Raw genomic sequence first — 57671 nt, forward strand, 5'->3', positions numbered from 1 at the left:
GACTTGCCGCCGTCCTGAACGCCGATGCCGTCGATGCCGCCGCCGTAGGACAGCGTCTCCGGACCGGTCGTCGCCTGCGGCGAAGCGTGGGTCGCCGACCACGACTTCATCTTCTGGTTCTGCTGGATCGTGGGGACGGCGCCGTGACGGTACGGGTGGCCGTACTGCGGCGAGTAGGGGTTGGCCACAGCGGCGGTGTGAGCCGGTGCGGACGGCGTGGCCATGGCGGCCGCGGAGCCGGCGACGCCGAGCGCGGCGCACGCTGTGACGGCGAACGCGATGCGCGCGGTTTTGCGGCGCAGGGCATCCCTTGTGGGGTGGGACACTGCGGTGTCTCCTTGATCTCGGTTGGTGCACGGCGATAAGGGTGGCGCGGTGGTGCCGAAATCAGGGCACGCGTCATCGGCCATGCGGGGTCGCTGATGCCCGATGCGCGCGCCCGGTCTGAAGCGGGTGCGCTTTGTGCCCTGGGTGATGAAGCGGATGCGCTTTGGTCACCTGGCGGGGAAAACTAAGCGAATCTGCGGATCTCGTCAACAGGTATCGCAGAACCTTGACTGGGTGCGATGTCGTACCTATTATCCGGCGTCGCCGGGCTCAGCCGGCGTCGAGCCCTGATTCGCTGCGGACCCGGCGCGAGGGGCTGAACTCGTACAACGCCAGGATCGGCGGCATGCCGGCCACGCCCGGCCCGCCGGCGTCGATCCAGGCCGCGATGTCGGCCATGGCGTCGGTGTCGTGGACCAGGCCCAGCCAGACCGGGCGGGCGCCGGCGGCGCGGCCGGCCGACGAGGGTGAGACCACGACGACGTTCGAGCGTTCGCACACGTCCAGGCAGTCCGATATTCGCACCTGCCCGGAGGGGACGGCTGCGCGGATCGTCGCCAGTTGCGCGGCGTGATCGACTCCCGGCGTCTTGTCCGGCCGGCCGCAGCAGCAGCCGCGGCAGACGGTGACGGTGGCAGGGCGCTGCCGTGCCTCGGCGCCGCGCTTGTTCTTCGCAGGGCTCATGCGGCGGCGCCTGACTCGGACCCGGAGCTGGCTCCGGCCCCGGTCGTCATCGCCCTGCGCCACACACTCTTGCGCAGCAGTCTCAGTCCATTGAGACCGACGATCACCGTCGAGCCCTCGTGACCCAGGACGCCCAACGGCAGCGGCAGGGTTCCGGCCAGGTCCCAGGCGACCAGTCCGGCGATGATGACGGAGGCGATCGCCAGATTCGCCACCACCACGCGGCGGGCGCGGCGGGACAGCGCGATCGCGGCCGGGACGGTCGCCAGATCGTCGCGCATGACGACCGCGTCGGCGGTGTCCAGGGCCAGGTCGGATCCGGCGCGTCCCATGGCGACCCCGGTGTGCGCGGCGGCCAGGGCCGGGGCGTCGTTGACGCCGTCGCCGACCAGCAGCACGTGCTGCCCGGCGGACTCCCACTCGTGGACCGCGGCCACCTTGTCCTGCGGCAGCAGGTTCGCCCGGACGTCGCTGATGCCGACCTCGGCCGCCAGCCGGTGCGCGGCGGCGGCGTTGTCGCCGGTCAGCAGGATCGGGGTGGCGCCAGTCAGGGTCCTGATGCCGGCGACCGTCCGTGCGGCGGCCGGGCGGACGCGGTCGGCGATGCCCAGCACCGCCACTGGGGCGGTGTCGATGCGGACGATCGCCGCGGTCTGGCCGGACTCCTGAATCGCCGCTACGGCGGCGGAAACGGCCGCGGTGCGCACTCCGCTCGCGTCGGGGGAGTGGCCGAGCAGATGGCTCGGGCTCCCGACTTCCACCCGGCGGCCGTCAATCAGGGCGCTGACACCTCGTCCCGGCGTCGCGGAGAAGTCAGCCGCATGCGGCAGTTCCAACCCGGCCTCCCGGGCGGCGGCCACGACCGCGCGTGCCAGCGGATGCTCGGAGGGGTTCTCGGCGGCGGCGGCCAGCATCAGGATCCGCTTCTCGTCGAACGCGCCCTCGTTCAGGCCCGCGGCGCCCTCGTCCAGGACCGCGATCTCGGCCAGGCGCGGCCGGCCCTCGGTGAGCGTGCCGGTCTTGTCGAAGGCGACCCGGGTGGTGGCGCCGAACTGCTCCATCACCACGGCCGACTTCACCAGCACGCCGTGCCGGCCGGCGTTGGCCATGGCGGCCAGCAGCGGCGGCATCGTGGCCAGCACCACCGCGCACGGCGAGGCGACGATCATGAACGTCATCGCGCGCAGCAGGCTGGCCTGGAACGCCGCGCCGGCCAGCAGCGGGATCGCGAACAGCAGCACGGTCGCGGCGACCATGCCGAGCGAGTAGCGCTGCTCGACCTTCTCGATGAACAGCTGCGTCCGAGCCTTGGTGGCCGAGGCTTCCTGGACCATCGCCACGATCCGTGCCACGACGGTGTCCGCCGCGACCCGGTCGACCCGGACCGTCAGCGCCCCGGTGCCGTTCAGGGTCCCAGCGAAGACCTCGTCGCCGGCGGTCTTGGCCACCGGCAGCGGCTCGCCGGTGATCGTGGCCTGGTCGACGTCGGAGGCGCCGCCGATCACCTGGCCGTCGGCGGCGATCCGGGCACCGGGCCGGACCAGGATCCGGTCGCCGACGGCCAGGGCGACGGCGTCGACGAGTTCTTCGGCGCCGTCGGCGGCGATCCGGGTCGCCTGCTCCGGGGCCAGGTCCAACAGCCCGCGCACGGCCTGTTCGGTGCGGTGTGTCGCCACCGCCTCCAAAGCACCGGACGTGGCGAAGATGACGATCAGCAGCGCGCCGTCCAGAACCTGTCCGATCGCCGCCGCGCCGATGGCCGCGACCACCATCAGCAGGTCGACGTCCAGCGTCTTCTCGCGCAGCGCCTGAAGCCCGGCCCACCCCGGCTCCCACCCGCCGGTCGCGTACACCGCCGCGTAGAGCGGGGCCCAGACCCATGCCGGCGCCCCGGTCAGCTGAAGCGGCAGCGCGACCAGGAACAGCAGCAGCGCCGCCGAGGCCCATCGCACCTCGGGCAGCGCGAAGACCGGAAGCACGAGCCGGCGTGGCGCCCGGCCGGGCTCCGGTGCGGAACCGGTCGCGACCTGCTCGGGTGCGGTGGTGAGGAGAGAAGACATCAGCGGCGAGCCCTTGATCCCAGGTGTTCAGGACGGTCCAACGGCGCCACTCTACAGGAACACTTGAAGAATGATTCATATGTTCCCCAGGGGTAGACTGCGACCATGGGTCATGGAGCGCCTCCCGCCGAAGCCGTGCCGCGCGTCCGCCTGGACGCCGTCAGCGCCGCACGCGTTGCGACCACGCTCCAGGCGCTGGCGACCCCGTCGCGCCTGCTGATCCTGGCGCGCCTGCGCGAAGGCCCGCTCGCCGCGACCGCCATCGCCGCCGAGGTCGGCATGGAGCAGTCGGCGTGCTCGCACCAGCTGCGGCTGCTGCGCAACCTCGGCCTGGTGACCGCCGAGCGCCACGGCAAGTCGATGATCTACGCACTCTACGACAACCACGTCGCAGAGCTGCTCGACCAGGCCATATACCACGCCGACCACTTGCGGATGGGGATGAGCGATCCGGCGTGACTGTCGATTCAGCCGTCGGGCGTGCCCACGCCGCCTGAGCACGGGGCGCCCGGTTCGGGAGTCTGAGGGCCGGCGGCGTAGGCCTTGATGAACTTCGCGATCCGGGCATCAGAGGCCGAATTCACCATGAGCTGCTTGCCCCATGCGGTCACCGTGATCGGGGAGGCCTCGGTGGGATAGGGGGACAGCAGCGTGTGCGATTCACGGCCGGCCGCGTGCTGTCTGCCGGGCCGCGGGCATCGCACCGTGCTGACATCGGCGGCGTTGAGTGCCGATGAACTGGCCGCCGTGATCGCCCACGAGCGGGCCCACGTTCACGGACGTCACCATCTCGCCATCGCGTTCGCCGATGCGATGGAGGCGGCGTTTCCGCGCATCGCCTTGTTCTCTGTCGGCAGGACCCAGACCGCACGGCTGGTCGAGTTGGCGGCCGATGACGCCGCATGTGCCAGCACCGACAAGTTCACCCTGGCGGTGCGCTGCTGTCGGTGGCAGGGCCGGGCGCTCCGGCGGTCGCACTGGCTGCCGGCGGTGACGTCGCCGACCGGGTGCGGCGCCTGATCGGCGGACGGGCGCCGCTTTCCCGGGCGGGAGTCTTGTTGGGCGCGGCCGCTGTGTTGGCAATAGTGGCCACTCCGTTGGTCGTGGCTACAGAGCCGGCCTTCGCCGTGGCCGGCATGAACTACTGTCCGTTGCCTCCGCCCGCGATGGCGATGCACTGACGTCGGCTCAGGCGGTCGCGGTCGCGGTCGCGGGTTCGGCGGTGACGAGCAGCCCGGCCAGGGCGGACATCTTCTCCCGCACGGCGCTGTAGTAGACCCAGGTCCCGCGTCGCGCGCCTTCGATCAGGCCGGCTTCGCGCAGCACCTTCAGGTGGTGGCTGATGGTGGGGCCGGAGACGTCGAAGCCGACGTTCAGGTCGCAAACACAGGTCTCGCCCTCCGGCGCGGAGGCGATCTGGGACAGCAACTGAAGGCGGATCGGGTCGCCGAGGGCCTTGAACGCGGGCGCGAGGGCTATCGCGTCGGCGGTGGAGATCGAGTGGTCCGCCAGCGGCTCGCAGCACGGGGCCGCGGCCTCGGGCGTCAGCAGCGGCAGCTCCTTCTGTTTCGACATGTTTCTAGATTGACAGATCTCAAAACAAGGAGCAAGCTGAGCCCTACTTCGAAAAACTTCGAGACAAGGGGCACCTCATGTTCCGCCGCATCTCCACCAGCACCATCACCTCCAGCAAGACCGGCCGCGACCTCGGCGTGAAGTTCTGCGACGGCTACGGCATCTCCACCCGCACCGAGCGCTCCGCGCGCCGCCTGGAGGCGGCCCGGACCACGGCCGGCACCGTCATCCCGCGCGTCTGAACAGGCCGAACCAACCACGTGAGGGGCATGGATATGAGCGGGCAGACCACTGGAGCACCCAGCCCGGCGCAGGGCACCGGCTGTTGCGGCAGCCCTGCGGCCGACACCGACACCGACACCGCCACCGCCACCGACACCGACACCGGCAGCGGTTCCCGGGCCGCGGCTGGCGGGCCGTGTTGCGGTAGCGCCGCCGAGGCCGAGGCTGAGGACGCCTGCTGCGGCGCGCAGGCCAAGGCTGAGGCCGTCGCGTCGGGATCGAGTTGCTGCGGATGAAGGACATCGCCGCGACACTCGACAACGGCGCCCGCGCGGTGGTGACCGACGCTCTGACCGAACTCGACTCGGCCAGCGTGACGGATCGCAACCGTCGAACACCTCGCATCACCGACCACGAACACATGAACACATCTGGAGTAGCGACATGAGCGGGTCGTTGGCCGGACTTCCGGTCGTCGTCATCGGCGCGGGTCCGGTGGGCCTGGCCGCCGCCGCGCACTTGGCCGAGCGCGACGTCGACTTCCTGGTCCTGGAAGCCGGCGATGCGGTCGGTGCCGCGATCCGGCAGTGGGGCCACGTGCGGCTGTTCAGCCCGTGGCGTTACGACATCGACGCCGCCGCGCGGATCCTGCTGGAGAAAGCCGGCTGGACCGCGCCGGACGAGGACGGCGCTCCGGCCGGCGCCGAGCTGGTCGAGCAGTACCTCGTGCCGCTGGCCGGCACGCCGCAGATCGCGCCCCACCTGCGCCTCGGCCACCGGGTGGTGGCGATCAGTCGGGTCGGTGTGGACCGCGTCCGCTCCCGCAGCCGCGAGTTCGCCCCGTTCCTGGTTCGCGTCGAGGTCGACGGCCAGAGCACTGATCTGCACGCCCGCGCCGTCATCGATGCCACCGGTACCTGGGGCACCCCGAACGTCCTGGGCGCCTCGGGCTTGCCAGCGCGCGGCGAGATCGACGCCGCAGCCTTCATCGACCACGCGCTGCCGGACGTCCTCGGCGCCGCCCGCGACACCTACGCCGGCAAGCACACGCTGGTCGTCGGCGCCGGGCACTCGGCCGCGAACACCCTGCTGTCGCTGGCCGATCTCGCCGAGCAGGAACCCGGCACGCGCGTTTCGTGGGCGATTCGCACCGGCTCGGCCGCCCGCAGCTACGGCGGCGGCGAGGACGATGCGCTTCCGGCGCGCGGTGCCTTGGGCAGCCGGCTGAAGAAGCTCGTGGCCGAGGGGCGGATCGAGTTGGTGAACCAGTTCTCGGCTCACGCCATCAGGGTCCTGAGCAACGGCAGCGGCGCTGGCAACGGCGACGGTAGCGGCGACGGCGGCGTCGAGGTGGAGAGCTTTGACAGCCGTGGCGTGAAGAAGATCGTCACAGTCGACCGGATCGTCGGCGCGACGGGCTTCCGTCCCGATCACTCGATCGCCTCCGAGCTTCGCCTGGACCTGGACCCGATCCTGGGCTCCACCCGCGCGCTGGCCCCGTTGATCGACCCGAACGAGCACTCCTGCGGCACCGTCCCGCCGCACGGCGTGGACGAGGTGGCGCACCCCGAGCCGGACTTCTACGCCATCGGCATGAAGTCCTACGGCCGCGCCCCGACGTTCCTGCTCGCCACCGGCTACGAGCAGGCACGCTCGGTGGTCGCCGCGCTGGACGGGGACTGGGATGCCGCCCGTGACGTGCGGCTGGAGCTGCCCGCGACCGGCGTGTGCAGCACCACGCTGCCGGGTGACGAGGGCGAGGCCGCAGGCTGCTGCGGTACCTCCGAGCCGGTCAAGGTCGGCCTGGCCACCGGCATCTCCGGCGGGTTGCTGGCCGAGCCGCTGACGATCGTCGGCACCAGCGGCGGGTCGGGGTGTTGCAGCTGAGCCAGGACACGGTTCCGGCCGGCCCGAGCAGGTCCGGCCGGAACCTTCGCCCGCGGATCCCCGGGATGCCCGGGATGCCTGACTACCCGTGGCGCCTGGTCGGGCTGCTCGCCATCACCCAGACCGTCGGCTATGGCGTGCTGTTCTACTCCTTCTCCGTCTTCCTCGCCCCGACCGCGACGGCCCTGCACACCAGCACCACCACCGTGACCGGCGCCATGACCGCCTCGCTGCTGGCCGCCGCGGTGGCCGCGGTGCCGGTCGGCCGCTGGCTGGACCGCCACGGTGGCAGAGCCCTGATGGCCCTCGGATCGTCGGCGGCGACTCTGCTCGCGGTGTTCTGGTCGCGCGTGGAGAGCGTCGCAGAGCTCTACATTGTGTGGATCGCGCTCGGCGTCGTCTGCGCCGGTGTGCTCTACGAGGCCGCGTTCCCGGTCGTCGTGTCCTGGTTCGACGCCGCCCACCGGGCGCGGGCCCTGCTCTCGGTCACCGTCGTCGCCGGCTTCGCCTCCACCATCTTCCTGCCGCTGGCCGGGTGGCTGAACCAGACGTACGGCTGGCGCGACGCGATCGCCGTCCTCGCGCTCGGGCACGGCGTCCTCACCATCCCGCTGCACCTGCTCGTCCGCAGACCCCCGGCGCGCGCGGCGACATCGGCCGACCCGGCACCGCCTCGCGCCGAGATCATCCGCCACGCGACCCACGACCCGGTCTTCTGGCTCCTCGGCGCCGCTTTCATCGCCCAGACCTGCGCCGTCTCCGCCATCTCGGTCCTGCTGGTGAGCATGCTCCGCAGCCTCGGCCACAGTCCCGGCTTCGCCGCCACCACCGCGGGCCTGCTCGGCGTGCTGTCCGTGACCGGCCGTCTGGCCACCACCGCGGCCGGACGGCGCTGGACCATCGGCGCGGTCACGGCTGCGGCCTTCGCCGTCCAGGCCGCCGGCGCGCTCCTGCTGCCGGTCATCGGCGGTACCACCGTGGGCGCGATCGGCTGCGTGTTGGCCTTCGGCATCGGCTTCGGGGTGTCCACCATCGCCCGGCCCGCGCTGCTCGCCGAGCGCTACGGCACCACCGCCTTCGCCACCCTCGCCGCCGCGTGGGGAGCCCCGCTCACCTTTGCCAAAGCCGTCGCCCCGCTCGGCGCCGTCGCCTTGTGGCACGTCGCCGGCCTCGCCACGGCGCTCGACGCGGCTGCCGCGTGCTGTCTGCTCGGGGCCGTCGGCCTGGCGGTCGGTGACCAGTTGACCCGGACTCAGGCGCGGGCGCGGGCCCGGGCTCGGGCTCAGCGGCCGGCCGAGACAAGCGCCTAGCGTGACCTTCGCACCTCCGTTTGCCTGCATCTATCGACGGCTGTAAATATAGACGTATGTCGAAGAAGCTGCTGCCACTGATCGAGGGCGAGGGCGAGGGCGACGCCTGCGCGACCGCGCTGGTCGCCGAGCCGCTGACCGAGGTGGAAGCCGCCGGGCTCGCCGCGGTGTTCAAGGCGCTGGCCGACCCGGTGCGGCTGCGGCTGTTCTCCCTGGTCGCCTCGCACGCCGGCGGTGAGGCCTGCGTCTGCGACCTGGCCGCGTCCTTCGACGTCACGCAGCCCACCATCAGCCACCACCTGAAGGTGCTGCGCGAGGCCGGGCTGCTGGACTCCGAGCGCCGTGGAACGTGGATCTACTACCGGGCCCGCCCCGAGGCGCTGGCGCAGTTGTCGACGCTGCTCGCCCCTGGAGCGGTGTCGGCGTGAATCAGCTGCTGGCCCGGCGTGCCTTCGCCGAATTGCTCGGCACGGGGCTGTTAGTCGCTGTCGTGGTCGGCTCCGGGATCATGGCCGCGCGGCTGTCGCCGAACGACGTCGGCTTGGAGCTGCTGGAGAACTCCACCGCCACCGCGCTCGGACTCAGTGTGCTGATTCTGATACTCGGGCCGGTCTCCGGAGCCCACTTCAACCCGGTCGTCACCCTTGGCGACTTCATCCTGGGGCGGCGGACCGGGACCGGCGTGGACGCCAAGACCGTCGCCGCCTACATCCCGGCGCAGATCGTCGGCGGTATCGGCGGCACGATTCTGGCGAACCTCATGTTCGCGCTGCCCGCGGTCACCGCCTCCACCCACACCCGCAGCTCCGGGCACCTGTGGCTGGGGGAGACGGTCGCCACCGCCGGGCTGATCCTGCTGATCTTCTCCCTGGTCCGTACCGGCCGTGGCGCCCTCGCGGCACCCGCGGTCGGCGCCTACATCGGCGCGGCGTACTGGTCCACGTCCTCCACCTCGTTCGCCAACCCCGCCGTCACCATCGCGCGGGCCTTCACCGACACCTTCGCCGGGATCGCTCCCGGTTCGGTCGGCGGGTTCGTCGCCTTCCAGGTGATCGGCGCCGCCGTCGGCGTGGGGCTGGTGGTGGTGTTGTATCCGCACGCTGAGAAACTCGACCCGATTGAAAGGGCGTCCTGATGTCCGACAAGCCTTCCGTGCTCTTCGTGTGCATCCACAACGCAGGCCGCTCCCAAATGGCGGCCGGCTTCCTCACCCACTACGCGGGCGACCGCATCACCGTCGGCTCCGCCGGCTCCGCCCCGGCCGGCTCGGTCAACCCCGCGGTCCTGGAAGCCATGAACGAAGTGGGCATCGACCTGTCCGCCGAGACCCCCAAGGTCCTCACCGACGAGGCCGCCCTGGCCTCCGACGTCATCATCACCATGGGCTGCGGCGACACCTGCCCGGTCTACCCCGGCAAGCGCTACCTCGACTGGCCGCTGCCGGACCCGGCCGGCCAGGGGGTCGAAGCCGTCCGGCCGATCCGCGACGAGATCGAGAGGCTCATCAAGGGGCTGATCGACGAGATTTCCCCCGAGACGGCCTGAACCCCCACGGGTAGAGAAAGTCAGGGTACCTATATCAGGGCTTAGATTTAATTGACGCGCCCCTCCGGCGTCTCTAAGTTGGCTACTTGGCGAGATGATTCGATCACTCGCAGCGGTCGCGAGTGTCGGCGGCGGGGTCGGGTTGATGGGGGATCCGGCCGTCACCGGGTGGCCGGGAGATCGGTGATGCCTGGGAGGTCTTCAGCGGCCGTGTCAGAAGCCTGCAACCGCAGTTCGACGGCTTGTGCACCCGATGTCTCGGCCTACTCCAGGGGATCGAGAACGACGGCGGGTTGCCCGAGGCCGACGCCAGACAGCTGATCATGAATCCCGATCAGCTGTCTGGCACCCTCATGGCCGTCGCGGCGCACAGCTCGCTGGGATCCGACCGGCTGAGTGCCGCGGCCGACAAGATCCGCACCCCCGTCATCGACGCGGCCAGCCTCCGACGCGGCCAGTTGGAGACCTTGACGTCGCTCACCGATGAGGAACGCCGGAACTACTACTTCCTCTTCCAGGTCTTCGCCCGGGAGTTCATGGTCCCGCGGCTGCGGACTGGCACCGCCGAGGAACGCGCGGCCTTGTTCGACACCGTCGAACAAGGCCTGGCCGACGGCGACGTGCTCATCGATGACGCCGTCGACAACGAGATCATCGACGAACTCGTCTACGTCGGCCACACCCTGAGGGACGATCCCGTCGACCTCACCGGTGCCGGCCCCCTCACCACAGAACGCATCGACCGGACCCGCAACTGGCGGCCCGGCACGTGAGCACACGTGAGCGCACGTGAGCACACACGGATCCCATCGAGACACCGGGACGGAGACCCATGCGTCCAGTACCGGACAGCGGCGACCTGGGCCTTGACCTGGACGGCCTCGACCGCTTCGCCAGCGCGTTGGACAACCTCGCCGGCCAGTGGGACGGAACCGACAACCAGATCGGCGACGCCGACTGGCTCGCCGGTGACGCTGACATCCTCGACGCCCTCAGCGCCTTCACACGATCCTGGGCCAGCGCAATGCCCATCGCCTACTAGCGCTCGAACAACCTCCAGTGCCCCTCCGAGACCACCTCGACAACACCCTCCACCACCTTGATGGCCGTCTCGTCGTCGAGGGCGTACCCCGGAACCGGTATGCGTGCGGCCCACTTCTCCGCGTCGGCCATGGTGTTCTCCGGGCACATCGGGTTGTCCAGGTGCGGGAAGATCGAAAAGCCGACCATGCCCAGCGCGCCGTCGCCTCCGGCGGCCAGTTTCCAGCCCACGAACTCCTCGCCGACGTGCGGGGCCATCACCATGCTGCCGGCGCTCAGGCCCACGTAGACCGTGTCGTCCAACGACGGGAACAGGTCCGCCAGGCCGGACTCCCGCATCCAGTGGTGCAGGTACAGGACGTCGCCGCCGCACACCAGTAGGGCATCGGTCTCGCGGACCAGGGGGACCCAGTTGTCCCGGTCGATGCTGGGCAGGGCGGTCAGCTCCAGCATGCCCACCGACTTCCAGCCCAGCTCGACCATGGGGGTGGGGCTCTGCCCGGCGATCTGCCGCCACGTCATGACCGCCGTCCCGGGCAGCATGCCGTACATCGCGGTGGGGATGCACAGGGCGGTGGACTCGGCGATGGGTTTGCCCAGCATGTCGGTCAGGGCGTCGCGGATGCTCTGGTTGCTGACGCCGCCGGAGGTGAGGAGAAGCTTCATCGCGCCTTCCTTGTCCATGGCAGGGGATTCAATCACGGCGCACTGACTCGAACGAGCATGCGAATCGGGGACGCCCCACTGGGCTCCGCGCGCCTCGCCGAGCACGGGAATCTGCACTACGTCGTGCTCTTTCCCGGGGTGGCCGCCGTGCGCATCAGCAGGCGTCCCAGTTCCGCCGCCGAGTTGCCGCGGCGGACCGAGATCCTGCGGGGCGTCGAGGCGGCGGGGCTGCCGTTCGCCGTGCCGGTGCCGCTGACGGCGGTGACCCCGTTCGGGGAACGTGTGGCCGTCGCGGTTTCGTGGGCCGACATCCTGGGCGACGAGGTCATTCCGCGCCTGCCGCCGAAGTGGCGGGACGGGGTCCGGCGGCGGCTGGACGCGCTGCTGGCGCTCGACGACGTGCCGGCCGGGCTCGTGCACGGCGACCTCGGCGGGGGCGACATCCACTTCGGCCGGGACGGCAAGCTGGTCGGCGTCCTGGACTGGGACGTGGCGATCCTGTCCGACCCGGCCATCGACGCGGCGCTCGCTGCGACCTGGCAGGGCTGGGACGTGCTGCGTGCGGCGACGGACGAGCAGACCTGTCGGCGCGCCTGGGCCTGGAACGACGCCATCGAGGCCGGGCACCTCCACGCGGTGTTCGCGAACAAGTCGTTGGAGAGCGTTGACGGGTTCGTGAGCTCGATCGTGGCGTGGTTCGAAAGCCGGTAGGACGCCCGAGGCCCGACGCCCTAACCCCGAGCTGCCGGCGGCTCCATCGCCCACCGGATCAGGCTCGTCAGCGCCCGGCCGGCCGGCTGCACCCCCGCGCGCTCGGCGAGCGGCAGGTACGGCAGGTGCAGCGGCTTGCGTGCCCACCGGGGCAACAGCGCGACGGCGTTGGCGGCCAGCACGGCGTATGGCGGCCGGGCCGCCCAGGGCAGCGGCGGGTCCGCCAGCAGGAAGCGCGCCGCTTCGCGGGCCTGCGTGGTCGCCCTGAGCTCGGGCCGGTAGGCGCGGAGCCGGTCGACGAGTTCCGCCCGGGTGGTCGGCGGGTCGAGGACGCCGAGTGCGGTGGCCACGAAGGCGGCGTCGGCGATGTAGCCGTCGGCCTGCGCGGGACTCAGCGGCCGGCGGCCGTAGCGCTGGTAGGCGCGCAGGAAGCTGTCGACTTCGGCGACGTGGACCCAGCCGAGCAGGTGCGGGTCCGAGGCGTGGTACGGCTGCCCGTCGACGGTGCCGCGGACGCGCTCGTGCACCGCGCGGACTGTGTCCACTGCGTGCTGCGCGTCCTCGGCGGTGCCGAAGGTGGTGAAGGCCAGGAAGGTGCTGGTCCGTTGCAGGCGGCCCCACGGATCGCTCCGGTAGCCGGAGTGTCCGGCGACGGCGGCCATGGCCAGCGGGTGCAGGGACTGCAACAGCAGGGCGCGCAGGCCGCCGATGAACATGGACGCGTCGCCGTGGACGATGCGGATCGGCCGGTCGGGGGCGAACCAGCGGGGCCCGGGCGTGTCGTGGATGCGTTTGCGGGCGGCCGGGCCGCCGGGACCGGCCACCCGGCCGAACAGCTCGGCCCGCAGCCGGTGTCGGACGGCTTCGGCGCCCGGGAGGTTCGGGAGGCTCGGGAGGTTCGACCCCGTCAGCATCTCTTCATCGTAACTTCGGTCAGCCCAGGGCGGGGGCCAGCCAGCGGTCGAGGAAGGCGCGGAGCTGGGCCTCGTCCCGCGGCGGGGTGCCGGGGTGCTGGAGCAGCGAGGTGAGCAGGCGCATGATCATCTCGGCGAGGCCGGGCAGGTCGGCGTCGGAGATGCCCGCGGCGGCCCAGTCGACGGGGAACCGCCGCAGCATCCGCGCGCCGTAGGCGATGGTGGTCGCGGTGGTGGCGCCGCGGCCGAAGGCGTCGGAGTCGCCGAGGTGCAGCGACAGGCTCACGCGGGGCTCGGCCGGGATGGTCCGGAGGCAGAAGAGCATGCCCTCGACCACGGCCTCGGCCGGATCGGTGAGTTCCCGGTCCCGCAGGTGGGCCAGGAGCTGGTCCACGAACGCGTCGGCGCCCTGGGCCGCGACCTCGCCGACGATGTCGCCGATGCCCGTGAAGTGGCGGTAGACGGTCTGGCGGGTGACCCCCAGCTCGGTCGCGACGTCGGACAGGGTGGTCTTGGCGACGCCGTACCTGTCGACGCAGCGGGCGGTCGCATCGACGATGCGTTGCCGGGCTTCGGCCTCCGTGGCCGGAGGGCGGCCGGCCCAACCGTGGTGCGCCATGGGATCAGGATATTAGCGGCGTGAGGCGGAGGTGCGACGTGCGGCAGTGGTGCGATGTGCTGCGAGGATGATGCCGGCCGCCGCCACCGCGCACAGCGTGGAGTACCACAGGCTGCCGATCGGCGTCCCCTGCTTGGTCACGCCGTGGGACGAAGCCAGGTAAGCGGGCGATGCGATGAGCCACAGGGCTATCAGCACACCGAGGTAGAACGGGGGATAGGCGCGGGCGAACAGGGGTGCGGGTGCGGGTGTTGGCGCGGGGCCGGTGCGGGGCGCTTGCCAGGTGTCTATCAGCAGACCGAGGCCGATGATCCAGACGGCGGCGAGTTCGACCCCGATGATCGCTCGCTGGACGCCGAGGTGCCCGCCGCCCTGGAACAAGCCCGCGGGCGCGCCCGCGACGACCATCGCCAGTGGCGCGAGGGCTCCGGCGACGACGGATCGCCAGGTGATGCCGGGACCGGTTTTGCTTCCGGTTCCGGTCAGGCGGATGACGAGGTACACCAGCGCGGCGAAGGAGACGGAGGCGAACAGGAACATGCTGTTCATCGGCACCGAAGCCAGCGCGGGCTGGTTGACCTTGGTATCGCCGGGGTTCCAGGCCCACCACCGCAACTGCGGGCCGAGCTGGTCGAAGATCTCGTAGAAGACCTGGCACACGAACGCGACGGCCAGCGCGCCGGCGACCGTGCCGCGCCGTGCGAACACGTCCAGGGCCCGCACCAGTTCGTACGCGAGCTGGGACAGCGCGGGATAGAAGGCCACGATGTAGAGCGGCAGCCGGTCGTACATCAACTGCACGGTGAAGACGTTGTGGGAGAAGATGAAACCGACCTGCTTGTCGAGGCCGAACCAGCCCGGGAAGTACAACGGCGGCTCGATGACCGCCAGGTAGGCGACCGAGGCGAACCACAGCGTGAGGTTGACCGGGTCGCCGTCGTGCCGCCACCGCCGCCATGCATGAACCAGGGCGAACACCGCGCCGCCGATGATGAGCAGTTCCAGGATCGGCATGGTGCCGTTGCTCAAGTGGAACGGGTCGCGGAACGTCACCACCGGATCGGCGTGACGGCAGGAGAATCCGAGGCCCTCGGCGATGTGCTCGGCAGTCGGATCGCAGGTCTGGTCCACCGCGGGGTCCCCATCCTCAGACGTCGATGAAGCGGGCGTAGTCGGTGTAGTCGGTGTAGTCCGTAGCGGGCGGATCCTGCCGGGCGTCGAACCCGCTGGGTATGACAGTGCGGCCGAGCCGTTGCCGCAGCTTGTACCGGATGACGCCGAACCAGAAGCGCGGGTCGGCGGCCAGCTGCCGCAGGGACGTGTCGATGTTGAAGACCTGCGCGAACGTGCGCTCGACGTAGGGGTCCTCGCGGCCGGCGGCGTTGATGGCGTTGAAGACGGGCCAGCTCAGGCGGGCCGTCAGCCGCCGGCGCCAGCGCGGGGCGACCTCCGTCCCGGTGGCGAACTCGTACGCCTGGTCGCGGGCCATCGCGAGCATCCAGGGCACGGCCAGGGACTTCTTCTGCCGGTTCAGGAACTCGCGGAAGAACGCCGCATCGCAGACCCCGTGCTCGTCCAGCATGGCGCCGAGGATCAACGCCGAGCGGGCCGCCGAGCTCATGCCCTGGGCGTAGAAGGGATTGAACGCGCAGATCGAGTCGCCGACGCAGACCAGGCCGACCGGCGGCCGGTCGAGCAGGTCGTAGCGGCGCCAGGTGTTGCCGGTCGACCGGGTCAGATGCACCGGGGACACCGGCGTGCAGGCCCGGGCCGCCAGGCCGAAGGCCGTGGCCCGCACCCGGTTCGCGGCGGTCTCGAAGGCCTCGGCGTCACGCGGCATGGGGATGCCCCACGACCCCATGCAGACGATGGCGCGCTCGCCCTCGATCGGGAAGAAGTTGCTGAGGAACTCGTGCTCCACGGGGTGGCTGCCCGCGTCCTGGGTCGGGGCGATGATCAGGTGCTTCCACCACCACGCCGCCGGCCGTTCGGTGGCCGGCGGCAGGGTGTACCAGCGCGAGGTGTAGGTGACCCTGGCGTCGAGGGTCTTCTGTGGGGGTGCGGTCCAGCCCGCCGCGCTGAGCCAGTCGGCGCTCGAGGATCCGCGGCCCAGCGCGTCGACGAAGAGGTCGGCGGGCAGGTGGGCGTCCCGGCCGTCGGCGGTGCGGTACTCGACCCCTGTGACGCGCCCGCCGGCGGTCCCGGCGCCGGTGGAGCGCAGTCCGGTGACCGTCACGCCTTCCCGCAGTTCGATACCCGGCAGCTCGCGGACCTTCTCGCGCAGGACCCGCTCGATCAGCACCCGGGAGCTGTAGACCATGGTCATCGAGCCGCTTTTGCGCGGCGCCCAGCCGGTGTCCTCGCAGTACGCCGCGTCCATCGAGGGCATCAACAGCATCCCGCCCGCGGCGATCAGGGCGTCCTCGAACCCCGGGAAGATCTCCCCGATGGCCCGCCGGCCGGAGTTCAGCAGGAAATGAGGGTGCTTGCTCTGGGGTACGCCCCGCCGATGCTCCGCACCGGGCGGCAACAGGTCCCGTTCGAGGACGATCACCTTCTCGAAGTGCCGGGCGAGGACCCCGGCCGCACACAGCCCCGCCACGCTGCCGCCCAGCACGATCGCGGTGTCTCTGCCCATTTCGCCACTCCAATCATACAAACAGTGAGTGAATGTATGACCGAACGCTGAAGAGGTCAAGGCTCATCTGAATACCCCCGGGGGTACCTTTGACGTACCCCCGGGGGTATGCCTACGATCGTATCGTCGCGAGATACCCACCGGGGTATCCGGGAGGAGTGGCGGCGATCATGACGGTCATCGACGGAACAGCGCCGGAGCCGCGCGCCGACAGCCCCGGGCCCGTCGGGTGCGGCAGCTGGCCCAGCAGCACTTCGGCGGCGCCGCCTCGACCGCGTTGCAGGTCGTGGTGCACTCCGACGGCGCCCCGGTCTCCGACCCGGCGGTGCGGGCCGTGGCCGCCGAGGCCACCGCGCTGCTGAGCGCCGACCACCGGGTCGCCGGCGTGGTGCAGCCGCAGCCCGGCCTCACCGTCAGCCGGAACGGTCGGACCGAGGTCCTGCTGGCCGGGGCCAAGGCCGATCCGAACGACATGGTCCGGGCCGCCGACGCGCTGAAGGGCCGCTGGCCGCGCTGTCCGGGAACGGGATCACCGTGACCGCGACCGGCTCCTCGGTGCTGTGGAGCGACTTCAACGCGGCCAACCACCACGCGATGCTGCACTCGGAGATCGTGTCCTGGCCGGTGACCCTGATCATCCTGGTCATCGCATTCGGCTCGCTGGTCGCCGCCGGCCTTCCGCTGCTGCTGACCGTCTCCGGGCTGGCCGCCTCGGCCGGCGCTCTGGTGCTGCTCGACCACCTCACCCCGGTCTCCATCTGGGCCATGAACTTCGCCATGATGTTCGCCCTGGCCCTGGGCATCGACTACGCGCTGTTCCTGGTCGTGCGCTTCCGAGCCGCGCTGGCCCGGCACGGCCGGGCGGGCGCGGCGGTCGCCGAGACCATGGACACCGCCGGCAAGGCGGTGGCCCTGTCCGGGGCCACCGTGCTGGTCAGCCTGTCGGCGGTGATGCTGGTGCCGGTCCCGGCGTTCCGGTCGATGGCCGCCGGGATCATGCTCGCCGTCGTGTTCGTCCTCGGCGCCACCTTGACGCTGCTGCCCGCCGTCCTGGGCAGGCTGGGGCACAAGGTCGACGCCGGACGCCTGCACTGGGCGTAGAAGGCACCCACCGGGACCGACTCCGCGCAGGCCGCCGGATCCCCCCGCTTCGCCGCCTGGGGCGAGCGGCTGTGGCGCCACCCGCTGCGTCACGGCCTGCCGGCCCTGGCGATGCTGCTGGCCCTGGCCGCGCCGCTGGTGGGACTGCGCACCTCGATGCCGTCCATCACCGTCGTCCCGGCCGACGCCTCGGCGCGCGTCGGCTACACCCATATCCAGCAGGCGTTCGGCCCCGGTATGCCCGGCACGTTGCAGATCGTGGCCCCCGCCGACCAAGCCGAGTCGGCCTCGGCGACCGTGGCGGCGGTCCCGGCATCGCCGCCGTCGCCCCGGCCGTGCCCGCCACCGACGGTTCCGGGCTGGTGCTGATCCAGGCCGGGCCGAAGGCCGATCCCTCGTCACCGGCACTGGCCGCCACCGTGCATCAGCTGCGCGCGCACCTGCCCCAGCAGGCGAAGGTCGGCGGCGCGGCCGTGGAGAACCTGGACCTGCAGCACGCGCTGAACGCCAAGACGCCGCTGGTCCTGGGCGTGATCCTGACCCTGGGCTTCCTGCTGCTCCCGGTGCTGCTGCGGCTCATGGGCCGCCGGACCTGGTCCTGCCCGGCCTGGCTGGCCCGGGTGCTCCCGGACATCCGGTTCTCCCATTGACCGTGCCTTGACGGTACCTTGACCGTGCCTTGACCCGCGGCAGGGCTTCGGACTGCGGGAACGCCCAAAAGGCGGTAGACAATTTATCGTGTCCACTCCCGCGGAACAGCAGTACGGACAGGGAGACGACGGATCCGCCGAAGAGGCGTTCGCGCAGTGCCCGATGCCGGCGGCCATCTTCGACAGCGCGCTGCGGGTCGTGCGCGCGAGCCGGGGCATGGCCCTGGAAGCCGGCGTCACCGATGACGAGGTCCGTACCGACCGCGGTGTCGGTGCCCTGTTCGGTTCTGCCGGGGCGGGAGTCGAACAGGGGATACTCGGGGTCTTCGAGACCGGCGAGGCAGACCAGATGGACGTGCGGGTGTACGGCGCCGCCGGCGGACCCCGGGTGTGGTCGGTGACCCTCTCGCCGCTGCGGGACCGGGCCAGGCGCGTGCACCGGGTGCAGCTCACGGCGGTGGAGGTCACGGAGCTGCACCGGGCCCGGGACCGGCTCGCGGTGCTGAACGAGGTCAGCGTCCGGGTCGGCACCACGCTGGACGTGTCCACCACCGCGCAGGAGATGGCCGACCTGATGGTCGGCCGGCTGGCCGACTTCGTCACCGTCGACCTGGTGGACTCCCAGTTCCGGGGCCTGGAGCCGAAGCCGTCGGCCGAAGGCGTGGTGTTGCGGCGTGCCGCTCACCAGTCCGTGCTGCCCGGCGTCCCGGAGGCCTTGATCGAGCCCGGGGAGATAGACCACTATCCGGACTACTCGCCGCCGGCCAGGTGCCTGGTCACCGGCCAGTCCTCGCTGCACAACCTTCCGGACGCGGCGGTCACCAGCTGGCAGGCCGTTGATCCGCAGCGCGCGGCGGTGCTGCACGCCCGCGGGATCCATTCGGTCATGGTCGTGCCGCTGCGCGCCCGCGGCATCGTCCTGGGCATCAGCCTGCTCGTGCGGCACCAGAACCCGGTGCCGTTCGGGCTCGACGACCTGCTGCTGGCCGAGGAGATCGCGGCGCGGGCCGCGGTGGCCGTGGACAACGCCCGCCTCTACACCCGCGAGCGGAGTACGGCCCTGGCCCTTCAGCGCAGCCTGCTCCCGCAGCGGCTGACCGGCCAGGACACGGTCCAGGCCGTCTTCCGCTATCTGCCCGCCGACTCCCGGGCCGGCATCGGCGGCGACTGGTTCGACGTGATCCCGCTGTCCGGGGCCCGGGTCGCGCTGGTCGTCGGCGACGTGGCCGGACACGGGCTGCACGCCTCGGCCACCATGGGCCGGCTGCGGACCGCGGTACGGGCCCTGACCGACGTCGACCTGCCGCCCGACGAGCTCCTCACCCACCTCGACGACCTGGTCGCGCACCTCGCGGCCACCGAGGACGAGGTGATCGACCCGGACCTGGACACCATCTCGGACATCGTCGCCACCTGCCTGTACCTGGTCTACGACCCGGTCGCGGGCAGCTGCACGGTGGCCAGCGCCGGCCACCTGCCCCCGGCCGTGGTCGGCCCGGACGGGGCCGTGGACATCGTCGACCTCTCACCCGGGCCGCCGCTGGGCGTCGGCGGCCTGCCGTTCGAAGCCACGAGGTTCGCCGTCGCCGAGGGCACCTTGCTGGTCCTGTACACCGACGGCCTCATCGAGGCCTGCGGCCGCGACATCGACACCGGACTGGACCTGTTGCGCCGAAGTCTTGAGCGGCCGCCGGCCTCGCTGGAGAAGACCTGCGCGGCGGTGGTGGATACCATGCTGCCCGCTCCGCCCACCGACGACGTCGCCCTGCTCATCGCCCGCACCCGGATCCTGGGCCCGTCCCACGTCGCCACCTGGGACGTGCCCAGCGACCCGGCGATGGTGGCCCAGGCCCGTGCCTGGTCGGCCCGGCAGCTGGCCGAGTGGGGACTGCAGGAGGCCACCTTCGCCCTGGAGTTGGTCGTCAGCGAGCTCGTCACCAACGCCATCCGGCACGGCGCCCCGCCGATCCGGCTGCGCCTGATCCGCGACACGGCGATCATCTGCGAGGTCTCCGACGGCAGCAACACCTCCCCGCACCTGCGCCAGGCCACGACCTTCGACGAGGGCGGGCGCGGGTTGCTGCTCGTGGCCCAGGTGGCGCAGCGCTGGGGCGCCCGGCACCACGCCGTCGGCAAGACCATCTGGGCCGAGATCGCTCTGCACGGCGGCGATTTCCTGTAGAGGGCGACCGGATATCGTCGGGCGGGTGGATGTGACTGCACCGGGTCTGCTCGACGAGGACGTGCCCGACGATCCGGTGGGCCCAGATTCGGGCTCAGTTCCGGTAAGCCCAGATCCGGTGGCCCCGACCGAGGACGCCGCACCGCTGATCCCCTATCGCAGCCGCCGGCGGCGCTGGCTGCGGCGACTCGCGAAGACGGTCGCCGTGCTGTTCGTCGCCAGCACGTTCTTGTCGACCGCTTACAACGCCGCCACCGACGCCCGGGCCTCCGTCCCGGCCGGCCTGAGCTACGTCCAAGCCGGCGACGTCCGGACCCGGTACCGCGAATGGGGGAGCAGCGGCACGCCGATCGTCCTGGTCCACGGCTTCGTCGAGAACGCGGACACCTGGCAGTACCTGGCCCCGCTCCTGGCCGCGCAGGGCCACCGGGTCTACGCCCTGGACATCGACGGCTGGGGCTACACCCAGCGCGTCGCGCCGTTCGACGTCGGCCACCAGGCCCGCCAGCTCGACGCCTTCATCCAGGCCCTGCACCTGGACCGCCCGGTCCTGGTCGGCCATTCCAGCGGCGCCGCCGTGGCGGCCCTGGCCGTCCTGGACGAGCCCGCCGACGCCGCCGGCCTGATGTTCCTCGACGGCGACGGCCTGGCCACGGGCGCGGGCCAGAAGACCCCGCTGACGCACCTGTTCCTGAACCCCTATCGCACGACCCTGATGCGCCTGGCCATCCGCTCGGACACCGTCATCCGCGCCATCTACGGCGCCACCTGCGGCCCGACCTGCCCCAAGCTCGACGCCGCCGGGCTGGACCAGTGGCGCCGGCCCCTTCAGGTCCCGGGCGCCGAGGAATCGTTGTGGAGCATGGTGAGCCTCGGGGTCGCCGGCCTGCCGCCGGCCCGCCTGGCCGAACTCGCCACGCTGCCGCTGCCGAAGGCGGTCGTGTTCGGCGGCGCCGACTCCGCCTACGATCCGAACTCGCCCGAGACCACCGCCGCGCGCATCGGCGCGCCCGCCCCGACGATCATTCCCGGGGCCCAGCACCTCACCTCGGTCAACAGCCCGCAAGCCGTCGCCGCGGCGGTCGCCACACTTGAGGCGCGCGCCGGCTGATTTCCCTTATGCGCTGATTTCCATCATGCGCCTGATTTTCATCATGCGCCTGATTCTCATCATGCAGAGATGATGAAGCTGTCCGGGTGGTGGAAATCGGGTCCCGGCGAGACGTGGTTCAAGGCCCAGTAATCGAGGTCGCCGTCGGAGTCCTCGATAACCGCTGCTATGGCCAAACTGCCAGTCGCGGTCGGGCCGTAAATCTCCAGGTCTACTTCAAGCTGAAGGCGGCGGGCTTCGCGGGTGACGCGAATTCGGGGAGGCTGTGCCGGACGCACCGGCGTCATGTTCCGGTGGTAGTCGTCGAAGCTGTACAGGGCCCACTCGGTGGACGGCGAGACGTTGAGCTCGTAGTAAGTAGGGGAGTCCGCTGATTTGCGGATGAATGCCTCAAAGCAGGTATGCTCCCATAATTCGTCCGCCTGGCGCGAGGCGCTCGTAGCGGGTATTCGCAGACTGGAAAGGTCGGCGTCGAGAACGTAGCGCAGAGATAGTGACCCGCTAGTAGTCTCCTGAAGGTGAACATTAAGCGCTCTAGCGGCGTTGGCCGTCGAAGGTCGGAAAGGCACCAATGGGGCGCTGCATGGGAGGCGTGAAGGCATGATCCATAATATCGATTCCATGTCTCATGCCTCGCGCCTGGCCGCTTACCGTACGGTCTCGACGTCCCTGGCGCTGCTCAGTGATCGTGACGTGCAGCGGATGTTGGACGCGGCGGCGCCGATCGGATCGGGCATCGGTGGGAAGTCGGTGCTGCTGGACGTCGCCGGGACGCCCGTCTTCGTCAAGCGGGTACCGCTGACCGATCTGGAGCGGCGGCCGGAGAACGTCCGATCCACGGCGAACCTGTTCGAGCTGCCGGCGTTCTGCCACTACGGCATCGGCGGGCCGGGCTTCGGGGTCTGGCGGGAGCTGGCCGTGCAGACGATGACGACCGACTGGGTGCTCGCCGGGGACTGCGAAGGTTTTCCGTTGATGTACCACTGGCGGGTGCTGCCGGATTCGAGCCCGCTTCCCGAGGAGCTGTCCGATGTCGAGGCCACGGTCGCTTTCTGGGGCGGCGGAACGCAGGTGCGTCGCCGCATCGAGGAGCTGCGTGATTCCTCGGCGAGCATCGCGCTGTTCCTGGAGTACATCCCGCGCAACGTGTTCCAGTGGCTCGGCGAGCAGCTGAGCATCGGGGGCGAGGCCGCCGAGCGGGCTTGCGCCCTGGTGGATAGGGACCTGGCGGCGGGGATCTCGTTCATGAACGCCCAAGGCCTGCTGCATTTCGACGCCCACTTCCAGAACCTTCTGACCGATGGCAGGCGTCTGTATTTCGCGGACTACGGGCTGGCGATCTCCTCGCGGTTCGAGCTGTCGAAGGACGAGGCCGCGTTCTTCGAGCGGCACCACGACTACGACCGGCGCTTCGCGGCCATGTACCGCGCGCAATGGCTGGTCACCGAGCTGTTCGGGTCCGGTTCGGAGGACCGCGAAGCCCGCCTGCGGGCCTATGCCGAAGGTGAGGCGCCGACCGGGATTCCCGGGACGGCCGCGGCGATCTTGACCCGGGACGCGGCCACCGCCGTCGTGATGACGGACTTCCTGCGCAGGCTGATGAAGGAGAGCAGGCAGGCGCCCTACCCGCCTCAGCTGTGAAGGCTCACTGCCCGTCGACGTAGACCCACCGCCCACACCGTCCCGAGGGGACCGAGACGACGGCGCGCCCCGATGCGGTCACCGCCCGCTGGCCGATGTCGCTCGCGCGGCAGAAGGAGCCGGCTTTCACCACACCCCGTTCCTGCGCGCGCGGAACCGGAACGGTCGCGGACGCGGTGCCGCCGGCCACGGTCACGGGTTGAGGCTCCCGCACACGGTCTGCGGGACTGCTTTCCGTCCGGACCTCGTCGGCTCGGATGGGCTCGGCCCGCTGCCGCCCGATGCGGAGCTTCAACTTCATGCGTGTTCCCCTGATCCTCTGGTCGCGCCGGGTCGGTTCCGCACGGCGCGGGTATGCGCCATTGGATCAAGAGTCCGTATGGGTGAGCGCGAAGCGCGCGAGATGGCGGGGTGTGTTCACTCTATTGGCGCCATAAGTAGGCTGCCACGGTGGACTACGAGCATGTCATCGCGCGCGCTGCCGCGTTCGACGCGGGCCCGGACGCCGACGAGGACGACCTGGAGGCGCGCTGGCAGCTGATCGGCGAGCTGCACCGCAGTACCGGCCGGGACGCGTTCGAGGCGGTGGTGGCGGCCGCGGGATCCGATGAGCGGGCGCGGCGGCTGGTGGCGCTGGACGCGCTGGGGCAGATCGGCTACACGGCGAACCGGCCGTTCGCGCAGGAGACGGTGCCGGTCCTGCTCGGCGCGGTCGGCGATCCGGACCCCGAAGTCGTCGCCTCGGCGGTCACCGCCCTCGGACACGTCGGCGACCCGGACGGCCTGGCGGCGGTGCTCCAGCGGGTCGGGCACGCCAGCGACGCCGTCCGCTTCGCCGTGGCGGTCGCGCTGCCGGCGCTGACCGACCCCGACGAGCCGGCCGCGGACGCCGTCGCGGCCCTGATCGCCCTGACGTGCGACGAGGACCCGCAGGTCCGGGACTGGGCCACGTTCGGGCTCGGCACCCAGCTGGACGCCGACGGCCCCGAGATCCGCGAGGCCCTCGCCGCCCGGCTGGACGACAGCTGCGACGACGCCGGCGAGGAGGCACTGATGGGCCTGGCGCGGCGGGGCGATCCGCGGGCCACGGCTCCGCTGCTGGACCAGTTGCGGCAACTGGCCGACGATGACTCGATCCTGCCCGGAACGCTGCTGTTCGAGGCCGCGGCCATCACGCAGGCGAACGACGCGCTGCCGCCGCTGCGCCGCCTGTGGCAGCGGCGGGACACCTTCGGGCCCTCGGCCCGGCGGATGCTCGCCGAGGCGCTTCAGTCGCTCGGGGAGCCGGTGGAAGCAGAGTCCTGACGCTGTGCCCGGGGATGGGTGATCATGCCGGCCGATGGCGGCACGCAGGACCGGGAGGTGGCGATCTTCGGGACCCTCGCGGAGGGCGGCCGGTTCCGGCACCTGTCCGAGACCGGCTTCGACCTCGCCGCCCCGGACGCCGCGAACGCCCCGGACGCCGCGAACCCCGTGAACGCCGTGAACGGAGAATCCCGATGACCCGCCTGCCCGCACCCGACTCCGCGACGCTCCCCGCCGGCATCCGCACCTTCCTGGCCACCCTGCCGCCGGACGCGATGGTGCAGATGATGTCCCTGTCCGCCGGCACCGTGAAAACCTTCGTGGCCCTGGCCAAGGACCTGTTCACCGCGCTGGAGCTGCCGCCCCGGTCCCGCGAGCTGGTGATCCTCGCCGTCGCCGAGTACGCCGGTGCCGCCTTCGTCACCGCTCAGCACGCTCCCATGGCGGCCGCGGCCGGGGTCGACGAGCGCACCCGCGAGCTCATCGCCGGACGCCGGCTCGACGACCCCGCGCTGAGCCCGTACGACAGCGTGCTGCTCCGCTTCGCCGCCGAGGCCGCCGCCCGGCCCCGGGTCGACGACCTCCTGTTCCAGCAGGCCCGCGCGCACCTCAGCGACCGCGAACTGGTGGAGGTCCTGCAGATCGTCGGCGAGCCTGGACGCGCTGCGGCGCCGCACCGCCGCGGCGTTCACCGACGCAGACCCCTACGAAGGACTGCGCCGCTACGTCCTGGAGCTGTTCGACGCACTGGCCCTCGACCGGCTGCTCACCGAACGGCTCTCCGACGCCGCCTCCCCGGCCGCTTCCTCAATGCTGGAAAGCCTCGGCGCGCTGCTGGAGTCGGCGCGCGCCGGCAGCCGGGTGCGGGCCGACGCGACCGGGCAGGACCTGCGGGTAGTGCTGTGCGGGGTGGCGCTTTAGCTGGGGCGGCTGGAAGAGCGCGACCCGGCGGTGTGGGCCCGCTACGACGAGCTGGTGCTGGCCGCGCTCAGCGGCTGACCGGGCTCCGGTGTATCCGGTGTATCTTGAGGTGCCGGTCGGGCCCGTCGGGCGCGCCGGGTTGGAGGGGATCACGTCTTCGCCGTTTCGTCGCGGGCTGTTTCCTTCCCGTCCGCAGTGTTCGTAGACCATGCAGGCGCGACAAGAAACACGTGCAGAGCGAGTGCACTATGGCAGGACGTTGAACTGGCATGGAGGACGGGCGCCTCAGGGTTGAGGCACTTGGGCCGCTGCGGGCGTTCGTCGGCGAGCGGGAAGTGGTGCTCGGGCCGCCGAAGCAGCGGGCGGTTTTCGCGGTGCTCGCGTTGAGCCGGAACAACGTCGTGTCGCGGGACGATCTGATCGACTACGTCTGGGGCGAGTCGCCGCCGGCCACGGCCGCCGGGAACCTGCACACGTACATGTCCGGACTGCGCAGAGCTCTGGGGCCGCTGGGTGAGGCGGTCGGCAGCTCCGGTTCGGGGTATTCGCTGCTGCTCGGTGCCGACGGGCTCGACGTCGTGGTCGCCGAACGGGTGGCGGCGCGGGCGCGCGCCGGGCGCGCCGATCGGGATCTGACCGGTGCGGTCGCGGCGTTCGACGAGGCGCTGGCCTGCTGGCGTCCGGGATCCGCGCTCGGCGGGCTGCCCGGGCCGTTCGCGGCCGAGCACCGGGCGCGGGTGGCCGATCTGCGGCTGCGGCTGCTGGTGGAGCGCGCCGAGGTGTTGATGGAGCTCGGCCGGCCGGCCGCGGTGGCCGAACAGCTCCAGGACCATGTCCGGGCGAACCCGTACCACGAGCGGCTGCGCGGGCTCTTGATGAGCGCGCTGCACCACAGCGGGCAGACCGCTGACGCGCTCGCGCACTACCGCGAGCTTCGCAAGCTGCTCGCCGACGATCTGGGGATCGATCCGTCGGCCGAGTCGCAGGCGCTGCATGCCTCGATCCTCGCCGACAACGCCGGGAGCAGCGGTAACCCCGGTAACGCTTCCGCCGCGCCGAGGTCTGCTGTCGCTGTCCCGCCGCCTTCGCAGCCTTCGCCACCACAAGTACCGCCGGTGCGTCCGGCCCAACTGCCGCGCGTCGATGCGAACTTCGTCGGCCGGGTCGCGGCGATCCACCAGGTGCTGGAAGCGGCCCGCACCGCGGCGGGGGAGAGCGCCGCCGTGACCGGTGACGGCGATGGCGCGGGAGATGCCGATAGCACCGGTGACGGTGACGGCCCGCAGATCGTGCTGATCGTCGGCCCCGGCGGCATCGGCAAGACCGCCCTGGCCGTGCGCTGCGCCCACCTGCTGGCCGCCGCCTACCCCGACGGCCAGCTCCACGTGAACCTGCGCGGCTTCGACCCCAGGCATCCGGCGCGCTCGGCGGCGGACGTCCTGCACCACCTGCTCGCCTCGGTGAACGTGCGGAAGATCCCTGAGAACCTGGACCAGCGGGCCGCCCTGTGGCGCAGCATCGTCCGGGACAAGCGCATGCTCATCGTGCTGGACAACGCCGAGTCCGCCGAGCAGGTGGAGGACCTGCTGCCCGGCGGCGGGCCCTCCTTCGTCGTCGTGACCAGCCGCAACCGGCTCAGCGGCCTGTCCGTCCGGTACGCGGCGCGCCGGGTGGCGCTCGGCCCGCTGTCCGCGGACGAGTCCCTGACGCTGCTGTTCACCTCGATCGGGAGTGTGCGGGTGGCCGGCGAGCTGTCGGCGGCCCGGGAGCTGGCCGAGCTGTGCGGCCACCTGCCGCTGGCGCTGCGGATCGCCGCCGAACAAGTGTCCGCCGGGCCCGCGGTGAAGATCGGCGACGTCATCGACGATCTGGAGGACGTGCGGGGCCGGCTGGACGCCCTGCAACTGCCGGACGACGAACTGTCCTCGGTGCGCGGCGTCCTGTCCTGGTCCTACACCAGGCTCGACGCCAAGACCGCGCGCGCGTTCCGGCTGCTGGGCCTGGTCCCGGGGGTGAGCATCGGGCCGAAGGCGGCCGCGGCGCTGCTGGCGCTCGCGCCCGCGGAGTCGGCCGACACCTTGCGGGACATGGTTGGGCAGCATCTGCTGGGGACCACCGCGGGCACCTACTGGATGCACGACCTGACGCGCATCTACGCCGAGGAGGTCGGCCGGCTCGGCGAGCCGGAGGACGCCCGGCGACTCGCCCTCGAACGGCTGCTTGAGTGGTATGTACGGTGCCTGGCCGGAAGGTACGAGACCGTCCCGGTCCGGCTCCCGTTCACCCTCGGCGACGACTTCCCCTACGAACTGGTGAGTCTGGACGGCCAGGGGGAACGGGTCGCCTGGTGCGGCCAGGAGCTGGACAACATGTTGGCGCTGGTCGTCGCGGCCCAGCAGATCGGACGCCACGATCGCGCGTGGCAGTTGTGTTACCTGCTCTTCGAGTACTTCTATGCGGCCGGGCAGGCCCGCGACTGGGCCGAGACCATACGGCTCGGGATGCGCAGCACCGATGTGCTCCAGGACCGCCTGGCCCAGGCCGTGCTGCACAACCATCTGAGCGTGGCCTACTCCCGGCTGGGGCAGAACGACGCCGCGGTGGGCGAGCTGCACAGCGCTCTGGCGCTCGTGGAAGACCTCGACAAGGACGGGCTGCGTATCAGCATCCTGGGTAACCTGGCCTCCACGCTCCGGGAGGCCAAGGACTACACGGCGGCTCTGCCCTATGCCGAACAGGCCGCCGCCCTGGCCCGTCGCAATGGCCTGTCTTACTACCAGGCCGGTACGCTCGACGTCCTGTGCGAGCTCTACGTCGAACTCGGTGGGTTCGCCCAAGCGCTGCGCGTGGGGGAGCCCGGCAGGCAGGCGGCTCGGGCCAGCCAGACCCCCATGCTGGAAGCCAACATCCTGATCGCCATGGGCGCGGCCGAGCACGGTCTCGGGCACGCCGACACGGCCGTCGAGCACTTCCAGGAGGCGCTGACGCTGAGCGAATCAGGGGACGACTACCACGCGGCCCGGGCGCTGCTCGGCCTGGCCAGGGTGCACCGGGCCGAGGGCCGGCGGGCGCCGGCGGCCGAGCTGGCCGGGCGGGCGCTGGTGCTGTTGCAGGACCTCGACGCCGAGGACGTCGACGAGGTCGCGGAGTTCCTGCGGGGGTTGGAAGGCTACTGACCTTCCACGTCCCAGCGCCGGCCGGTATCGGCCTGTGCTTGCGCCTGCGCCTGTGCCTGCAAACGCTGCCACAGCAACACCGCCTCGACCCGGCCGTCCACGCCCAGCTCCCGGAAGATCCGGTTGATGTGGTTCTTCACGGTCTTCTCGGTGACGTGGAGGATCTCGGCGATCTCGGCGTTGCGGGCGCCGCGCGACATCAGGGTCATCACTTCGCGCTGGCGTTGCGACAGGGTGGTCTCGCGGCCGTCGGCCCCCGGGAGCTGGAAGGTGTCCTCGGGCCGGTCCTCGGAGGCCGGGATCACGCTGAGCTGGTACTCGGCGCGCAGCACCGTCCGGCTCGTCGGGGCGTTTGTCGGGGCGCCCGCCGGGTCGCGGCCGACGGCCGGCTTGCGGTCCTGCTCGCCGGCGGGGCGGACGGCGACTTCGACGTACGGCATGCCGACGATGTCCACGGCCAGGTTCTTGCCGGCGAACACACGCCGGATCTGCGCCAGGATGTCAGGGCTCGTGATGGCGATCCGCAGGCGGTCGTCGCCGTACGGCGCGCGGTGCGCGGCGACTGTCATGGAAACAGCTTTCCGTATCGGGCTTCAGGCATTCTTCACGGATCCTCCACGGCGGCCGCGCCGGTGGGTCCAAGGGCCTAAAAACCGCCCAAACGCGCTTTGACGGCGTTCGGGGCGGCAACCCACCATCGGTGGGGACGGCCCGCCGTCCCGAACGACGATCCTGGACGCCAAGGGGATGGCAGGGTGCTGACTACGGCGCATCGCGCCACGCTGCGCGGTTACGCGCCCGCCGGACTCGAGGCGGACGCCGATCCGGTGTGGCCCGCGTTCCCCGCGGATCCGGTGTTCGCCGCGGCCGGCATGACGGCGGCCGGCGACCCGGCGTCGGCGGCGGCGCCGATCCCGGTTCGGATCCTGGCCGAGGACGCGGTCACCCGGGACGCCATGCTCGCCTGCCTGCGGCTCCGGCCGGAAATCAGGGTACTGACGCACGTCGACACCGACCCCGCGCGGGTGGTGCTTGTTCTGGCCGAACAAGTCACCGACGGGACGCTGGACCGGATGGGCCAGGCGGCGGCCGCCGCGCAGGTCTGTGCGGTGCCGGCGTCGTACGAGATCGGCTTCGTGCTTGTCGGCGACGGCCTGCGCGCGCACCATTTGCTCGGCGCGATCGCCCACGGACCGGTGAGCGTGCTGGCGCGGCGGGACGCGGGCACCGAGCGCATCGTGCGGGCGATCGTGGGGGTCCCGCAGGGCCGGCTGGAGCTGCCCGACGACGCCGTCGGCTGGCTGGTCGCCAGGCTGCGGACGATCCACCGCGACGTGCTCCAGCCGCGCGGGCTCACCGCCGCCGGGCTCGGCACGCGGGAGGTCGAAGTGCTCCGGCTGCTCGCCGAGGGCCTGGACACCGCGCAGATCGCCCAGGAGATGAACTACTCCGAGCGCACGGTGAAGAGCATCATCCACGGCGTGCTGACCCGGTGCCGGCTGCGCAACCGCGCGCACGCCGTCGCCTTCGCGCTGCGGACCGGCGCGCTGTGACAGGCGCGCTGTGACGCGTCACATTAACGCTTTGCAAATCATTTGAGAAATGTGCGCGAGTTTGTGGACATTCGCCGGTCTCCACCCGTTTCATGGCAAGACAGCTCACTGACACGCCTGAGTTGCCGCCGCCTCGCACCATGATCGTGAGATGCCGAGGGCTTGGGAAGGTTCGACCGCCGTGATGGAAACGACGACACCGACGATCCGTCAACGCACACCGCACGCTGTCGGCCATCTGCCGGCGGCTGCCGAGAGGGTGCCCGACAGGACACTCGACAGGACGCCCGACAGGGCGCCGGACAGGGCGCCGGACAGAACGCCCGACAGAACGTCGGCCGAGAAGGCGCCAGCCGGCCCGGTCACCGTCGCCGTGCTCGCCGGCGACCCGATCACCGGCGAGGGTGCCGCGGCGTTCCTGTCCTCGCGCCCCGGTGTCAGGGTCCTGCCGGTGGACCGCCAGCACGAGGCGGAGGTGGTGCTGATCCTGGTGTCGCGGGTGACCGAGGAGGCCCTGGAGTGGATGCGCCAGGCCGCCGAGCGGGCGCACCGCGAGGTGCGGTTCGTCCTGGTCGGGGACGGCGTGCGCGGACCGGACGTGCTGCGCGCGGTCACCTACGGCCTGGTCAGCGTCATCCCGCGCCAGGAGGCTGATTTCGACCGCATCCTGCGCGCCATCCAGGCGGTGCGCGCCGACCGGCTGGAGATGCCCGACGTGGCGCTGGGCTGGCTGGTCGACCAGGTCCGGGCCATCCAGACCGAGGTGCTGGAGCCGATGGGCGTGACGGCGGCGGGCCTGGAGGCCCGCGAGGCCGACGTGCTGCGGCTGCTGGCCGAGGGGCTGGGGACGCCGGAGATCGCGGCGCGGCTGAACTACTCCGAGCGGACGGTGAAGAACATCATCCACGGCGTGCTCACCCGGTGGCGGCTGCGGAATCGGGCGCACGCTGTCGCCTTCGCGCTGCGCAACGGGGCGATCTGAGAGCAGTCCGCACCGCGAGCGCGCAGCCGGGCACCGCCCGGTGTCCGATCGGGCAACCCTGCGCCCCGCACCGCCAAACCCGCCAGGGCGCCGCATACCGTCGGCGTCGAGACCCCCACAGCCAGAAGGCCACACCACACTATGGGCACCATCATCGTGAAGCGGCCTCCGCGCGCGGCCGCACCCCCGCTGCCGGAGGGGCAGGTGGAGCTGGCCGAGCCGCCGGTGCTCGGCGAGCCGGCCACCGCCGATCTGGGCTCGATGCTGGGCATGATGCCGATGGCCCTGGGCATGGGCACCATGGCCCTGATGTTCTCGGCGGCCAAGGGGTCGACGAGTACGTACCTGATGTCCGGCATGATGGGCGGCTCCATGGTCTTCATGGGGCTGGGCCAGGTCGGGCGGCAGGGTCTGGACCGCAAGCGGCGGATGCGTGCCGAGCGCCGCGACTACCTGCGCTATCTGGCCCAGCTGCGGCGGCAGGCGTTGGAGGCCGCCGAGGCCCAGCGCGCGGCGGTGGGCTGGGACCATCCGGATCCGGCGGCGCTGTGGTCGCTGGCCGCCGGTCCCCGGCTGTGGGAGCGGCGCGGTACCCACGACGACTTCGCCCGCGTGCGCATCGGGCTCGGGGAGCGGCGGGCCGCGCTGGAGTTCGTGCCGCCGCAGACCAAGCCGATCGAGGACCTCGAACCGCTGTGCGCGATCTCGCTGCGCCGCTTCAGCCGGGCCCACCAGACCGTCGCCGGGGTGCCGATCGCGCTGGGGCTGCGCAACTTCACGTCCGTGGAGTTCGCCGGGGACGGCGCCGCCGCCCTGGGCCTGATGCGTTCGATGCTGGGCCAGCTGGCGGTCTTCCACTCCCCGGATGAGCTGCGGATCGCGGTGCTCACCGACGAGCCGGGGCTGGCCGAGTGGGACTGGGTCAAGTGGCTCCCGCACGCCGCGCACCCGCAGCGTGAGGACTTCGCCGGTCCCGTGCCGCTGGTGACCACCGACCACGAGGCCCTGGTGGACCTGCTCGGGCCCGAGGTCGACGAGCGCGGCGAGCACGACCGCGCCGCGGTGCCCGGGGTGGCCGAGCCCTTCGTCGTGGTGGTCGCGCACCGCACCGCGCTGCCCGGCACGTCCCGGCTGCTGGGCTCGGGCCTGCGCAACACCGTGCTCTTCGACGCCACCGGCGCGATGACCGGCGGGCCGAAAGTGCTGCGGCTGCACATGGACGACGGCGGTGTCGACTTCCCGGTGGGGGACGACACCGCCCGGGCCGACGCCGACGCCCTGACCCCGGGCGCGGCGCTGTCGCTGGCCCGGGTGCTGGCGCCGTTCCGCACCGGCGGCGCGGTCGACCTGACCGACAAGCCGCTGGAGAGCGACTTCGAGCTGACCACGCTGCTGGGCATCCGCAACCCGCGTTCCTTCGACGTGGCGGCCAAGTGGCGCCCCCGGGCCGTGCAGTCGGCGCGGCTGCGGGTGCCGATCGGCGTCACCGAGGCCGGCGAGGTCGTCGAGCTGGACCTCAAGGAGTCCGCGCAGGGCGGCATGGGGCCGCACGGCCTGCTGATCGGCGCCACCGGCTCCGGAAAGAGCGAGCTGCTGCGCACCCTGATCGTCGGCCTGGCCGCGACCCACTCCTCCGAGGTCCTGAACCTGGTGCTGGTGGACTTCAAGGGCGGCGCGACGTTCATGCACATGGACCGGCTGCCGCACACCTCGGCGGTGATCACCAACCTGGCCGGGGAGCTGCACCTGGTGGACCGGATGCAGGACTCGCTCAACGGCGAGGTGATCCGGCGCCAGGAACTGCTGCGGGAGAGCGGCTACTCCTCCCAGTTCGACTACGAGAAGGCCCGCGCCGGCGGTGCCCGGCTGGCTCCGCTGCCCTCGCTGCTGGTGGTCGTCGACGAGTTCTCTGAACTGCTGGCCAGCAAGCCGGAGTTCATCGAGCTGTTCGTGACGATCGGCCGGGTCGGGCGCAGCCTGGGCGTGCACCTGCTGCTGGCCTCCCAGCGCCTGGACGAGGGGCGCATCCACCGGGTCGAGGGGCACCTGTCCTACCGGGTCGCGCTGCGGACCTTCTCCTCGATGGAGTCGCGCAGCGTCATCGGCGTGTCCAGCGCCTACGAGCTGCCCTCGGCCCCGGGCAACGGGTACCTCAAGATCGACACGACGAACCTGGTGCGGTTCAAGGCGGCCTACGTCTCAGGGCCCTGTCCGGCCGGGCCCGAGACGGCCGGCGCCGCCGACCCCGTGGACGCGGTCGCCGCCGAGGTCGCGGAGTTCGGCGTGGGCCCGCGGCGGTCCCGGTCCGGCGAGCCGGCATTGGTTCCGGTGGTCGCCCCACCCCAGATCGTTGTCGCCGCCCCTGCCGCCACTACCGCCGCCCCTGCCGCCGAAACCGGCTCGGAATCCGCAGAAGACACCGACAGCCTGCTGGAAGTCCTCGCCGACCGGCTCGCCGACGCCGGCCCGCCGGCCCGCCAGGTCTGGCTCCCGCCGCTGACCAGCGCGGCGAGCCTGGACGAGCTGCTGCCCGGCATCGTCCCGGACCCGGCGCGCGGCCTGCACGCCGCCGGCTACCCGGCGCTGGGCGCGCTGCGCGTCCCGGTCGGCATCGTCGACCGGCCCTACGAGCAGTCCCGCGAACTGCTGGTCGCGGATCTGATGGGCGCCGAGGGCCACGTCGGCATCGCCGGGGCGCCGCAGAGCGGCAAGTCGACCCTGCTGCGTACCCTGATGCTCTCCCTGGCGCTCACCCACACCCCGCGCGACGTCCAGTTCTTCTGCCTGGACTTCGGCGGCGGCCTGGTCTCCACCGCGGGCCTGCCGCACGTCGGATCCACCGGCACCCGGCTGGACCGGGACCGCGTGCTGCGTACCGTGGAGGAGGTCGCGCAGCTGATCGAGGTGCGCGAGGCCCGGTTCGCCGAGCTCGGGCTGGAGTCGATGGCCGCCTACCGCGCGGCCCGGGTGCGCGGGGCCTTCGAGGACCCCTTCGGCGACCTGTTCCTGGTCGTCGACGGCTGGGCCACGCTGCGCCAGGACTTCGAGGACCTGGAGGCGCGGGTCAACGACATCGCCGCGCGCGGCCTGTCCTTCGGCGTGCACCTGGCCGCCGCCGCGGTGCGCTGGTCGGAGTTCCGGCCGCGGCTGCGCGACCTGTTCGGCACGAAGCTGGAACTGCGCCTGGGCGACCCGATGGAGTCCGAGATCGGCAGCCGGCCGGCCGGCACCGTGCCGCAGCAGCCCGGCCGCGGCCTGACCAAGTCAGGGCACCACTTCCTGGCGGCCCTGCCGCGTCTGGACGGCGCCGCCGGGATCGAGGACCTGACCACCGCGACCAAGACCGCGGCCGGCGAGCTCGACCTGTTCTGGACCGGGCCGCGCGCGCCGGGTGTGCGGATGCTGCCGACCCGGCTGCCGGCCTCGCAGCTGCCCGCCCCGACCGGCGACCTGCGCATGTGCCTGGGCTGGGACGAGAAGCGCCTGCAGCCGGTGTGGCACGACTTCGAGAACTCCCCGAACCTGCTGGTGTTCGGCGACGACCAGACCGGCAAGACCAACGCGCTGCGCCTGGCCATCAAGGCGATCACCGGCCGCTACACCCCGGCCGAGGCCAGGATCCTGCTCGGCGACCCCGGCCGCGGGCTGCACCAGATGGTCCCCGAGGAGTACCGCGTGGGGTACGCCGTCGACACCGACTCGCTGGCCTCGCTGGCCGGCAGCGCCGCGGTGTCCATGACGGCGCGGCTGCCCGGCCCGGACGTCACCCCGGAGCAGCTGCAACGCCGCGACTGGTGGCACGGGCCCAAGCTGTTCGTCGTCATCGACGACTACGACCTGTTCACCACCGGCAACGGCGCCGGCGGCCCGATGGGCCCGCTGGTGCGGCTGCTCGGCAGCAGCGCGCACATCGGGCTGCGCATCGTGCTGGCCCGCAGTGCCTCCGGCGCTATGCGGGCCATGATGGACCCCGTTCTGCGCCGGCTGTGGGAGCTCAACACCCCCGCCGTGCTGCTCTCCTACCCGAAGGAGGAGGGCAAGTTCATCGGCGAGGCCAAGCCCCGCTCCCTGCCGCCCGGCCGGGCCCAGCTGGTCACCCGCCGCGACATCCGGCTGATCCAGACCGGCCTGGTCGGCCTCGACTCCTGACAGCCTTGAGAGAGCAGACCTGAATGAACGCCGCTGCCCCCACCGCCGGCGCCGCCACGCCCCGGCTCGCCCCCGGCGGGACCGACCAGTGCCGCATCACCGTGGCCGGCCCCGAACGCCGGGTCGACCTCGCCATCCCGGCGAGCGCGACGGTCGGCGAACTGCTGCCGGTCATGGTCCGGCACGCCGCCGGGCCCGACGCCGCCGACCAGGCCTGGGTGCTGCAACGGCTCGGCGGGGCCGTGCTGGACTTCGGCGCCACCGCCGAGTCCCTGGACCTGCGCGAGGGCGAGGTGCTGTATCTGAGCCCGCAGAGCACGCCGCTGCCCGAGTTCGACTTCGACGACGTCAGCGTCGGCGTCGCGCACGCGGTCACGGCGCGCGCCGACCGCTGGCGCCCGGCCTTCAGCGCGGTGCTGCTGCTGGTGGTCTCGGCGCTGGCGGCGGCCGCGTTCGCGATCGGCGTCGCCGGGGTCCATACGGTCTCGACGCGGATCACCCTGTACGCGCTGGCCTGTGTGCTGCTCGCGGCCGGGGCCGCGGTGCGGACCCGGCGCGGGGCCGACCGGATCGGCGGCACGCTGGTCGGGCTCGGCGCCTGCTGGTTCGCCGCGCTGGCCGGGTTCGCGGCCCGGCACGGGGCGCACGGCCTGTTCACCGTGGACCGCCAGGCCCTGATGATCACCGGCTGCACGGTCGCCGCGGTCGCGATCGGCGTCGCGGTCGCCGGACGGCTGCCCACCGCGGCGTTCGGCGCGGTGGCCGCGACCGGGGTGTGCGCCGCCGGCGGCGCGGCGCTGGCCACCGCGTTCGCCGCCAGCGCCACGGCCGTCGCCGCGATCCTGGCCGTGGTGCTGTTCGCGGCCACGACGGTGAACCTGCGGATCGCGCTGCGCGTGGCCCGGCTACGAGTCGCACTGCTGCCGCGGACCGCCGAGGAACTTCAGGAGGACATCGATCCGGTGCCCGAAGCGCTGGTCACGAAGCAGACCGGGCGCGCGGTGGCGCATCTGGACGCGCTGTTCATCACCTGCTCGCTGGTGTACGGCACCGCCTTCGCGCAGCTGGTGCGCCAGCCGGGCTGGGCCGGGGCGACGCTGGCCGGGGTGCTGGGCGTGGCGGTCCTGCTCCGGGCACGCGGCCTGAACCTGGCCTGGCAGCGGGTGCCGCTGGCGGTGAGCGGGGCGGCCGGGCTGGCGCTGGTGGCGCTGAAGGTCGTCTCGGGCCTGGGCCCGTCCGGCCGCACGCCGGGCCTGCTGGTGCTGTTGCTGTGCGCCGTCGCGCTGCTGGCGGCGTCCGGCGAGCTGCCCGGACGGCGGCTGCTCCCGGTCTGGGGCCAGCTCGCCGACAACCTGGAACTGCTGACCTCGCTGGCCCTGCTTCCGTTGCTGCTCCAGGTGTTCCACGTCTATGCCCACTTCCGAGCACTGATCAAGTAGGGCCGCCGCATGCAGACCCGACGCGACCACATCCAGGCCTACCAGTTCGCCACCGGCCGCCTGGTCCACGCGCTGACCGCCGGCGATCCCGGGACCGGGGAGCAGCCGATGCGGCGCGCCAACCTCGGGGTCGTGCTCGGCCTGGTGTGCGCCGTCCTCCTGTCCGGCGGGGCGGTGGTGTTCGGCCTGATCTCCCCGGCGCCGGACTTCTCCTGGCGGGCTCAGGGCTCGATCATCGTGGACAAGGACACCGGGACCCGGTACGTGCTGCTCGGCGGGACGCTGCGGCCGGCGGCGAACTACGCCTCGGCGCGGCTGGCCGGCAGCACCAAGCCGGTGAGCATGGTCGCGCACACGGCGCTGGCCGGGACGCCGGTCGGGTCGCGGATCGGCATCGCCGGGGCGCCGGAGGGCCTGCCGGCGCCGACCGCGCTGCTGAACGGGGCTTGGGCGCTGTGTCTGGGGCCGGCGGGGTCGGGGGCCGGTTCCGGGTCTGGTTCTGGGTCTGGTTCTGGTTCCGGGTCTGGGTCCGTTTCCGGCGGCGGGACGGTGACCGATCTGGCCCCGGCCGGCCGCACCGACCCCGCACCCCAGCGTCCGATCCTGGTCACGGCGGTCGCGGCGGCTTCGAAGACGGCGCTGGGCACGGCCGGGATCTCCGGTGAGTACGTGCTCTGGGGCGCGAAGAAGTACCCGGTGCCCAACGCCTCCGTCCTGGCCGCGCTGGGGCTCGGCGACCAGGCGCCGCTGCCGGCCGACGCGGCGTGGCTCGCGCTGCTCGCCACCGGCGACCCCATCGGCCCGGCCACGATCCCCGGCGCCGGCGCGCGCGGGCCGAAGATCGCCGGGGCGCAGGCCACGGTCGGGCAGTTGTTCCAGGCGACGGCGGCGGGGGTCGCGCAGTTCTACGTCCTGCGCACCGACGGTCTGGCGCCGATCACCCGCACGGAGGCGGCGCTGTTCGCCACGGCTCCGGGCTACCATCCGCCGGTCCAGGTCGGGCCAGCCGACATCGCCGCCGCGCCGGCGTCCTCGGACCAGAGTCTGCTGCGGCGGTTGCCGGATGTACTGTCTTCGACTCCGTATTCGCCCGACGGGGTGCGGCTGTGCGTGCTCCAGCCGGCGCCGCCGACGCCCACGACGGCTTCGCAGCAGCCGAGCATGCCGCAGATCACCTTGGTGACCGAGGCCGATCGGCTGCTGCCCGCGAACACGCCGGTGGTGCTTCCGGCGGGCACCGGGCTGCTGGCCGTGACATCGGAGGCGGATCCGCAGACCGGGTCGCCGCGGGTGTTCCTGATCACCGACGCCGGGAAGCGGTTCGAGCTGGAGGGCAGCGATTCGATCGGGGCCCTGGGGTACACCGGGGCCGTCGGGCACGTCGTGCCGGACCCGATTCTCAGCCTGCTGCCGGCCGGGCCCCCGCTCAGCGTCGACGCGGCCCGTCAGGAGCTGCCGTGGTCCGCGGGCTGAGCACCCGGCGCCGCGGCGGGTCGGCCGCGCTTGCCTGGACCGACCTGGGCGGCGCGGTGCTGCTGCATCCGGTGGCGGGCCCGGATCCGCAGGTGCTCGAACGGTGCGCGGATCTGGCCGCGCGGCACGAGCCCACGCTCGTCTTCCTGGACCTGCCGCCGATGGCGGGCGTCCGCGACCGGGCCGCCGTCGCGGCGTGCCTGGCCGACCGGCCCGGGGAGCTGCGGCTGGTCCCGGTCGGTCCGGACCGCTCGGCGGCCGCGACGCTGGCCGAATGGCTCTCGCACCTGCTGGGCCGGGCGGTGCTGGCCCCCGACGGCGACGCGGCCGAGGTCGCCGACGGCTGGTTCGTCCCGGCCACGGCCGGCGCCGGCTGGACCCGCTACGAACCGGGCCACCTCCCGGTCGCGCACTCCCGCCGACTCCCCACCCCGGCCTGGGAGGGCCGGCCGTTCGCCGAGCCGCGCGAACTCGGCGGCGGGGTGCGCGTCGAGCCGCTGCCGGCCGGCGCCTGGATTACCGGGCCCGGCGCGCCGCAGGCCGCCGACTCGCTGCGCAAGTGGCTGACCGGCGGGCTGCAGATGGACCCCGGCTACCCGCGGGTCGTGGTCGGCCACCCCGGGCCCGCCTCGGTGCCGCTGGCGGCGGTGAAGGCGTTCTGGGACCAGCTCGACGAGCAGACGCGCCCGATGGTGCGCTTCGCCGAGTTCGGCGCGACGGATTCGGCTGATGGTCCGGCCGACGGATCACCGGACCCGGCCGACGAGTCGTTCGGCCAAGCCCTGGCGGACCTGTTCGCCACCCCGGTCGTGGCGGCGACCGGGGTGCCGGTGCTGGCGCCGTGGGGATCGGGCGGATCGCGCATCAGGGTGCTGCTGCCGAACGGCGCGATGCACTGGCGACCGTATGTCTGGGATCTGCGATACCTGCCGCGCGAGCAGGGCAAGGCGCAGGACCCCGAACCGGTCGGCTACCGCGCCCCGATCGAGGGCCTGGCCGAGGTGGCCTCGGGGGTGTACGAGTACGCACCGGACGCGGTGCTGGAGGTGACCCGCAGCGGCCTGTGGATGCGGCCCCCGGAGCCGCCCCGCGACGCCTCGGCGGTCCGCGCCGCCCCGATCGACCCGGGCCGCAGCCGGGTGTTCCACGCCGCGACCGGAACGGCGGCGGTCGCCGAACGCATGCGCCGCCTGGCCGCCGAGGTGCTGCCGCGCCTGGAGACCGAGGTCCGCAAGCTCGCCGAGGTGCTGCCCTCTACAGCGGCGATCACGCTGATCCGGGCCGCGGCGGACCCGGCGGCTGCGGGGGCGGTGGCGGCTTGGGAGCAGGAAGCCGCCGGTTCGGTGGCCGGTGAGATCCATGAAGCTGTTGCGGCGCCTGCCGAAGCGACGGTGGAGGAGCTCGTCGAGGCGGTTGCGGCGCGCGCTGAGGGCGTCGTCGAAGAGCCCGCCGAGGCGACTGTCGAGGGGCCTATCGAAGCGGTTGCCGCGCCCAGCCTGATCGCCGGGTCGGCTTTCGCAGACATCGAAGGCGCGGCGGTCCCGGCACTGGTTCCGGTCGTGGAGGCTCCGCCGGTTGCCGAGCAGCCCGCCGAAGCAGTCGCCGAGTTCGCCCCCGCACTGCCACCGATCGGCCGCTTCAGCCTGGAAAGTGGTCCGCCATCGCTCGACCTTCCCCTGCCGGCGGTCATAACACCGGCGCCTGTCCTCGCGCCCGCCGTCGCCGGTCCGGTCCCGCCGCCTCTCGCCCCGGGCCACACCATCGCTCCGACTCAGGTCGTCGCCCCGCCGCCAGCCCCCGAGCCTGTCCGGCCACAAACACCGCCCCCGGCCCCCAGACCGCCGGCCGCCCCCCGCTCCGGCGCACGCGTCCAACCCGTCCCCAGCCCCGAGACCACTGCTGTCCCGCCGGCGCGGTCCCTGGACCTGGAGCGCCAGTGGCTGCGGCGCAACCTCGCCGGGCAGTACGACGCGACCGCCGGCTCCGTCGCCCGCATCCTGTCGGAGTTCCCCGGGCTGCGCGCGGGTGGGGCGCCGACCGCCGACGTGCTGGTCGACCTGGTCGCCGTCCAGCTCTACCTGTCCGGGCACACCCGCCGGTTCGACGACCTGGTGCGCTCCGGGGCCGGCGGGCCGCATGTGCCGCTGGCCCGGTGTATCGCCTCCGGGTTGCGGCGGCTGCCCTCGCATCGCGGGCCGGTGCTGATGCGTGCCGAGCTGACCGAGCGCGATGTGCGCTGGTACGGCGGTCGGAAGGTGGTCACCGAGTGGGCGTTCGCGCCGGGTGTCACCGGCGGGCGGCTGCGGCTGCCCGGTGCCGTCGAGGTGCTGATCTGGTCGATGACCGCGCGGCGCACCCACCTGGTCGCGCCGGAGCATCCGGATCAGGTGGTCTTCCTGCCGGGAACCAGTTTCAAGGTGCTGAGTGCCACTACCGACGACGGCCCCAGGGTGCTGCTGCGGGAGCTGTCCGCGTCCGAGGTCGGTGCCGACGGCCGGGTCGAGCCGGGCCGGGTGCCGCTGGACGACGTGGCGCTCACCGGGCTGGCCGAGGCGGGGGAGCGCTGGCGGCAGGAAGAAGCCCCCGACGAGCTCCCCGAAGAGCTGCGCGGTCGCTACGGCAGTCCGCCCGGGCTCATCGTCATCGCCGCTGACGCGACAAAAAGTACTGACGGCTCCGCGACCGACACCACCACCAACCGGCCCCCGGCCACCACACCTGGAGGCACGGCCTCATGACCCGCCAGAAACTCGTGGTCGCCCCCGACCGCGCCGACGCCTACCCGACCATCACCGCCGCGCTGCGCCAGGCCCGCGACGGCGCACTGGTCTCCATCGCCCCCGGCACCTACCCCGAGCAGGTCGTGCTCGACCGGGTGGTCACCCTGGCCGCCGAGCAGGCCGCCGGCAGCGTGCGGATCGAGGGCGGCGCCGGCGGCAGTGCCCTGATCGTCGACGCCGACGCCGTCCAGCTCTCCGGCCTGGTCCTGATCGGCGCCGGTGACCAGGCGCCGGCGGTCGAAGTGCGGCGCGGCGAGGCGGCGTTCGACGACTGCGAGATCGGCGGCGCCGCGTGGGCCGCGATGCTGGCGCACCACGCCGGGACGCTCGCGGTGCGCGGCTGCCGTGTCACCAACCGCACCGGGGCCGGGATCGTGGTGACTTCCGGCGGCGCCGCGGGCACCACCGGTGCCAACATCGTCGAGAACACGGTGATCGAGGACGTCGGCTCCTCGGCGATCGTGGTCGCCGAGACCGGCCGCCTGACCGCGAAGGGTTGCACGGTCACCGGCCCGGTCGGCAACGGGATCGTCGTCAACGGCACCGCCCACGCGATCGTCGAGGACTGCCAACTCACCGCGTGCGGCAAGCCCGCGCTGGCCGTGGAGCAGGCGGCCGGCGCCCGGCTGACCGGGGTGCGGGTCAGCGGCGGCGCCGCGCTCGACCTCTACATCGCTTCCCGCGGCGAGGTGGAGGTCACCGGCTGCGCCTTCACCGGCTCCGGCGGCCAGGCCGTCTACGTGGCCGAAGCCTCCGCGCCGGTCCTCACCGACTGCACCGTCGCCGACGCCGCCGGCGCGGTCTACGTCACCGGCAAGGCCCGGCCGCGCTTCGACCGCTGGCAGATCAGCGGCTGTCCGGTCGGCGTCCTGGTCGACGGCGGCAGCGACGCGCTGTTCATCGCCGTGCAGATCCGCGACGCCGCCCAGAGCGCCGTGTTCGCCACCGGCGCGGCCACCGCGCAGTTCGAGGAGCTGACGGTGGTGGCCGACGGCTCCGGGATCCGCGCGCAGGCCGGCGCGGTGCTCCAGGTCCGGGGCGGCGACCTGCGGACCCAGGGCACCGGCGTCGAGCTTTCCGACGGCGCCGGCGTCGAGCTCGGCCGGGTGCAGATCCGGGCCGCCGACGGCAACGGCCTGGTCGCGGCCGAGGACGCGAAGGCCAAGCTGGAGTCGTGCGTGCTGCGTGCCTGCGGCACCACCGTGACCGGCTCGGCCCTCACCGCCCACGACACAGAGTTCTGCGACGCCCCGCGCTCGGCCGTGACGGTGCACGAGGGCGCGACGTTCGCCGCGACCGACTCCCGCCTGACCGGCGCCGGCGGCCACGGCCTCGACGTCCACGACGGAGGCCGCGCCGACCTGCGGGGCTGCCGCATCGCGGGGAACAAGGACGAGGCCGTCCACGCCCCGGAGGGCGCCGTCGACATGATCGACTGCGAGATCCGCGAGGGGCGCGAGGCCGGTCCGGTCCGCCAGGTCCGCCAGATCCGGGAGGCCCGCGAAACCCGCGATGTCCGAGAGCTTCCCAACGGCCCCGACGGCTCCGACGGCTCCGACGGCTCGGACGGCCCCGACAGCCCCGAGACCCCCAAGGCCCCCGGCCTGGCCCGCCACATCGGCACCGGCCCGCTGGCCGAACTGGAGGCGCTGGTCGGCCTGACCAACGTCAAGCAGGAGGTCAATGGCCTGATCGACCTGATCAAGATGGCGCAGCGGCGCGAGGAGATGGGCCTGCCCATGCCGCCGATGAGCCGTCACCTGGTCTTCGCCGGTCCCCCCGGCACCGGCAAGACCACCGTCGCCCGCATCTACGGCGCGGTCCTGGCCGAGCTCGGCGTGCTGCCCCGCGGCCACATGATCGAGGTCGCCCGCGCCGACCTGGTCGCCCAGTACGTCGGCGCCACCGCGATCAAGACCACCGAGGTGGTGACCAAGGCCCTGGGCGGCGTGCTGTTCATCGACGAGGCCTACACCCTGACCAACCAGTCCAAGGGCGCCGGCCCCGACTTCGGCCGCGAGGCGGTCGAGACCCTGATGAAGATGATGGAGGACCACCGCAACGAGCTGGTGGTCATCGCGGCCGGGTACTCCGAGCACATGGAGCAGTTCCTGAGCTCCAACCCCGGTATGGCCTCGCGCTTCTCGCGCACGATCGAGTTCCCGAACTACAGCGTCGCCGAGCTCGTCACCATCGTGCGCGGCATGTGCGCCGCGCACCGCTACGACCTCGGCGACGACACGCTCGCCGCGCTCACCCGCTACTTCGAGCAGGCGCCCAAGGGCCCGACATTCGGCAACGGCCGCGTCGCGCGCAAGGTCTTCGAGGAGATGGTCGGCAACCAGGCCACCCGGCTGGCCTCGCACCCCGAGGCGCACGACTCCGACCTGAGCCGCTTCACCGCGGCGGACCTCGGCGCCGCGGCCGCCAGCGGCGGGGAGGCAGGGCTGCGCGACGGCTTCGACGACACCCCCGGCATGCGCCGCCTGGCCGCGCTGGCCGGCCTGGACCAGGTGCGCGAGGCCCTGCGGGCCCGGCTGGCCGGACTGGTCCGGCTGCGCGACGGCGGCCAGCCCACCACGGGCCTGGCCAACCTGGTGCTGGAGGGCCGCCCCGGGTCCGGACGCGGCGCCGTCGCCCGCATCTACGCACACTGTCTCGCCGACCTCGGCCTGATCCGGTCCCGCGCCGTGCACGAGGCCGCGCTGAGCGAGTTCCCGGCACGCTGGGCCGGCCAGCCGGCCTTCTTCGCCCGCTCGGTGTTCGCCGAGGCCGAGTCCGGAGTGCTGCTGCTGCGGCTGGACGACGCCTTCGCCGCGTCCGGCGACCAGGCGCGCGCCGCCGTGCTGGAAGCGCTGCCGCGGGCCGTCGCCGACCATCCCGGGGTCGCCGTCGTCCTGGCCGTCGAGCCGCAGCACGCCGCCGACCTGTTGCGCGGCCGCGCCGATCTGCTCGACTGCTTCGCCGAGTCGCTGGTCCTGGCCGACTACTCGCCCTCCGACCTGGCCCTGCTCAGCGCGCGTCATCTGGCCCGGCGCGGATACCAGATCGGCGAGGCCGGGATGACCGCGCTGGCCGAGTGCTTCGCCGACACGCCCGCGGACACCGGGGTGCCCGAGGCCTTCGCGTTCGCCGCGCGGGTCGCGGACCTGGCGCGATCGCCGGTGCTGGAACCCGAGGACGTGTGGCGGGTCGTCGAGCATGCGTCCGAGCGCCGGCCGGAGTTGGTGTCCTGATGCTTGAGAGCACTGAGAACGCCGAAGAGACCGAGCCCGCCGAGGACGGCCCGCTGCCGCTGATCGCCTACCGCGTCGCGCGCAACCACCTGGACATCACCGCCGCCCCGATCCGCCGGGAATGGATGGACGCGACCAGCGAGCGCTTCGTCAACCGCTGCCTGCCGCTGCTGATCGCCAACCAGTCCGGCTGGTGGCTGATCAACTCCGAGACCTTCGTCGCCCGCTGGGACGGCGGCGACAACGTCTCCAGCCTGCACATCGAGTACGAGGGCGTGGCCCGGCACCACGAGGCGTCCAGCCACTTCGGCTACGGCATCCTCACCTGGCGGGTCCCGGTGCTCATCCGCACCCCGCCGGGCTGGAACCTGCTGGTACGCGGCCCCGCCAACCTGCCCAAGGACGGCGCCTGGCCGCTGGAGGGCGTGGTGGAGACCGACTGGGCGGTCGCCACGTTCACCATGAACTGGAAGATCACCCGGCCCGGCGCCGACATCGAGTTCCGGGCCGGGGAGCCGTTCGCCATGATCGTCCCGCAGCGCCGGGGCGACCTGGAGCGCTTCGAGCCGGCGCGCGCTCCCATGGAGGCCATGCCCGAGGAGTCCGCCTACCGGTCCTGGACCGCGAGCCGCTTCGACTTCCTCGTCGGCCGCGAGCTGCCCGGCGCCGATCCCGACGCGCCGCAGTGGCAGCGCGACTACATGGCCGGGACCGGGCCGGGGGTCGGACGCTTCGCCGAGCACCAGCGCCGGCTGCGGTTGCGGGAGTTCGCCGTCGAGGCCCCCGACCCCGCCGCGCCGCCCGCCGCGCCGTCCTGCGGGAGGCCGCCTGTGCCGCACGCCGAAGGGTGACCGGTGGGGCAGGGCTCCATGGTGAGTCGGGCACGGCTGCCCGCAACCCGTGGCCGCCGCCTTCTCGCGCACCCGAGCATGAACTCGGCAAGCGGCCCGCAGGCCGCGTCCCTCCACAGGAAGGAGGCCCCGTGTCCACCCCGACCACGGGCTCCGCGAACACCTCCGTCGACGTCCAGGGCATGGTCTCGGCCCAGCAGGACTTCCAGAACGCCCTCGACCAGGTCAACACGGCCTTCCAGGACATGTCCGAAGAGCAGTCGACGCTGATGGCGAACTGGACCGGCGAGGCGGCCTCGACCTTCGGCCGGGCCCTGGCCGCCTACCTGGACGACCTGGGCATCGTGCAGAAGCAGCTGGCCGGTATGTGCGAGAAGCTCTCGTCCCACACCGGCGTCTACACCAACACCCACGAGCAGTCCTCCGAGATGGCCTCCGCTTTCATGCAGGGCCTGCCCGGCCTGCAGGGCCTGTGAGCCCGGCGCCCGACACCGAAAGGTACTGATCCATGGCCACGTACACGGTCAACATGAGCAACGTCCAGGAGGTCGCCGCGCAGATGGGCGTGATCTCCCAGCACATCCAGCAGCTGCTCTCCGAGCTCGACGACGGCTCCAAGATGCACCTGGCGGAGTGGACGTCGGACTCGCAGCAGGCGTACTACGCCGCCAAGGCCGTCTGGGACGCCAAGGCCGCCGACATGGCGGTGCAGGCCAACAACGCCATGAACTCGCTGAGCAACATCAACGACGCCTACGCCAACGCCGAGTACCAGGGGCTCGGCCTCTGGGAGCAGTGAGCCGTGAGCGATCCCACCAGCGACATGAACTGGACGTCCCCGGACGGCCAGTATCTGTACGACTACACCGATAAGACCTGGTACGCGAACACGTACGAGCCCGGTTTCGGCGACTCCGGCGGCTACTACGACTGGGAGAAGTGCGATCCCCCCAAGGGGCTCAATCCTCCGAACCTGCAGTGGTCGCCGAACGACGCCAACCGGCCGCCGCCGTCCTCGCTGCCCAAGGGCCCGGGCCCCAACCCGCCGAAGGTCCCCGGCGGCAAGACGAACTCCGGCACCACCTCGGTCGACACGCCGTCGCTGGACCTGTTCGCCGACCACATCAAGTCGCTGCAGGACCCGGTCAACGGCCTGGTGACGACGCTCAAGAAGATGACCCCCGTGCAGCCGGGCGCGTTCTACCACGCCGACATGATCCGCACGAACATCAGCGGCGACAACGGCGACGGCGGCATCCAGGCCAAGTACCACACGGCCCTGAGCGACCTGGGCAACGGCCTGCTCAGCGTGCACAACGCGGTGAGCGCGCTGACCCTGAAGTACAAGACCACGGAGGAGGCCAACAAGGCCGACGCCGGGGACGTCCAGAAGGCCTTCAACGGGGCCCAGGGGTACTTCAGCGGAGTGGTGAGCGACACCGGCGGCGGCGGCAGCCCGCCGGGCGGCAGCTGAGCGGTACCGGGGAAACCGGGCCGCGGCACGCCGCGCCGGATGGTCGGGCCCGGCGTGCCGCGGCCCGGGCGCGGTGCCGGCATCTGTGCGGTCTGACTGACACCTGTGCGGCTGACTGACATCTGTGCGGCTGATTGACATCGGAGCGAGAGACGCAAGGGTATGGGCGACAGCAGCAACAGCGAGACCACCGGCGGCGGGTTCGTCGAGGGCCCCAACGGGGGGTTGTTCGGCAATCCCGCCACCCACGGGTCCAAGAACGACTACGCCGGCTGGGACTGGCACCAGATCGAGGCCGCCATCCTCGGCGGCGCCGAGCTGCCGCCGGGCGACACCGACGCCCAGTCGCGGGCCCAGGGCATCGCCGATCCGCAGACCCTCATCGACGCCGGCTACGACTTCTACAACGTCCAGGCGACGCTGCAGATGGTCGGGCAGAGCATCATCGACCAGGCGAACGCGCTGGCCGGCACCAACGGCCCGTGGACCGGGGCGGCCGCCGACGCGTTCCTGAGCGCGATGACGACGTTCTCCAACCAGGTGCTGGCCGTCGCGCAGTCCCTGGCCGGCGGGCCGACCGGGGTCGACTCGATCCCGAACCAGCTGGTGAACAACGGCAACTACCTGAGCTGGGCGCAGTCGCAGATGTCGTCGATCGACAACTACTACGCCACCGCCGCGCTGAACATGACCCCGCCGGCCTCGGTGGTCAACGGCCTGGTGATGATCCACGAGAAGCCCGAGCTGGTCAAGATGATGACCAGCGACATGCGCAAGGTCCTGAACGACCTGGCCGCCGACTACCAGGTGACGATCGACGGCGTGCACGCGCCGCCGCCGGTCAACGATCCCACCAAACAGCCGCCGATCTCGCCCCCGCCGCCGATCCCGCCGCCGCCCCAGGTTCCCCCGCCGCCCCAGGTCCCGCCGCCGCCCCAGGTTCCCCCGCCGCCGCAGGTCCCGCCGCCCCCGCAGGTTCCGCCGCCGGGGAAGGTGCCTCCGCCGCCCCAGGTGCCGCCGCCCCCGAAGGTGCCGCCGCAGACTCAGGTACCGCCGCCGGCCAAGGTGCCGCCGCCGGGCCAGACTGTGCCGCCCCCGGGATCCGTGGTGCCGCCGCCGCTTCAGACGAAGGCGATCGCGCCGCCTCCGGGCTCGGTCGTGCCGCCGCCGGACGGGGTCACCGTGCCCCCGGCGAAGGTCGCGCCGCCGCCGGGCGATTCCTCGGGCTCTGGTTCGGGCGCGGGCAGCCAGCTGCCGCCTCCGGTCTCGGTCGTGCCGCCGCCGGTGAAGAGCGTCGGCCCGGACGGCCTGCCGCTGCCGGTGACCACCAACCGAAGCGTCACGAACCCGGAGAACCTGCCGAACGACCAGCTGTCCGGCGTCCACGCGCCCGGGACGCTCGATCCGACCATGGACAAGGTACTGAACCCGGGCAACGAGCTGACCGGCCGGTACCCGGTCTCGAACCCGCCCGGGACGACGGACTCGCTGAAGGGGAACGGGAACGGCAACGGGGTCGGGGCGGATGGACTGCCCAAGGACCTGTCGCTGACCAAGCCTCCTGTCACCAGTCCGCTGAGCCCTCCGCTGGACGTGCCGTTGCAGAGCAACGGCCCGGACAGCACCGACCGCACCGGCGGCGGCATGCCGATGATGCCGCCGATGGGCGGGGGGAGCGGTTCGCAGAACAACAACGAGCGTCCGGACGCTTCGGGGCTGCTGCGGTCTTCGATCGCGCCGTGGCTGGAGTCCGCGCCGCCCGGGTCCGTGAACGAGCCCGGGTCCGAACTCGGCGCGCCCAAGGGCGGCCTGGGGCTGAACGACGCAACCGGCCGGGTGCCCGGGGCGCCGCTCGAGACCGGTCCGCTGACGGAGTCCGGGCTGCCCAACGGGCTGAACGAGTCCGGGCTGCCCACGGAGGAGTCCCTGACCGGCAGCGGTCCCGGCGCAGGCGAGGGCGGGATGCCGATGATGCCGCCGATGGGCGGGCAGAACGGGTCGCAGAACTCGAACAGCGAGCGTCCGGATGCCGCGGGGCTGCTGCGCGAGGGCGCGGCGCCGTGGCTGGAGTCGGCGGCGCCGGGTTCGGTGAACGAGCCCGGGTCGGAGGGCGGGGCGCCGTCCGGCGGTTCGGGCTTGAAGGACGGTCCGCTGACGGAGTCGGCTTTGCCGACCGAGGGCCTGCCGACCGAGGGCCTGCCGCTCGAAGGTCTGTCGAACGAGTCCGGGCTGCCGAAGGAGGCCGGCCTGCCCACGGAGGAATCCCTGTCCGGCAGCGGCCCCGGCGCCGGCGAGCCCGGCATGCCGATGATGCCGCCGGGCTCCGGTGCCGGATCGCAGAACTCGAACACCGAGCGCTCCGATTCCTCGGGCCTGCTCGGCGGTGTCCAGGAGCCCTGGTCCGGCGAGGAGTCCGAGGCGCTGGCCGGCGAGGCCGGCTCGGCCGACGGGACCGGCGCCGGGGGAGTGGGCCTCACCGGATGGGTGCCTGGTCCGGCGATTGAGGAAGAGACCGGACACAAGCACGAGTCCAAGCCCAAGTCGGGGATTGTTCCCGGCCCGGCGCCCGACGTCGTCCCGGTCCTCGGCCAGCCCGCCGGCGGCGCGGACCACAGCTCCTGGGAGGTCGGCGCCTCGGCCGCCTCCGCCTTGCTGGGACTCAGCGGCCTGCTGCGGAGCTCCGATCCCGACGATCGCGAGATAGACGCCCGCATCATCTCCTCCGAGACCGACGCCTGGATCGACGAGGAACCGCCGGTCGCCCCGCCGGACGGCGAACCGGAGATGACCACGTGGCGCCGGGCCGCGGGCGAGGCGCCCGCCAGCGCGAACCGTGATCCGGACCTGCGCTCGGGCCGCTTCCCGCGGGGCTACGTACCGCCGGCCCCGTCGGAGGACGAGGACGAACTCCTGGAGGAGGACGACGAAGAATCCGAAGAGGAGACCGGCACCGTCGCGGCGAAGCTGCTGACTCAGGACTCTTCAACATGGGGTCGCCGCACCGACGACCTGAGCGCGCTGGAGTGAGCGGGGCGGCCGGGCTGTGTCGGCCTCAATCCGATTGACCGGCGTGGCCGGAAAGGAAGACGCCGGTGTCTGTTTGGGCAAGGCGTGCTCCGGGACGGTGATCGGTCCCGGAGCACGCCCTAGCGTGGGAGCCATGAGCAGCCTGCCCTTCGACAGCGAGCTCGAAGCGCTGATGGCCGAGTACCGCAAGCGCCGGGCCCGCACCGCCGAGCTCCAGCGGCAGATCCGTGAGATCTCCGGCACCGCGGTCACACCGCGCCAGACCGTCAAGGTGAAGGTCGACGCCCAGGGCGGCCTGGTCGCGCTGGAGTTCCCGACCGGCGCGTACAAGCGGATGGCGCCCAACGAGCTGGCCGAGGCCGTCATGGGCGCCGTCGCCGAGGCCAAGGGCAAGGCGCTGGAGGCCCTGGGCGAGCTCATGCAGCCGGAGCTGCCGCGCGGCATGAACTTCGCGGACCTGCTGCAGGGCCGGGCTGACATGACCAAGGCGCTGCCCGACGAGCCGCCGATGCCGGAGGCCGTGCGCGAGTACATCGACTCCGGCCGGATGCCGGGACGGGCCGCGGGAGGCAGCGAATGAGTGAGGTCTGGGTCGACACCGACCGCATGGGGACGGTGATCCCGCAGGTCGAGCACTTGAGCGACCAGACCAAGGGCGTGCACACGGGCCTGGTCGGGCAGCTCGCCCCGCTGTCGAACGCCGCGGGCACGGACGACGCCGCCGCGAAGGCGTTCTACGCCTCCTACAACCCGACCCGGGACATGGTCCTGGGCGCGTTGCTGGACTTCTGCACGATCGCCGACGGCATGGTCACCGGCATCCACACCATGGTGCGGGGCTATGAGTCCACCGAGGAGAACAACACCGTGCCGCACTTCGGAAGCGACAACCCGCCTCCGCCGGCGGACAAGCCCGGGGGCCACACGAAGCCGTGAGCATCGAGATCCCTCCGGAGCTGAACTGGGTGGTGGAGATCGCCGCCGGCCAGTCCTGGCCGCAGGGTGACGAGGACCAGCTCAACGAGCAGGGCGACGTCTGGTACAACGCCCGGGACCAGCTCTCGTCGGTGAACGCCCAGATCGCGCCGATGGCCGACGGCCTGTCCGACGGCCTCAGCGGTCCGGCCGCCGAGCAGTTCGGCTCCTTCGTCAAGCAGCTGAACGACACCATGCCGCTGCTGGTCGACACCACCGGCCAGCTCGGCGCGATGTCCAAGGACACCGCGGTCCAGGTCCAGTACTCGAAGCTGATGATCCTGGCCCAGCTGATGTGGATGGCCGAGCAGATCATCGAGTGGTCCAGCACGATCTGGGGCCTGGCCGTGGTCCCGGAGATCGAGGCGGTCGGCCGCCTGGTGATCCAGCAGATCGCCAAGCGCTTCGCGATGTCGGTGATCTCCGCGACCGCCATCCAGACCGGCATGGACGTGCTGGTCCAGGCCTTCCAGATGTTCATCCTGAAGGACCGCGACCACTGGGACACCTCCAGCACGATCGGCGCGGTCGAGATGGGCGCCCTGGCCGGCGGCGTCGGCGGGGCCCTGCACGAGGTGGCGCACGTCATCGCCCCGGACCTGACCAAGGACCTCGGCGGCAAGCTGATGCTGGCCGGGATCACCGGCGTGACGGTCGCCGGCATCTCGAACGGCGCCTTCGGCGGCAGCCAGGACCTGGGCCTGGCCTTCGCCTCGGGCGCGGCCGGCAGCCTGTTCGCCGGCCGCGGCGGCCGCGGCGGCAAGGAGCCGCCGAAGGAGCCGGCGATCGACACCAGCGCGCTGGCGAAGCTGGCGGCGCTGGCGCATGAGATGAAGGAGCCGGGGCCGGAGGGGGGCGTGGATAACAGGCCCCCAGACGGTGGCGGTGGAGGCGGAGGCGGCGGGGGCGGTCGCGAGCGGGGAAGCGGCGGCAGTGGTGATGGGCTGCCGGGGTTCGAGTCGGGGCCGGTGAACAAGACCACGGAGCCGCCAGAGCATGGTGCGCCGGTCGAGCCAGAGCCGGTCGACAGGGAGGTGCCGGAGCCGGTCGAGCCTCAGCCGGTCGACAGGGAAGAAGTGCCGGAGCCGGTCGTGGTGCCGGAGCCGGTGGTGAGAGGGGATGAGCCGCTGCCGGATTCGGAGGTTCGGCAGGAGGCTGAGGTGCCGCTGCCGGAGCCCGAAGTCCGGCAGCAGTCTGAGGAATCGCCGGTCCCTGAAGTCCGTCAGCAGTCCCAGGAGCCGCCTGCATCGGAGATTCGCCAGCAGCAGCAAGTTGCGCAGCCGCCGGCCCCCGAGACGCATCAGCAACCCCCGGCGACCACCCAGCATCAGACCAACACGCCGGCCACCAACACTCCGGCGACCAGCCACGAGCCTCCAGTCACCAACACCCCGGTCACCAACGCCCCGATCACCAGCCACGTGGCGCCGGTCGTCCACACCACCGAGCCGGCCCCGCTGCCCGTCAGCACCAACAGGTCCGGCGCCCCGTCCAGCTACCGTTTCCCGCCACCCGCCGCCGATCCGCACACCTGGACCTCCCGCCCGGAGTCGGCTCCCCAGCGCATTGACACGTTCTACGACGCCAACCACGCCGCGTCCTTCCTGTCCCACTTCGGCGCCGGCCACGGCAGCACCCTCCACCTCCAGGACGAGTCCGCGTCCGGTGCCGCCGACCAGGCACGCGCGGCGCGTGCCCTCATCCCCGACGCCAACGGCCGCGTCACCGTCGCGGCGCACGGCGACTCCGGCAGCGTCACCGTCGGCGGCCACGAACTCGGGCCGAAGGCCTTCGCCCAGCTGATCCGCCAGCACCCGGACTTCGAGCAGATCCAGCAGTCCGGCCTGCGCCTGATCATCTGCGACACCGGTGCCGTGCCGGCCGGCGGCGGGCACGCGTACGCCCAGGAGGTCGCGACCGAGCTCGGCATCCACGTGGCCGCCCCCGACAACAAGGTCTGGACCTCGCACGACGGCGTGGCGATGGTCGCCGCACCGGATCCGCTGCGCCCCGGGTTCCCGAAGTACGGCTCGCAGGGCACCTTCCACGACTTCGCGCCGGCGCCCGACCACGCCCCCGCGATCGAGCGGACGTCCGAGCCGACCGGTCAGGTGCCGGAGCCGGTGCGCAACGCTCCGCCGGCAGTGAACCGGATCTCCGAGCCCGAGCCTCAGCCGGTGAATCATTCTGTTGCGGAGCCCGGGCCCCAGCTCCAGACCGGGGCCGCGCCTCAGCCTCAGCCGAGCGATCATCAGACCACCGAGCCCGCACCTCAGCGCCAGCCCACCGACCATCTGACCACCGAGCCCGCACCCGCGAACCGCCAAGCGCCTCCGCCCGCGACTCACCAGCCCCAAACCCTCCCCGACACCACCCACCTCCCGGCCGAAGCCGCCCTCACCGACAGCGCCGACCATCCCCGCTGGCAAAGCGACGTCGTCCAGTGGTCCCCGCCCTACGCCCCGCGCGACGCCAACAACGTCGACCCCCTCGTCCCCTGGTACAACCGCCCCGGCGCGCCCGGCGGGACGCATGCGCTCGGCGACATGTCCGTCGTCACCACCGACCGGCCGCACGATCCGGCCGCGCAGAGCCACACTCTGCTGGAGAACATCAAGACCGCCCGCCTCACCAACGCCGCCGGCGCGGACACCGGGGCCGTCGGCAACCACATCACCCCGCGGCTGGCGCGCGACTTCGAGCACGAAGTCGCCAAGGCGTTGGAGACCACCGACCCGCGCGAGTGGGAGAAGCACCTGCGCTCCGGTATCACCGTCGGCGACGGCGACACCGTGCTGCGCGCCCGTTTCCGGCTCACCGGCGGGGCCGAGGCGCCGGCGGCGCGCGACCCCGACCCGGTCCTCCGCGAGTTCCTGTCCAAGTACGGCGACATCGCGCAGGATCAGACCGATGTCGTGGAGACCAATCGCGGCATGGGTTTCCTGGCCGAGTACATGAAGACCTTCTCCTCCAAGCTCACCAGCCTGACCATCATGGTCCGTCCCAGCGCCAGCACCTCCTCCAAGACCATGCACTCCCTGGCCCACGAGGTGCAGCTCGGCAGCCGCGCCACCAACGGGGCCCGGGTCGGCGTGACCCACCAGGTCCGCATCGAGGTCGAGGCGCACACCGCGGACGGGCGCACCGCCGCCGCGACCCACGACGTCACCGGCAAGGACATCACCGCCGCCTACCCGGCCGCCTACGGCGCCGGCACTCCTGACGGTGCGCACGTCATCACCGCCACCGACCCCAAGGCGATGGAGCGCTACGACTACACCCTCGGCGCCCTGGACACCAAGCCGCTGGAGGACGCCTACCTCAAGGCCCTGATCGGCCCCGGCAAAGTCGCCCCGCACCGGGCCGCCGAGGTCGTGCATGGCGCCGCCGAGGAGGTCCTGGACGAGAAGTCGTTCCGCGACCGCGCGCAGGCGGCCTTCACCGACTCGCTGCCGGCCAACTTCGTGCGGACGAAGGGCTTCGCCGGCTACACCGGGCTCAAGGCCGAGCTGGTCTCCGTCGAGCGCGTCGGCAACACCACCGATGGCGGCATCCGCAACGACATCGCCGAGACCGTGACCGTGAAGCACACCACCGAACACGGCCAGGGCGTCGGGATCAGGGTCGGTCCGGAGTTCGGGTTCGTCGAGGGCGTCACCGCGACCGTCGACGCCTTCAGCGGCGGCATGTCCTCCAAGCACGGCGTCGGCACCCAGGTTCAGGGCCAGGCCAAGACCGCCGTCACCCACGACGGCGACAAGATCCGGTACAAGGCGGTCTTCCGGGTCACCGGCCGGGTCGACGCCGACCGCCGGATCCAGTCCGACTTCAGCCGCTCGCCGTCGGTCGTGAACTTCCACTCCGACGTCGTCGGCGAACTCATGGTGCCCAGCCACCAGTCCGCCGCCTTCGAACGCGACATTGCCCGCCCCGCCACCGCGCCCCCGGTGCCGCGCCGCGAGGCCGTGACCCCCGACGGCGCGCGCCGGGCCATGAACCGGACCGGCGGCGTGCCGACCCGCACCCCGGGCCTGGACAAGATCACGGCGGTGAACCACCCGAAGACCTACCAGAAGCTGCTGAAGCTGAACGCGGCCATGCAGTCCCGTCCCTCGCCGTTCCCGCACGACGGCCTGCGCGACGGCAACGACAACCGCGCGCTCTACCAGCATCTGCGGACCAGCGGCGGCCAGGCCGCCGTGCACGTCCGGCCCGGCCACACCTTCACCGAGGCCGAACTCCGCCAGATCCACACCCTGCAGAACGGCCACGGGGTGCGCGTCTTCGAGGTCCCGGCCGACCCGCACGGCCAGCCCCGCGAGCTCACCGTCACCCACAACCCGCCGCCGGCCCCGCTGCCCGACGGATCGGTCCCGCTTGGCCCGCACCTGCCGCGCTACACCACCGGCTGGGCGGACTCCGACCACGCCGCGGCCTTCTCCCAGCCCCGCGGCTACCACCTGGACGGCCACGGCGTCACCGACGGCTGGAGCGACAAGGGTTTCTCGCAGCCGAACCCGTCCCGCCTCACGCCGCCGCCGGCCCGCGTCGCGCCGCCGGTGGAGAACATCCACACCGTCGCCGACCTCGTCGGCGCCCGAGGCACCCCGCCCGAAGCCGCGCCCCGCGACGTCGGGCTGGTCGCCCCGGCGCGGCCCGGCGGCGCGTTGCGGACCTCGCTGAACACGGTGCGCACCGAGGCCCAGCTCACCGTCACCGACCTGCCCTCGGAACACGACATCCTGGGCCATCAGCATCTCCCGGACGAGGGCTACGTCGTGAACCCCGCCGGCCATGTGGTCTGGGGCTGGCGCGACGGCGGCCCGCACACCTGGGGCGCCGACGACGCGGGAAGCCACGGCGCGCTGGTCGACTTGACCCGCCAGGCCGGCCGCACCGGCCTGCAACTGGTCGTGCCGCGCGGCAGCCGGTTCGAGACCGACCTGCGCAACGCCGCGACCGCGCTGCGTCCGGCCGACTGGCACGGCGACCAGCAGGCCCTGAACGACCGCAAGGACCTGCAGAACCGCATCAGCGCCGCGCGCGAGAACGACGGCGCGGGCCTGGACCACCTGCCCAACGACGACCTGCTGAAGATGCTGGTCTCGGACCGCTCGGTGCGGATCGTCGACGAGCATGGCATCGCCTCGCACGATCTCAACACCCGCGAGACGGTCCGCGAGGTCGCCCAGGTCGACGACGCCGGGAACCAGATCGGCCGGCACACCGAGGTGGTCTCGGACAAGTACGTGGACACCTCGCTCAAGCTCGGCGAGGAGCGCGCGATCCGGACCTCCGACGGCGCGCCGCTGCGGACGGTGACCTGGAAGGACGACGGGACTCAGACCCCTTACGTGCGCCGCGCCGTCCACGAGTCCGACCCGCAGAAGGAGACCCCGGAGCTGGTCGCCGGCGTCGGCCTGGGCAGCGCCGCGGTGAAGGAGATGCCGCGCAGCGAGCAGATCCACGCGACCGCGCGCGGCCTGATCACCGATCTGTCCTCGAACTACAAGGGCATGCGCCGCGGCCTGGCGTCCACCGACCCCAAGGCCACCGCGCGCCACGACAACCACCCGGCGCGGCTGCGCTACCGCGCCGACAAGCAGCTCCAGCTCGCGCTCGGCACGCCCAAGCTGCGCGGCGCGCGCGGCCGTGGCTTCGACGCCGGGCATCAGGAGGAGATCACCTACCGGGGCCGCAAGTACCAGATATCGGTCGAGCAGGTGATGCTGAACCGCCCGCACGGCGACATCCCCTCCGAGGCCGACGTGGCGATCGACCACCAGACCAAGGGCACGCGCGGCGGCGGCGCGTCAACGACGCGTTCCTGGACGGTCGGCACCGGCGGCGGCATCGCCGGCCGCGTCGAGCTCCCGCACGGCGGCGCGATCGACATCGGCGACTTCAGCGGCGGGGTGTCCGGTGGTAGGACGCACGCCGAGTCCGACGGCACCGCGTCCAAGAACTACTCCCGGCTGCGCGCGCCCAAGGGCGAGGCGTTCCGGCCCGAGTACGGGGCCCGGTACCAGGTCACCGTGACCGAGACCAAGTCCCTCTTCGGGTTCACCTCCCGGCGTACGGTCAGCCGCGTCATCGAAGGCGACGGCGCCACGGTTCCGGCGCTGGTGCCGAAAGTGCTGCGGCCGACCCCGGAGCACGCCGGCACGGCGGAATACACGCAGGCGCACAAGGCGGTCGCGGCGAACATCGGCCGGACCAGCGTCCTGACTCGCGCCGAGTATCAGGACCTGAAGAACCATCCCGACGTCATCGACTTCGGCAAGTCCGGTACCGACGGCCTGCACGCGACCTTCGCCGGGCTGGACAAGGCGGTGCGCTCCTCCGCCGGCTTCGTGATCTCCCAGGCCCGGGCCCAGCATCCCGAGATCCCGGCCTCGGCGTGGAAGCACCCCACGTATGTCGGCGAGGTGGAGCGGGCTCTGTCGGAGGGCTTCCTGCGCTCCAACCAGCCCCGGCTGCTCGGCGACAGCGGCATCCCGATCCCGTTGCCGAAGGAGTTCCACTGGGGCCCGGGCCTGCCGAACTACGAACGCTCGTTCACGGTGAAGGGCTTCTTCCTACGGGCCGACCCGGCGGCCGGCCACGAGGCGACCGATGCCGCGAACGAGAGCTACGCCGAGCACGACCTGAAGCAGACCGACAACAAGACCACGCACCTGAACTACAAGGTCTCCGGCGCGATCGGCGGGGCGTACCGGCACAACGTCGAGGACCCCGCAGCCGCCGGAGGCAAGGACGAGCCCGCCCCCGACCACAGCGGGAGCGACTCCGGCAACGGGCAGCCGGTCTCGACGACCAAGCGCGGCGTGGCCGACCAGATCGGCGCCTCGATCGGCGTCGAGGCCTCCGGGACCATCAAGAGCCACACCGACTCCACGACCAAGGGCAGCATCGACGTCTCGCTGCTCACCGAGAACACCGGCCAGCACTTCGGCCGGGCGCACCTGGTCCTGGAGGTCACCTCCAACCGGCAGCCGGTCGACGCCGGGATGATCAACGGGTTCCTGGGCAAGCACCTGCGCAAGTCGGCGTACGACGCCACGCCGCAGTCGCACCACCTGCTCATCGAGCACGCCGCCGAGCTGTCGATGAGCACGACGCTGCACCACGACGTCAGCACCCTGCACGGCGACCCCGGTGCCAACCCGCCGGTGCCGCCGCAGCACACGCACCTGGACCCGCCGGCCAAGGCCGCCCAGCCTCTACACCTGACCCGCTACGGCGCGGCCATGGCGGCCGGCTACTCCACCCACCTCGACGACCACGCGGCGGTCTTCGAGGAGAGCGGGCCCAAGCACCCCGGGGGAGCGGAGACGCTGCCCGCCGGCGGCGGCATCCTCGGCGCGATCAAGCACGGCCTGAAGACCACCGGCTCGGTGGGCGACGAGCACCTCACCGACGCCTCCGACATCTGGCGGTCGATCT

The 57671-nt window shown here is 72.2% G+C and carries 46 protein-coding genes and 3 pseudogenes (1 of these 49 running past the window's edge); 36 read left to right on the plus strand and 13 right to left on the minus strand.

The genetic code is table 11. The features are described from left to right. The 3 genes and pseudogenes from ABH926_RS33425 to ABH926_RS33435 form a co-directional block, all read right to left on the minus strand. Window positions 1–326, minus strand: a pseudogene (locus ABH926_RS33425) (hypothetical protein); the annotation flags it as partial. Window positions 327–597: 271 nt separating this feature from the next. Beyond that, the gene (locus tag ABH926_RS33430; protein WP_370369933.1) at window positions 598–1011 is read right to left on the minus strand and encodes a (2Fe-2S) ferredoxin domain-containing protein; all 414 of its coding nucleotides are present in this window, start codon (window positions 1009–1011) and stop codon (window positions 598–600) included. After that, entirely contained in the window at window positions 1008–3071 is a 2064-nt protein-coding gene (locus ABH926_RS33435; protein ID WP_370369934.1) for a heavy metal translocating P-type ATPase, read from the minus strand. The genes ABH926_RS33430 and ABH926_RS33435 overlap by 4 nt, the downstream gene beginning before the upstream one ends. Before the next feature lie 105 nt (window positions 3072–3176). Here ABH926_RS33435 and ABH926_RS33440 point away from each other — a divergent pair, with 105 nt between their 5' ends. Continuing rightward, window positions 3177–3530: an ArsR/SmtB family transcription factor gene (locus ABH926_RS33440; RefSeq protein WP_370369935.1), complete on the plus strand. Its 354-nt coding sequence runs from the start codon at window positions 3177–3179 to the stop codon at window positions 3528–3530. 8 nt (window positions 3531–3538) lie between these two features. On the opposite strand, the gene ABH926_RS33445 is transcribed toward ABH926_RS33440, so the two are convergent. Next, entirely contained in the window at window positions 3539–3775 is a 237-nt protein-coding gene (locus ABH926_RS33445; RefSeq protein WP_370369936.1) for a DUF3105 domain-containing protein, read from the minus strand. A 43-nt stretch (window positions 3776–3818) separates the two neighbouring features. Between ABH926_RS33445 and ABH926_RS33450 the strand changes: the two genes are divergently transcribed. After that, the gene (locus ABH926_RS33450; protein WP_370369937.1) at window positions 3819–4091 is read left to right on the plus strand and encodes a hypothetical protein; all 273 of its coding nucleotides are present in this window, start codon (window positions 3819–3821) and stop codon (window positions 4089–4091) included. Between the two features lie 168 nt (window positions 4092–4259). Here the strand turns inward: ABH926_RS33450 and ABH926_RS33455 are convergent, their stop codons facing one another. Next, entirely contained in the window at window positions 4260–4646 is a 387-nt protein-coding gene (locus ABH926_RS33455) for an ArsR/SmtB family transcription factor (RefSeq protein WP_370369939.1), read from the minus strand. A gap of 77 nt (window positions 4647–4723) precedes the next feature. Here ABH926_RS33455 and ABH926_RS33460 point away from each other — a divergent pair, with 77 nt between their 5' ends. The 10 genes from ABH926_RS33460 to ABH926_RS33505 all read left to right on the plus strand — a co-directional run bounded on the left by ABH926_RS33460 (window position 4724) and on the right by ABH926_RS33505 (window position 10652). Next, on the plus strand, window positions 4724–4888 hold the full coding sequence (locus ABH926_RS33460; RefSeq protein WP_370369940.1) for a hypothetical protein: 165 nt from the start codon (window positions 4724–4726) through the stop codon (window positions 4886–4888). Between the two features lie 33 nt (window positions 4889–4921). Continuing rightward, window positions 4922–5164, plus strand: coding sequence for a hypothetical protein (locus tag ABH926_RS33465; RefSeq protein WP_370369941.1), 243 nt, complete (start codon window positions 4922–4924; stop codon window positions 5162–5164). After that, window positions 5161–5316, plus strand: coding sequence for a hypothetical protein (locus ABH926_RS33470; RefSeq protein ID WP_370369942.1), 156 nt, complete (start codon window positions 5161–5163; stop codon window positions 5314–5316). Before ABH926_RS33465 ends, ABH926_RS33470 begins: the two co-directional genes overlap by 4 nt. Continuing rightward, on the plus strand, window positions 5313–6755 hold the full coding sequence (locus ABH926_RS33475) for an FAD-dependent oxidoreductase (RefSeq protein ID WP_370369943.1): 1443 nt from the start codon (window positions 5313–5315) through the stop codon (window positions 6753–6755). Before ABH926_RS33470 ends, ABH926_RS33475 begins: the two co-directional genes overlap by 4 nt. Window positions 6756–6829: 74 nt before the next feature. Continuing rightward, window positions 6830–8065 (plus strand): MFS transporter, encoded by a 1236-nt coding sequence (locus ABH926_RS33480; RefSeq protein WP_370369944.1) that lies wholly within the window; start codon window positions 6830–6832, stop codon window positions 8063–8065. Window positions 8066–8121: 56 nt separating this feature from the next. Beyond that, window positions 8122–8493: an ArsR/SmtB family transcription factor gene (locus tag ABH926_RS33485; protein ID WP_370369945.1), complete on the plus strand. Its 372-nt coding sequence runs from the start codon at window positions 8122–8124 to the stop codon at window positions 8491–8493. Beyond that, window positions 8490–9200: an aquaporin gene (locus ABH926_RS33490; RefSeq protein ID WP_370369946.1), complete on the plus strand. Its 711-nt coding sequence runs from the start codon at window positions 8490–8492 to the stop codon at window positions 9198–9200. The genes ABH926_RS33485 and ABH926_RS33490 overlap by 4 nt, the downstream gene beginning before the upstream one ends. Next, complete coding sequence (locus ABH926_RS33495) at window positions 9200–9610, plus strand: arsenate reductase ArsC (protein WP_370369948.1); 411 nt, start codon at window positions 9200–9202, stop codon at window positions 9608–9610. The genes ABH926_RS33490 and ABH926_RS33495 overlap by 1 nt, the downstream gene beginning before the upstream one ends. Window positions 9611–9933: 323 nt before the next feature. Beyond that, the gene (locus tag ABH926_RS33500; protein ID WP_370369949.1) at window positions 9934–10383 is read left to right on the plus strand and encodes a hypothetical protein; all 450 of its coding nucleotides are present in this window, start codon (window positions 9934–9936) and stop codon (window positions 10381–10383) included. Window positions 10384–10442: 59 nt separating this feature from the next. Then, window positions 10443–10652: a hypothetical protein gene (locus ABH926_RS33505; protein WP_370369950.1), complete on the plus strand. Its 210-nt coding sequence runs from the start codon at window positions 10443–10445 to the stop codon at window positions 10650–10652. On the opposite strand, the gene ABH926_RS33510 is transcribed toward ABH926_RS33505, so the two are convergent. Then, the gene (locus ABH926_RS33510) at window positions 10649–11317 is read right to left on the minus strand and encodes a Type 1 glutamine amidotransferase-like domain-containing protein (protein ID WP_370369951.1); all 669 of its coding nucleotides are present in this window, start codon (window positions 11315–11317) and stop codon (window positions 10649–10651) included. The two genes, ABH926_RS33505 and ABH926_RS33510, sit on opposite strands and share 4 nt — an antisense overlap. Before the next feature lie 57 nt (window positions 11318–11374). Here ABH926_RS33510 and ABH926_RS33515 point away from each other — a divergent pair, with 57 nt between their 5' ends. Then, window positions 11375–12028, plus strand: coding sequence for a phosphotransferase (locus ABH926_RS33515; protein WP_370369952.1), 654 nt, complete (start codon window positions 11375–11377; stop codon window positions 12026–12028). 20 nt (window positions 12029–12048) lie between these two features. On the opposite strand, the gene ABH926_RS33520 is transcribed toward ABH926_RS33515, so the two are convergent. Genes ABH926_RS33520 through ABH926_RS33535 form a run of 4 tightly spaced genes read right to left on the minus strand, consistent with a single transcriptional unit; the run spans window position 12049 to window position 16199 of the window. Beyond that, window positions 12049–12942, minus strand: a complete 894-nt coding sequence (locus ABH926_RS33520; RefSeq protein ID WP_370369953.1) for an oxygenase MpaB family protein — start codon at window positions 12940–12942, stop codon at window positions 12049–12051. A gap of 19 nt (window positions 12943–12961) precedes the next feature. Further along, the gene (locus tag ABH926_RS33525) at window positions 12962–13561 is read right to left on the minus strand and encodes a TetR/AcrR family transcriptional regulator (protein ID WP_370369954.1); all 600 of its coding nucleotides are present in this window, start codon (window positions 13559–13561) and stop codon (window positions 12962–12964) included. 12 nt (window positions 13562–13573) lie between these two features. After that, entirely contained in the window at window positions 13574–14692 is a 1119-nt protein-coding gene (locus ABH926_RS33530) for a hypothetical protein (RefSeq protein ID WP_370369955.1), read from the minus strand. A gap of 16 nt (window positions 14693–14708) precedes the next feature. Beyond that, the gene (locus ABH926_RS33535; RefSeq protein WP_370369956.1) at window positions 14709–16199 is read right to left on the minus strand and encodes an FAD-dependent oxidoreductase; all 1491 of its coding nucleotides are present in this window, start codon (window positions 16197–16199) and stop codon (window positions 14709–14711) included. A 226-nt stretch (window positions 16200–16425) separates the two neighbouring features. Here ABH926_RS33535 and ABH926_RS33540 point away from each other — a divergent pair. From ABH926_RS33540 to ABH926_RS33550, 3 genes and pseudogenes are all read left to right on the plus strand, one after another. Continuing rightward, window positions 16426–17875: pseudogene (locus tag ABH926_RS33540) on the plus strand (MMPL family transporter); the annotation flags it as partial. Between the two features lie 163 nt (window positions 17876–18038). Continuing rightward, a complete protein-coding gene (locus tag ABH926_RS33545; protein WP_370369957.1) occupies window positions 18039–20132 on the plus strand; it encodes a SpoIIE family protein phosphatase in 2094 nt (697 codons plus the stop codon). 25 nt (window positions 20133–20157) lie between these two features. Then, window positions 20158–21243, plus strand: a complete 1086-nt coding sequence (locus tag ABH926_RS33550; RefSeq protein WP_370369958.1) for an alpha/beta fold hydrolase — start codon at window positions 20158–20160, stop codon at window positions 21241–21243. Between the two features lie 59 nt (window positions 21244–21302). Here ABH926_RS33550 and ABH926_RS33555 read toward each other — a convergent pair whose 3' ends face one another. Further along, entirely contained in the window at window positions 21303–21530 is a 228-nt protein-coding gene (locus ABH926_RS33555; RefSeq protein ID WP_370369959.1) for a hypothetical protein, read from the minus strand. Between the two features lie 334 nt (window positions 21531–21864). On the opposite strand from ABH926_RS33555, the gene ABH926_RS33560 reads away from it, so the two are divergent. Beyond that, on the plus strand, window positions 21865–22884 hold the full coding sequence (locus ABH926_RS33560) for a protein kinase family protein (protein ID WP_370369960.1): 1020 nt from the start codon (window positions 21865–21867) through the stop codon (window positions 22882–22884). 4 nt (window positions 22885–22888) lie between these two features. Here ABH926_RS33560 and ABH926_RS33565 read toward each other — a convergent pair whose 3' ends face one another. After that, complete coding sequence (locus ABH926_RS33565) at window positions 22889–23185, minus strand: hypothetical protein (RefSeq protein WP_370369961.1); 297 nt, start codon at window positions 23183–23185, stop codon at window positions 22889–22891. A gap of 149 nt (window positions 23186–23334) precedes the next feature. Here ABH926_RS33565 and ABH926_RS33570 point away from each other — a divergent pair, with 149 nt between their 5' ends. The 4 genes and pseudogenes from ABH926_RS33570 to ABH926_RS33585 all read left to right on the plus strand — a co-directional run bounded on the left by ABH926_RS33570 (window position 23335) and on the right by ABH926_RS33585 (window position 28286). Next, window positions 23335–24189, plus strand: a complete 855-nt coding sequence (locus ABH926_RS33570) for a HEAT repeat domain-containing protein (RefSeq protein ID WP_370369962.1) — start codon at window positions 23335–23337, stop codon at window positions 24187–24189. A 24-nt stretch (window positions 24190–24213) separates the two neighbouring features. Next, a complete protein-coding gene (locus ABH926_RS33575) occupies window positions 24214–24387 on the plus strand; it encodes a hypothetical protein (RefSeq protein ID WP_370369963.1) in 174 nt (57 codons plus the stop codon). Between the two features lie 89 nt (window positions 24388–24476). Continuing rightward, a pseudogene (locus tag ABH926_RS33580) lies at window positions 24477–24647 on the plus strand (carboxymuconolactone decarboxylase family protein); the annotation flags it as partial. 732 nt (window positions 24648–25379) lie between these two features. Further along, on the plus strand, window positions 25380–28286 hold the full coding sequence (locus ABH926_RS33585) for a BTAD domain-containing putative transcriptional regulator (RefSeq protein ID WP_370369964.1): 2907 nt from the start codon (window positions 25380–25382) through the stop codon (window positions 28284–28286). Here the strand turns inward: ABH926_RS33585 and ABH926_RS33590 are convergent. Next, on the minus strand, window positions 28280–28855 hold the full coding sequence (locus ABH926_RS33590) for a response regulator transcription factor (protein ID WP_370369965.1): 576 nt from the start codon (window positions 28853–28855) through the stop codon (window positions 28280–28282). The two genes, ABH926_RS33585 and ABH926_RS33590, sit on opposite strands and share 7 nt — an antisense overlap. 186 nt (window positions 28856–29041) lie before the next feature. On the opposite strand from ABH926_RS33590, the gene ABH926_RS33595 reads away from it, so the two are divergent. The 15 genes from ABH926_RS33595 to ABH926_RS33665 form a co-directional block, all read left to right on the plus strand. Then, window positions 29042–29839, plus strand: a complete 798-nt coding sequence (locus tag ABH926_RS33595; RefSeq protein ID WP_370369966.1) for a LuxR C-terminal-related transcriptional regulator — start codon at window positions 29042–29044, stop codon at window positions 29837–29839. A gap of 373 nt (window positions 29840–30212) precedes the next feature. After that, window positions 30213–30821 (plus strand): response regulator transcription factor, encoded by a 609-nt coding sequence (locus tag ABH926_RS33600; RefSeq protein WP_370369967.1) that lies wholly within the window; start codon window positions 30213–30215, stop codon window positions 30819–30821. A 141-nt stretch (window positions 30822–30962) separates the two neighbouring features. Next, the gene (gene eccCa, locus ABH926_RS33605; protein ID WP_370369968.1) at window positions 30963–34970 is read left to right on the plus strand and encodes a type VII secretion protein EccCa; all 4008 of its coding nucleotides are present in this window, start codon (window positions 30963–30965) and stop codon (window positions 34968–34970) included. A 23-nt stretch (window positions 34971–34993) separates the two neighbouring features. Continuing rightward, complete coding sequence (gene eccD / locus ABH926_RS33610) at window positions 34994–36409, plus strand: type VII secretion integral membrane protein EccD (protein WP_370369969.1); 1416 nt, start codon at window positions 34994–34996, stop codon at window positions 36407–36409. Window positions 36410–36418: 9 nt separating this feature from the next. Continuing rightward, the gene (gene eccB / locus ABH926_RS33615) at window positions 36419–37882 is read left to right on the plus strand and encodes a type VII secretion protein EccB (protein WP_370369971.1); all 1464 of its coding nucleotides are present in this window, start codon (window positions 36419–36421) and stop codon (window positions 37880–37882) included. Next, window positions 37867–40620 (plus strand): hypothetical protein, encoded by a 2754-nt coding sequence (locus ABH926_RS33620; RefSeq protein ID WP_370369972.1) that lies wholly within the window; start codon window positions 37867–37869, stop codon window positions 40618–40620. Before eccB ends, ABH926_RS33620 begins: the two co-directional genes overlap by 16 nt. After that, entirely contained in the window at window positions 40617–43898 is a 3282-nt protein-coding gene (locus ABH926_RS33625; RefSeq protein ID WP_370369973.1) for a right-handed parallel beta-helix repeat-containing protein, read from the plus strand. The genes ABH926_RS33620 and ABH926_RS33625 overlap by 4 nt, the downstream gene beginning before the upstream one ends. Further along, entirely contained in the window at window positions 43898–44749 is an 852-nt protein-coding gene (locus tag ABH926_RS33630; protein ID WP_370369975.1) for a DUF6065 family protein, read from the plus strand. Before ABH926_RS33625 ends, ABH926_RS33630 begins: the two co-directional genes overlap by 1 nt. Before the next feature lie 131 nt (window positions 44750–44880). Further along, a complete protein-coding gene (locus ABH926_RS33635) occupies window positions 44881–45225 on the plus strand; it encodes a WXG100 family type VII secretion target (protein ID WP_370347323.1) in 345 nt (114 codons plus the stop codon). A gap of 32 nt (window positions 45226–45257) precedes the next feature. Beyond that, the gene (locus ABH926_RS33640) at window positions 45258–45548 is read left to right on the plus strand and encodes a WXG100 family type VII secretion target (protein ID WP_370369976.1); all 291 of its coding nucleotides are present in this window, start codon (window positions 45258–45260) and stop codon (window positions 45546–45548) included. A gap of 3 nt (window positions 45549–45551) precedes the next feature. Then, the gene (locus ABH926_RS33645; RefSeq protein WP_370369977.1) at window positions 45552–46223 is read left to right on the plus strand and encodes a hypothetical protein; all 672 of its coding nucleotides are present in this window, start codon (window positions 45552–45554) and stop codon (window positions 46221–46223) included. A gap of 162 nt (window positions 46224–46385) precedes the next feature. Beyond that, window positions 46386–49250, plus strand: coding sequence for a WXG100 family type VII secretion target (locus tag ABH926_RS33650; protein ID WP_370369978.1), 2865 nt, complete (start codon window positions 46386–46388; stop codon window positions 49248–49250). Window positions 49251–49383: 133 nt separating this feature from the next. Further along, entirely contained in the window at window positions 49384–49830 is a 447-nt protein-coding gene (locus ABH926_RS33655; protein ID WP_370369979.1) for a YbaB/EbfC family nucleoid-associated protein, read from the plus strand. Beyond that, complete coding sequence (locus ABH926_RS33660) at window positions 49827–50186, plus strand: WXG100 family type VII secretion target (protein ID WP_370369980.1); 360 nt, start codon at window positions 49827–49829, stop codon at window positions 50184–50186. The genes ABH926_RS33655 and ABH926_RS33660 overlap by 4 nt, the downstream gene beginning before the upstream one ends. After that, window positions 50183–57671, plus strand: partial view of a hypothetical protein gene (locus ABH926_RS33665; protein ID WP_370369982.1) — the 5' portion only. It continues 2948 nt past the right edge of the window; 7489 of the gene's 10437 nt are visible here — the first part of the coding sequence; its start codon is at window positions 50183–50185; its stop codon lies off the right edge, out of view. Before ABH926_RS33660 ends, ABH926_RS33665 begins: the two co-directional genes overlap by 4 nt.

The organism is Catenulispora sp. GP43 (assembly GCF_041260665.1).
Lineage (GTDB): Bacteria > Actinomycetota > Actinomycetes > Streptomycetales > Catenulisporaceae > Catenulispora.

Coding starts and splice junctions, on each gene's coding strand:
- ABH926_RS33430 (WP_370369933.1), bottom strand. CDS start 1,011: ATGAGCCCTGCGAAGAACAAGCGCGGCGCCGAGGCACGGCAGCGCCCT.
- ABH926_RS33435 (WP_370369934.1), bottom strand. CDS start 3,071: ATGTCTTCTCTCCTCACCACCGCACCCGAGCAGGTCGCGACCGGTTCC.
- ABH926_RS33440 (WP_370369935.1), top strand. CDS start 3,177: ATGGGTCATGGAGCGCCTCCCGCCGAAGCCGTGCCGCGCGTCCGCCTG.
- ABH926_RS33455 (WP_370369939.1), bottom strand. CDS start 4,646: ATGTCGAAACAGAAGGAGCTGCCGCTGCTGACGCCCGAGGCCGCGGCC.
- ABH926_RS33460 (WP_370369940.1), top strand. CDS start 4,724: ATGTTCCGCCGCATCTCCACCAGCACCATCACCTCCAGCAAGACCGGC.
- ABH926_RS33465 (WP_370369941.1), top strand. CDS start 4,922: ATGAGCGGGCAGACCACTGGAGCACCCAGCCCGGCGCAGGGCACCGGC.
- ABH926_RS33470 (WP_370369942.1), top strand. CDS start 5,161: ATGAAGGACATCGCCGCGACACTCGACAACGGCGCCCGCGCGGTGGTG.
- ABH926_RS33475 (WP_370369943.1), top strand. CDS start 5,313: ATGAGCGGGTCGTTGGCCGGACTTCCGGTCGTCGTCATCGGCGCGGGT.
- ABH926_RS33480 (WP_370369944.1), top strand. CDS start 6,830: ATGCCTGACTACCCGTGGCGCCTGGTCGGGCTGCTCGCCATCACCCAG.
- ABH926_RS33485 (WP_370369945.1), top strand. CDS start 8,122: ATGTCGAAGAAGCTGCTGCCACTGATCGAGGGCGAGGGCGAGGGCGAC.
- ABH926_RS33495 (WP_370369948.1), top strand. CDS start 9,200: ATGTCCGACAAGCCTTCCGTGCTCTTCGTGTGCATCCACAACGCAGGC.
- ABH926_RS33500 (WP_370369949.1), top strand. CDS start 9,934: ATGAATCCCGATCAGCTGTCTGGCACCCTCATGGCCGTCGCGGCGCAC.
- ABH926_RS33505 (WP_370369950.1), top strand. CDS start 10,443: ATGCGTCCAGTACCGGACAGCGGCGACCTGGGCCTTGACCTGGACGGC.
- ABH926_RS33510 (WP_370369951.1), bottom strand. CDS start 11,317: ATGAAGCTTCTCCTCACCTCCGGCGGCGTCAGCAACCAGAGCATCCGC.
- ABH926_RS33515 (WP_370369952.1), top strand. CDS start 11,375: ATGCGAATCGGGGACGCCCCACTGGGCTCCGCGCGCCTCGCCGAGCAC.
- ABH926_RS33520 (WP_370369953.1), bottom strand. CDS start 12,942: ATGCTGACGGGGTCGAACCTCCCGAGCCTCCCGAACCTCCCGGGCGCC.
- ABH926_RS33525 (WP_370369954.1), bottom strand. CDS start 13,561: ATGGCGCACCACGGTTGGGCCGGCCGCCCTCCGGCCACGGAGGCCGAA.
- ABH926_RS33535 (WP_370369956.1), bottom strand. CDS start 16,199: ATGGGCAGAGACACCGCGATCGTGCTGGGCGGCAGCGTGGCGGGGCTG.
- ABH926_RS33555 (WP_370369959.1), bottom strand. CDS start 21,530: ATGACGCCGGTGCGTCCGGCACAGCCTCCCCGAATTCGCGTCACCCGC.
- ABH926_RS33560 (WP_370369960.1), top strand. CDS start 21,865: ATGTCTCATGCCTCGCGCCTGGCCGCTTACCGTACGGTCTCGACGTCC.
- ABH926_RS33565 (WP_370369961.1), bottom strand. CDS start 23,185: ATGAAGTTGAAGCTCCGCATCGGGCGGCAGCGGGCCGAGCCCATCCGA.
- ABH926_RS33575 (WP_370369963.1), top strand. CDS start 24,214: ATGCCGGCCGATGGCGGCACGCAGGACCGGGAGGTGGCGATCTTCGGG.
- ABH926_RS33585 (WP_370369964.1), top strand. CDS start 25,380: ATGGAGGACGGGCGCCTCAGGGTTGAGGCACTTGGGCCGCTGCGGGCG.
- ABH926_RS33590 (WP_370369965.1), bottom strand. CDS start 28,855: ATGACAGTCGCCGCGCACCGCGCGCCGTACGGCGACGACCGCCTGCGG.
- eccCa (WP_370369968.1), top strand. CDS start 30,963: ATGGGCACCATCATCGTGAAGCGGCCTCCGCGCGCGGCCGCACCCCCG.
- eccD (WP_370369969.1), top strand. CDS start 34,994: ATGAACGCCGCTGCCCCCACCGCCGGCGCCGCCACGCCCCGGCTCGCC.
- eccB (WP_370369971.1), top strand. CDS start 36,419: ATGCAGACCCGACGCGACCACATCCAGGCCTACCAGTTCGCCACCGGC.
- ABH926_RS33625 (WP_370369973.1), top strand. CDS start 40,617: ATGACCCGCCAGAAACTCGTGGTCGCCCCCGACCGCGCCGACGCCTAC.
- ABH926_RS33630 (WP_370369975.1), top strand. CDS start 43,898: ATGCTTGAGAGCACTGAGAACGCCGAAGAGACCGAGCCCGCCGAGGAC.
- ABH926_RS33640 (WP_370369976.1), top strand. CDS start 45,258: ATGGCCACGTACACGGTCAACATGAGCAACGTCCAGGAGGTCGCCGCG.
- ABH926_RS33650 (WP_370369978.1), top strand. CDS start 46,386: ATGGGCGACAGCAGCAACAGCGAGACCACCGGCGGCGGGTTCGTCGAG.
- ABH926_RS33655 (WP_370369979.1), top strand. CDS start 49,384: ATGAGCAGCCTGCCCTTCGACAGCGAGCTCGAAGCGCTGATGGCCGAG.
- ABH926_RS33660 (WP_370369980.1), top strand. CDS start 49,827: ATGAGTGAGGTCTGGGTCGACACCGACCGCATGGGGACGGTGATCCCG.